Source organism: Rathayibacter sp. AY1F6, from assembly GCF_002932035.1.
Lineage (GTDB): Bacteria > Actinomycetota > Actinomycetes > Actinomycetales > Microbacteriaceae > Rathayibacter.
Map to the genome: position 1 here is coordinate 1 of NZ_PSVD01000020.1, position 55,045 is coordinate 55,045.

Genomic DNA, 55,045 nt, shown 5'->3' on the forward strand with positions numbered 1-55,045 from the left:
GCCGATGGTACTGCAGGGGGGACCCTGTGGGAGAGTAGGACACCGCCGGACACCATTCACGATGGCCACCCAGAAATGGGTGGCCATCGCTGTTTAACCGGTCGGTCTCTGTTCGTGGAGTAACAGGGCCGGCCGGAGCGACGATGACCGTCGTCGCCCGACTCCGGAACGAGGAGCAGCGATGACTCAGCACGACCCGACGCCCTCTCCGGAATCGAGGCCGCTCCAGAACGGCTTCGACGCCGTGGAGGAACACGTCCTGTCAGACGAGCTCCTCCGGATCGAGCAGGCTGCGCTCGACAAGAGGGCAGCCGGATACGTCCAGCTGCAGGAGCAGCTGCGCATCCGACTCGAGAACGCGGACCGCGACCGATGACCGACGACTCGCGACTCGACTCGGCTCTCGCCGAACGGGGTATCGCCCGATCCCGCACCCATGCCGCTCGGATGATCGCCGGCGGTCTGGTGACGGTGGACGGCGTCCCTGCACTGAAGCCCTCGATCCGCGTGCGCGACGATCAGGACGTCGCGGTCGCCGGCCTCGACCACTACGTCAGCCGCGCCGCCCACAAGCTGCTCGCCGCCCTCGACACCTTCGCGACGGTGCGAGTCGCCGGCCGGAACGCTCTCGACGTCGGGGCGTCGACGGGCGGGTTCTCGCAGGTCCTGCTCGAGCGCGGCGCCGCCTCGGTGATCGCGCTCGACGTCGGGCATGCCCAGCTCGCTCCGCGGATCCGGTCCGACGATCGCGTCCACGTGGTGGAGGGGTTCAATGCGCGGGATCTCACCACCGCCCGGCTCGCCGAAGCCGCCAGGACCGAGATCGTCCCGGACTTGGTCGTGTCCGACGTGTCCTTCATCTCCCTGCGGATGGTTCTGCCTCCGGTCGCCGCCTCTGTGGATCCGCTCGCCGACTTCGTGGTGCTGGTGAAGCCGCAGTTCGAGGTGGGCCGCTTGGGAGTGCGGGAGGGGATCGTCCGGGATCCCGAGCTGCGTCGCGAGGCCCTCTCGGACGTCCTGTGGTCGGCGTGGGACCTGGGGCTCGGCGTCGTCGGGCTGGCCGAGTCGCCACTCCCGGGGGGCGCTGGGAATCGCGAGTATCTGGCGCACCTCCACCGCGACCGCGGATCTATTCCGACAGAATGGAGGGACGCGGTCACCGCGCTCACCACCGGATGACGCGATCGTGTCCGCCGCTGTCGACCGACCAGAAGGACACACCCTCGATGCAGTCCCCTCGTGACGAGCGCAACATCCTCGTCGTCGCCCACACCGGACGGGCGGACTCCCTCGATGCGGCGGTCCTCGTCGTCGAGCGCCTCCGGAACTCGGGCGCCCACCCCGTCCTCTGCGCCGACGACAAGGGCGACATCGTCGCGGTCGCTCCGGATCTGAGCGACGTCGCCGTGCTCGGGTCCGACGTACCGCTCGAGTCCATCGAGCTCGTGTTCGTGCTCGGCGGCGACGGTACCATCCTCCGCGCGGCGGAGATCGTCCGGTCCGGGACGGCCCCTCTGCTCGGCGTGAACCTCGGCCACGTCGGGTTCCTCGCCGAGAGCGAGCGGGACGATCTCGACGACGCCGTCGCCCGTGCGCTCGACGGCGACTACGCGGTCGAGGAGCGGATGACCCTGCAGGTGCGCGTCAAGATCGACGAGGCCGTCGTCTACGAGACCTGGGCGCTCAACGAGGCCACGGTCGAGAAGGGCAGCCGCGAGCGGATGCTCGAGGTCATGGTGGGCGTCGACGGACGTCCGCTGTCGAGCTTCGGCTGCGACGGCATCGTCGTGTCCACTCCGACCGGTTCCACCGCTTACGCCTTCTCCGGGGGCGGCCCCGTCGTGTGGCCGACCGTCGAGGCGATGCTCCTCGTTCCGCTCAGCGCCCATGCGCTCTTCGCGCGGCCCCTCGTCGTGGGCCCGTCGTCGAGCCTCGCCGTCGAGGTCAAGGAGAGGACCGACGGCGTCGGCGTCCTCTGGGCCGACGGCCGGCGCGCCTACGAGCTGCCGCCGGGAGCGCGCGTCGTCTACCGGCGCTCGCCCGTGCCCGTGCGCTTCGCGCGCCTGCACGACGCCCCCTTCACCGATCGACTCGTGCACAAGTTCGGTCTCCCCATCCGCGGATGGCGGGGGTCGGCGGAGACGGAGTAAGGCCCGATGCTCGAAGAGCTGCAGATCCGCGACCTCGGAGTGATCGCCGAGGCGACGCTCCCGCTCGGACCGGGCTTCACCGCGGTCACCGGCGAGACCGGCGCCGGCAAGACGATGGTGGTCACGGCGCTCGGCCTCGTGCTGGGCGCGCGCTCGGACCCGTCCGCGGTGCGCTCGGGAGCGAAGCAGGCCTGGGTGTCGGGGCGCTGGCTGGTCCCCGAGGAGGGCCCGGTCGCCGAGCGCGTCCACGACGCCGGCGGCGATCTCGACGGCCCGGAGCTGCTCCTCGCGCGGTCCGTCTCGGCGGAGGGACGTGGGCGAGCCGTCGTCGGCGGCCGGAGCGCACCGGTCAGCGTGCTGAGCGAGCTCGCCGATCAGCTGGTCGTCGTGCACGGGCAGTCGGACCAGATCCGCCTCCGCTCCGCCGCGGCGCAGCGCGAGGCGCTCGACCGGTTCGGCGGACCCGGTCTCGCCGACGCCCTCCGCGACTACGCGAGCGCCTTCGAGCGTTGGCGGGCCAACCGGGAGGAGCTCGACTCGCTCACCGAGGCCCGGGAGACGCGCGCCCGCGAAGCCGAACGGCTCCGCTCCGCCCTCGCCGAGATCGAGGTGGTCGCCCCCCAGCGCGGGGAGGACGTCGAGCTCGCGGCGCAGTCCGCCCGGCTCGGGAGCATCGAGCAGCTCCGGCTCGCCGCCGGCGAGGCCCGCGAGGCGATCTCGTCCGAGGAGCTGGACGGGCGGGACGCGCTCGGGCTCCTCGAGACGGCGCGGCGCGTGCTGGAGCGGGCGGCCGAGCACGACGCCGCGCTGCAGCCGACGGTCCAGACGCTCGGCGAGGCGGCGGTGCTCCTCGTCGACGCCGCCGGAGGGCTCTCCTCGTACCTGGCGGAGCTCGACCTCGACGGCGCGCACGACCTGGAGCTGATCGAGAACCGTCGGGCGGAGCTGTCCCTGCTCGCCCGCACCTACGGACCGACGCTGGACGACGTGCTCGACCTGGTGGACTCCTCCGGACTCCGCCTGCTCGAGCTCGACGGCGACGACGAGAGGATCGCGGCTCTCGAGGCCGACACCGCGGCCGACGCGGACCTCGTCGACCGCCTCGCGACCCGGCTGACCGAGCTGCGGACCGCGGCGGCCGCCGAGCTGGGGGAGCGGGTCAGCGACGAGCTCACCGCGCTGGCCATGGCGGATGCGCGCCTGCACGTGAAGGTGACGGCCGCGGGGGAGCCGAGCATCCACGGGCGCGACTCCGTCGAGATGCTGCTCCAGCCGCACACCGGGGCCGCACCCCGGCCCCTCGCCCGCGGAGCCTCGGGAGGCGAGCTCTCGCGGGTGATGCTCGCGATCGAGGTCGTGGTCGCCGCCAACGACCCCGTGCCGACGTTCGTCTTCGACGAGGTCGACGCAGGGGTCGGCGGAGCGGCGGCGATCGAGATCGGCCGACGGCTCGCGCGGCTCGCCGAGACGTCGCAGGTCATCGTGGTGACCCACCTCGCGCAGGTCGCCGCATTCGCCACGAACCACCTCCGCGTCGAGAAGGGCTCGGACGGCGCGGTTACCTCGAGCGCCGTGACGCAGCTCGACTCCGAGGAGCGGGTGTCCGAGATGGCGCGCCTGCTCTCGGGGCTCACCGACTCCGCCAACGCTCTCGCTCATGCGCGGGAGCTCCTCGAATCGAGTCGGCGGGGCTGATCGCGAGCGGCCCTGGACGACATCGATCCGTCCCGGACGGTCCGCCGCCGCCGTTCTGCTGTTACGGTGGAACCCCGTGGTGGACTTTACGAACGCGGGCCTTTCCTCTTCTTCTCCCTCGGATCCCGAGGGCTCCTCCGGGTCCTCGACCCGGAACGCTTCGACGGCCGGGCAGGACGCCCCCTCGAAGATCACGAAGCACATCTTCGTCACCGGCGGTGTCGTCTCCTCGCTCGGCAAGGGACTCACGGCCGCGAGCCTGGGCAACCTGCTGACCGCGCGCGGGCTGCGCGTCGTCATGCAGAAGCTCGACCCGTACCTCAACGTGGACCCGGGGACGATGAACCCGTTCCAGCACGGCGAGGTCTTCGTGACCGACGACGGCGCCGAGACCGATCTCGACATCGGCCACTACGAGCGCTTCCTCGACATCAACCTGAACCAGGCCGCGAACGTCACGACCGGCCAGATCTACTCGCGGGTCATCGCGCGGGAGCGCGCCGGCGAGTACCTCGGCGACACGGTCCAGGTCATCCCGCACATCACGGACGAGATCAAGCGGCGCATGCGCCTCCAGTCGGAGGACGACCCGCAGCCGGACGTCATCATCACCGAGATCGGCGGCACCGTCGGCGACATCGAGAGCCAGCCGTTCATCGAGTCGGCCCGCCAGGTCCGCCACGAGCTCGGCCGCCGCAACGTCTTCTTCGTGCACGTCTCGCTGGTGCCCTTCATGGGCGCCTCCGGCGAGCAGAAGACCAAGCCCACCCAGCACTCCGTCGCGGCGCTGCGCTCGATCGGCATCCAGCCGGACGCGCTGGTGCTGCGGAGCGACCGACCCGTGTCGGAGTCGAACAAGCGCAAGATCGCGCTGATGTGCGACGTCGACGAGCAGGCCGTGGTCAACGCCAAGGACGTCGCGTCGATCTACGAGATCCCGCAGATGCTCAACGAGCAGGGCCTCGACGCCTACATCATCGACCAGCTGGGCCTCCCGGCCGGCGAGGTCGTCTGGGACGGCTGGTCGCGACTGCTCGAGGCCGTGCACGAGCCCAAGCACGAGGTCACCATCGGCCTGGTCGGGAAGTACATCGACCTGCCCGACGCCTACCTCTCCGTGACGGAGGCTCTGCGGGCCGGCGGCTTCGCGCAGCAGACGAAGGTCGCCATCCGCTGGATCGCCTCCGACGGGCTCGAGGACCCCGAGGCTGCGGCCAAGGCGCTCTCCGAGCTCGACGGCATCTGCGTGCCCGGCGGCTTCGGCATCCGCGGCATCGAGGGCAAGCTCGGCGCGCTGCGCTTCGCGCGGGAGAGCGGGATACCGACCCTCGGGCTCTGCCTCGGCCTGCAGTGCATGGTCATCGAGTACGCCCGCAACGAGGCCGGCCTCGAGGGGGCCTCGTCGTCGGAGTTCGACCCGGAGACGGAGTTCCCCGTCATCGCGACGATGGCCGAGCAGGTCGAGATCCTCGCGTCCGGGGACATGGGCGGCACGATGCGCCTCGGCCTCTACACGGCCGAGCTCGCCGAGGGCTCGATCGTCGCCGAGGTGTACGGCGCACCTGAGGCGGCCGAGCGCCACCGTCACCGCTACGAGGTCAACAACCGCTACCGCGACCGGATCGCCGAGGCGGGGCTCTGGTTCTCGGGCCTCTCGCCCGACGGCCACCTCGTGGAGTACGTCGAGCTGCCCCGCGAGAAGCACCCCTACTACGTGGGCACGCAGGCGCACCCGGAGCTCCGCTCGCGCCCGAACGCCGCGCACCCGCTCTTCCGCGGCCTCGTGACCGCCGCCCTCGAGCGCCAGGAGGCCTCGCGCCTCTTCCCGGCATCGGAGGCGGGCGCCGATGAGTGAGCCGCTGTCGGACGAGCTCGTCGAGCCGGAGGTCCTGACCAGTGAGCGCGTCTTCGACGGGATGGTCTGGGGCGTCCGCGCCGAGACGTTCCGCTACGGCGGCGGCGAGCTGCGCCGGGAGTTCCTCGATCACACGGGAGCCGTCGCCGTGCTGGCCCTCGACGACGAGGACCGCGTCGCCCTGATCAAGCAGTACCGGCACCCTGTCCGCACCCGCGAGTGGGAGATCCCGGCCGGCCTGCTCGACGTCGAGGGCGAGGATCCCCTGGTCGCCGCTCAGCGGGAGCTGGGCGAGGAGACGGACCTGCAGGCCGAGCGCTGGGACCTGCTCTCGGAGTTCGCCACCTCGCCGGGCGGCAGCGACGAGGTCATCCGGATCTACCTGGCCCGCGGGCTCTCGTCCACCGGCTCCGCCTTCGACCGCGAGGCGGAGGAGGCGGACATGGAGCTGCGGTGGGTGCCGCTGGACGAGGCGGTCGAGGCGGTCCTCGCCCGCCGGGTGCAGAACCCCTCGCTGACGATCGCGGTGCTCGCGGCGCACGCGTTCCGCTCGCGCGACTGGGACGGGCTGGGCGACGCGTCCTCGCCGTGGACGCGCCACCCGCGGGTCCGCCACCCCCGGGGGTGAGCCCCCGCGCCTGCGCCGAGGCGTACCTCCGGCAGGCGAGCGTGGAGCGCGGGCTCTCGGCGCACACGCTCGCGGCCTACCGGCGCGACCTGGAGCTCTACCTCGGCTGGCTCGAGGAGCGCGGGACCGTCGATCTGGCGCAGCTCGGACGGGTCGACGTGGGGGAGTTCTCCTCCTGGCTGGCCGCACGCCCGGAGCGGCCGCTCGCGGCGAGCTCGCGCGCACGTCTCCTCTCGAGCGTCCGAGGGCTGCACCGCTTCGCCCTCGAGGAGGGGGTCGTCTCGGACGACGTTGCCCGGGAGGTGGTGCCGCCGAAGATCCCGATGACCCTGCCGAAGGCGGTCACGGTCGAGCAGATGGCGGCACTGCTCGACGCGGCGCGCGGCGAGGAGCTCGCGGACCTGCGGGACCGGGCCCTGCTGGAGCTGCTCTACGCGACGGGCGCGCGCATCTCGGAGGCGGTGGACCTGAACGTCGACGACGTGGTCGCCGCGGAGGTGGTGCGGCTGACGGGCAAGGGGTCCAAGCAGCGGATGGTGCCGCTCGGCCGCTTCGCCCGCGAGGCGGTCGACGAGTACCTCGTCCGTGCGCGGCCCGAGCTCTCGCGGAGGGGGCGCGCGACGCCGGCGCTCTTCCTGGGGGTCCGCGGGAGCCGCCTGTCGCGGCAGAGCGCCTGGCTGGTCATCCGCGCCGTCGCCGAGAAGGCCGGGCTGGACCGGGAGATCTCGCCGCACACCTTCCGGCACTCGTTCGCGACCCACCTGCTCGCGGGCGGTGCCGACGTCCGCGTGGTGCAGGAGCTCCTCGGGCACGCCTCGGTGGCGACGACGCAGATCTACACGCTGGTGACGGCGGACACGCTCCGGGACGTCTACACGTCCGCGCACCCGCGAGCGCGGCGCTAGAGCCGCGGCCCCGCGCGGCGGGGCGCGGCGGCCGGGGAGCGGGGCGCCGGTACACTCGTCGGAGGCCGCGCGGGAGCGCACGCCGCCACGGAAGCGAGGACGACGCAGGTGACACGCAAGACGGACGACAAGGCCGAGCTCACCGGTCTCGAAGCCCCGACGCTCGGCCCGACCGGCCGCCCCCTGCGCGACTTCCCGCTGCCGGTGGAGCTCACCGGTCACGGCCCCGCCCGGATCATCTCGCTCTGCAACCAGAAGGGCGGCGTTGGCAAGACGACGACGACCATCAACCTGGGCGCAACCCTCGCCGAGTACGGCCGCCGCGTGCTGGCCATCGACTTCGACCCGCAGGGCGCCCTCTCGGCCGGCCTCGGGGTCACCACCTACGACGCCATCACGATCTACGACCTGCTCCTCGGCACCGTGAAGGACCCGGCCGAGGCGATCCGGAGGACCCGCGTGCCGGGCCTGGACGTCATCCCGGCCAACATCGACCTCTCCGCCGCCGAGGTCCACCTCGTCAACGAGGTCGCGCGCGAGCAGATCCTCGCCCGGGTGCTCCGCAAGGTGAGCGCGGACTACGACGTCATCCTGATCGACTGCCAGCCCTCGCTGGGCCTGCTCACGGTCAACGCGCTCACCGCGAGCCACGGCGTGCTCATCCCGCTCGAGTGCGAGTTCTTCGCGCTGCGCGGCGTCGCCCTGCTGATCGAGACGATCGACAAGGTCCGCGACCGGCTCAACCCGGTGATCGAGCTCGACGGCATCCTGCCCACGATGTACGACTCCCGCACCCTGCACTCGCGGGAGGTGCTCGACCGGGTGGTCGACGCCTTCGGCGACAGCGTGCTCGAGACGGTGATCGGCCGCACGGTGAAGTTCCCGGACGCCAGCGTGTCCGGCGTCCCGATCACCCAGTTCGCGCCCGAGCACAACGCCGCGAAGGCGTACCGCAAGCTCGCCAGGGAGCTGATCTCGCGTGGCGCGGTCGCCTGAGGTCCTCCTCGAGGAGCGCCCCGCTCCCATCGGGTTCCACCTCGCGCTGACCAACTTCGAGGGTCCGTTCGACCTCCTGCTGAGCCTCATCGCGAAACAGCAGGTCGACATCACCGAGATCGCGCTGAGCGCCGTGACGGACGAGTTCCTCTCGTACCTGCACGGGATCGACTCGCTCGAGGGGCTGGACCGCGCGTCGGAGTTCCTCGTCGTCGCCGCGACGCTCCTCGACCTGAAGATCGCCGGACTCCTGCCCCAGGGCGAGCTCGTGGACGCGGAGGACGCGGCGCTGCTGGAGGCGCGAGACCTGCTGTTCGCCCGGCTCCTGCAGTACCGGGCCTTCAAGCAGGTGTCGTCGTGGTTCGCCGAGCGGATCGCGATCGAGACCGCCCGCCACGTGCGGGACGTGCCTCTGGAGGAGGAGTACCGGTCCGCGAAGCCGGAGCTCGTCTGGACCCTGTCGCCCGCCGACTTCGCCGCCCTCGCGACCGTCGCCCTCGCTCCGCGCGAGCTGCCGACGGTGGGCCTGGACCACCTCCACGCCCCGCAGATCAGCATCCGGGAGCAGGCCGCGCACGTCGTGGCGATGCTGCGCGCCCGCGGGAGGGCCACGTTCGGCGAGCTGATCGCGGACGCCGACGAGAAGGGCATGATCGTCGCGCGCTTCCTGGCCGTGCTCGAGCTCTACCGGCACGCCGCGATCTCATTCGACCAGCCGGAGCCGCTCGGCGAGCTCACGCTGCGCTGGGTCGCCGAGCAGTGGAGCGATGCGAGCCTCGCCGCGCTCGGAGCCGACTATGACTCCTGACGCCGGCCCCGGGACCGTCGCGTTCGAGATCGACCGGGCGGTCGAGGCGATCCTGATGGTCGCGGACGAGCCGCAGCCGCTCGCCTCCCTCGCGACCGCGCTGTCGAGGCCGATCGCCGTGGTCCGCCAGTCGATCGAGCGCCTGGTCGCCGACTACGACGGCGTCGACGGGGCGATCCGCCGGGGCTTCGAGCTGCGCGAGGTCGGTGCCGGCTGGCGGATCTACGTGCGCCGCGAGTACGACCCGGTGGTCAAGGACTTCGTCCTGACGCAGAACCCGACGCGGCTCTCGCAGGCGGCGCTCGAGACGCTCGCCGTGATCGCCTACAAGCAGCCGGTCTCGCGCGGTCAGGTCGCGCAGATCCGCGCGGTCAACGTCGACTCCGTCGCGCGCACCCTCCTCGGCCGCGGCCTCATCGCGGAGGTCGGCCACGACCCCGAGACGGGCGCGGTCCTCTACGGCACCACCGAGCAGCTGCTCGTGCACCTCGGCCTCACCTCGCTCGACGAGCTGCCGAAGATCTCCCCCCTACTGAGCGACGGAAGAGACGGATTCGATGAGCGCGCCTGACAGCGGCCCCGACGGCGAACGACTGCAGAAGGTCCTCGCGGCAGCGGGGGTCGCCTCCCGACGAGTGGTCGAGGAGATGATCGTGGCGCGGCGGATCCGCGTCAACGGCGAGGTGGCGGACGAGCTCGGCCGCCGCATCGATCCGGCGACCGACCGGATCGAGGTCGACGGGGTCGCGGTGCAGCTGGACACCTCGCGCCGCTACGTCATGCTCAACAAGCCGATCGGCGTCGTCAGCTCGCTGGCGGACGAGAACGGACGCACCGACCTCAGCCTCTACACGAAGAACTTCGAGGAGCGGCTGTTCAACGTCGGGCGCCTCGACGCCGAGACCTCGGGCCTGCTCGTGCTGACCAACGACGGCGAGCTCGCCCACGTCCTCGCGCACCCGTCGTTCGGAGTGACGAAGACCTACATCGCGAAGGTGCACGGGCAGGTCCTCCCGCAGACGATCGCGACGCTGACCTCCGGGATCGAGCTCGACGACGGACCAGTGGCCGCCGACAAGGCGCGTCTCCTCGGCCGGCCGGAGGGCCGCTCGAACGCCTCGCTCGTCGAGATCACCCTGCACTCCGGTCGCAACCGGGTCGTCCGCCGGATGATGGCGGCGGTCGGCCACCCGGTGATCGAGCTCGTCCGGCGCCAGTTCGGGCCGCTGCACCTGGGCACCCTGCGCTCGGGCGATCTGCGCGACCTGACCCGGGAGGAGCTGGGCGCGCTGCTCACGATCGCGCGGCAGGGCGGCGAGGCGGTGGCGGCCGCTCCCGCGGTCCCCTCGAAGAAGGTGAGCGCGGGTGCGCGGCGGCCCCGGCCTGACAGCGGCGAGCGCGTCGCCCCGGCGGAGCGCGGCTCGGCCGGGCGATCCTCGGATCGCGGCGGCTCGGCGGGACGGTCGTCCGACCGCGGCGGCTCGGCGGGACGGTCGTCCGACCGCGGCGGCTCGGCGGGACGGTCGTCCGACCGCGGCGGCTCGGCGGGACGGTCGTCCGATCGCGGCGGCTCCTCCGCCGGCGGCGGGCGGAGCGACGGTCCTCCGCGCCGGTCCGGCGCCGACAAGCAGCGCCGCGCCGATCGCTAGGCTGTCGGGGTGAACGAGCTCCTGCACCCCGCGCCGCCCGCGATGCGGACGACCGGGACGGTGCGGGTGGTCGGCTCCGGACTGCTCGGCGCCTCCATCGGCCTCGGCCTCGCCTCCCGCGGGATCGACGTCGTCCTCGACGACGCCTCGCCCGCGAGCCTCTCCCTCGCCATCGACTACGGGGCCGGCCGCGCCGCCTCCGCCGACGACCGGCCCTCCGTCGTCGTCGTCTGCGTCCCCCCTGACGTCACCGCGAGCGTCGTCGAGCGCGAGCTCGCGGCGCACCCCGGAGCCGTCGTCACCGACGTGGCGAGCGTCAAGACCCAGCCGCTGCGCGAGCTGCGCTCCCGCGGCGTCGACCTCGCCCGCTACATCGGCTCGCACCCGATGGCCGGCCGCGAGCGCGGCGGACCGGTCGCCGCGCGGGGAGACCTCTTCGTCGGCAGACCCTGGGTGATCTGCCGCGACGGCGAGACCGCGCCCGACGCGCTCGCAAGGGTGGAGGGCCTCGCTCTCGACCTCGGCGGCACCATCGTCGAGATGGACCCGGAGGAGCACGACCTCTCGGTCGGCCTCGTCTCGCACGCCCCGCAGGTGATCTCGTCACTGCTCGGCCAGCGCCTCCTCGACGCCCCGAACGCGGCGCTCCGCCTCGCCGGGCAGGGCGTCCGCGACGTCTCGCGCCTGGCGGCCTCGGCCCCCGAGCTCTGGATGCAGATCCTGGCCGCGAACCGCGAGCACGTCGTCGCGGTGCTCGACGCCTTCCGCGACGACGTCGCCGCGGTGGCCGACGCGCTTCGCGACCTCGAGGCGCCCGGCTCGCGCCGCGTGCTCGCCGAGCACCTCGCCGCGGGCAACGCCGGAGTGGCGCGCCTGCCCGGCAAGCACGGCCAGGACCAGCGCTTCTCGACCCTGATCGTCCTCGTCGACGACTCTCCCGGAACCCTCGCGCGGCTCCTGGTGGAGATCGGCGAGGCGGGCGTCAACCTCGAGGACGTGCGCCTCGAGCACGCGCAGGGGCGTCGAGTGGGTCTCGCCGAGATCTCGGTCGTGCCCGAGGCGGTCGCGCCGCTGACCGAAGAACTGACCATACGCGGCTGGAGGATCGCCGGATGAGCACCGAGCAGAACAGGCAGGAGGGCGGCCTGAACAGGATGACGCCCGCCCGCCGGGCACAGCAGAGCATCCCGGAGGACGGGGGCGCGGCTCCCGAGCGCGAGGCGCGCTCCGAGGCCGCCGAGCAGGGCGACTTCGGCGAGGCCGTCGTGGTCGCCATCGACGGCCCGGCCGGCAGCGGCAAGTCCAGCGTGTCGAGGGCTGCCGCCCGCCGCCTCGACTTCGAGTTCCTCGACACGGGAGCGGCCTACCGCGCGCTCGCCTGGCACGGGCTCGACCGCGGCCTCGACTTCGAGGACCAGGACGCGATCGTCGACGCGCTCGACGGCTTCGACTACTCCATCGGCACCGACCCCGAGTCGTACTCGGTGTGGGTCGGTCCGACCGAGGTGACCGCCGCCATCCGCGAGCCCCGGGTGACCGCGCGCGTCTCGGCCGTGGCGAAGGTCCCCGAGGTCCGTCGGAGGATCACCCTGCTGTTCCGGAGGATCATCGGCGAGACGCGTCGGGAGGGCATCATCGTCGAGGGCCGCGACATCACGACGGTCGTCGCACCGACCGCTCCGGTCCGGATCCTGCTGACGGCGAGCGAAGAGGCTAGAATGGCCAGGCGTTCGCGCGAGGTCACCACGGAATCCGCCGAGGCGACGGGTCAGGCGCTGCGGTCGAGGGACCGCGCCGACTCGCAGGTGGTCGACTTCATGAACGCCGCAGAAGGAGTCACTCTTCTCGACTCCACTCATCTCGACTTCGAGCAGACCGTCGACGCGGTCGTCGCCGAGGTCCGAACTTCGAGAGCAAGGGCCGGTCATGGCACAGGACACGCACGTCGGTGACGACGAGCTGAACTTCGGAGACGACGACCTCGTCGAGCGCCTCGGCGACCTCGACGAGCAGCTCGCCTCCTCACGCGCGCAGGCGCTCCGCAGCGGACTCGAGGACTACGATCTCGACGAGGAGGACCTCGACCTCCTCGAGTTCGCCGGGGAGGACTCGGACGAGGTCCGCTTCCTCCCCGCCCTCCCGGTCGTGGCGATCGTGGGCCGCCCCAACGTCGGCAAGTCCGCGCTGGTGAACCGCATCCTCGGCCGCCGCGAGGCCGTCGTCGAGGACACCCCGGGCGTCACGCGCGACCGCGTGTCCTACAAGGCGGAGTGGATCGACCGGGCGTTCACCATCGTCGACACCGGCGGCTGGGAGCCCGACGCCCGCGGCATCGACGCCTCCGTCGCCATGCAGGCCGAGATCGCCATCGACCTCGCCGACGCCGTCATCTTCGTCGTCGACGCGAACGTGGGCGCGACCGCGACCGACGAGCACGTCGTGAAGCTGCTGCGCAAGACGAAGAAGCCGGTCTTCCTCGCCGCCAACAAGGTGGACGACGCCCGCCAGGAGCCGAACGCCGCCTCGCTGTGGTCGCTCGGCCTGGGCGAGCCCCGCCCCGTCTCGGCCGTCCACGGCCGCGGCGTCGCCGACCTGCTCGACGCGGTGCTCGAGAAGCTGCCTCTGGAGTCGGCCGTCGCCAAGCGCGAGGTCGGCGGACCGCGCCGCGTCGCGATCCTCGGCCGCCCGAACGTCGGCAAGTCCAGCCTGCTCAACAAGGCCGCGGGGGAGGAGCGGGTGGTCGTCAACGAGCTCGCCGGCACCACGCGCGACCCGGTCGACGAGCAGGTCGAGATCGCCGGCAAGGTCTGGCGCTTCGTCGACACCGCGGGCATCCGCCGCCGCGTGCACCTCCAGCAGGGCGCCGACTTCTACGCGTCGCTGCGCACCTCGACGGCGCTCGAGAAGGCCGAGGTCGCCGTCGTCGTCCTCGACGTCTCGCAGCCGATCTCGGAGCAGGACGTCCGCATCATCGATCTGGTGCTGGAGTCGGGCCGGGCGCTCGTGCTCGCCTTCAACAAGTGGGACCTCCTCGACGACGAGCGCCGCCGCTACCTCGAGCGCGAGATCGAGACCGACCTCGCCCACGTGGCGTGGGCGCCCCGCGTCAACATCTCGGCCCGCACCGGCCGCCACCTCGAGAAGCTCGTGCCGGCGCTCGAGCTCGCCCTCGAGTCGTGGGACACGCGCATCCCGACGGGCAAGTTCAACGCGTTCCTCGCCGAGCTCACCGCGGCGCACCCGCACCCCCTCCGCGGAGGCAAGCAGCCCCGCGTGCTCTTCGGCACGCAGGCCTCGTCGCGCCCGCCGACATTCGTCCTCTTCACGACCGGGTTCCTCGACCCGGGCTACCGCCGCTACATCGCGCGCCGCCTGCGCGAGATCTACGGCTTCCAGGGGTCGCCGGTGAACGTCAACATGCGCGTCCGCGAGAAGCGCGCGCGCTGAGCGCAGCCGCACCGTGTCCGGCCCGTGGGAGCTCCTCCCGCGGGCCGTCCGCGTCTCCGGGAGGAACGGTCGTCGAGTCGCGGGGACGGATGCCGCTCCGGTGCGTCTCGGTCGAGCAGATCGCACTCGTCTCGAGCGGGAGTGACGGGCGGCGCGGCGCTGCCGGAGGCCCAGCGGCGTCCCTCGAACCGGGCGGTCGTCTCTCCGAGCGGGCGTCGGCAGGGCCGGGAGGCCGGTCAGTCGCCGGTGGCGAAGGGCCACCACGGCGGCAGGAGCCGTCGGTAGGCGGCGAGGTAGCTGCCGGGATCGCGGGGCGCGGGCAGACGGAGCCACTGCTCCATCAGGCCGACGGAGCCCGCCGCGAGGAACGAGGCCGTCGCGTCCTCGAGGAAGCCGAGCGGTGCGTCCGCGGCCGGGACGTCGAGGATCCCCGTGTCGAGCGTCGCGGAGACGGCGGTGCGGAAGTGCCCTGCCAGCATCGCGCGGAGGCCCGAGTCCCCGCCGGGGGCGTCGAAGGCGCGGAGGTAGAGGTCGCGGTGGCCGTCCAGGTGGCCGAGGACGCGGGAGGTGCCCTCGCGGATGCTCGCGTCGGTCGCGGCGCCGCTCCGGAGCTGCTGGAGGTAGCCCTCGCGGATCGCGTCGAGCTCGTCCTGCAGGGCGGCGCAGAGCAGTTCTGCGGCGGAGGAGGCGTGGGCGTAGAAGGTGGAGCGGTTCACGCCGGCGAGATCCGTGATCTCGGACACGGTGAGGGTGGCGACGTCGCGGCCGGTCGCGAGTTCGATGATGGCCCGGTGCAGGGCCACCTGTGATCGCTTCTGCCGCGCATCCACTGCTGACGCCTCCCGAGCTGCCGACGGCGCGTCGACCCGTGCCGACGCGTTCCGCGCAGCGAGTCTACGGGGCCCGCTCGTTTTCACTTCCGGCGTCGGCATCCGCTAAGGTAGTCGAGTTGCCCGGGCCTCGGCCCGGTCTGCCACGGGCTGTGGCGCAGCTTGGTAGCGCACTTGACTGGGGGTCAAGGGGTCGCAGGTTCAAATCCTGTCAGCCCGACGGAAAGCCCTGATGAGACCACTGGTCGTCGTCAGGGCTTCCGTCGTTTCCGGGCCTCGTCGTGATGCTGCGGGCCGCTCACCGGAGCGCTGCGGCGACCTCGGCGAAGGCCTCGCGACGTCGGGCGGAGCGCGCCTCCCGCTCGGCGGGATCCCGTGCCCAGAGCGCCTGTCGCGACGGGTGGAAGGTGCGGATCACCGTGAGGCCGCGCTCGCGCTCGATCGCCGGGTGCCGCCTGAGGAGGCGCCGCCAGCCGTGATCGGCGTCGCCGCCCTGCAGGAGGACCACCTCGACGTCGGGGGCGAGCGCGAGCAGATGCAGGACGGTCTCGACGCCGGCGTCGAGCTGCTCGGCGTTCGGCGCCTGGTTGATGTACCAGGGGTAGGCGTTCCACGGCAGCAGGTCGACGGGGGCGAGCCCCACCTCGTCCATCAGCCCGGCCATGAGCTCGGCCGTCGGGTCGTCGTTCTCGGTGCAGAGGAAGCCGCTTCCGATGCCGTCCTGAGTGGCGGGGCCGGGATCGCGGAGGACGCTGAGGACGCGCGCCTCCACTCCGCCGTGCAGGGGCGCGACGTAGGGCAGCCAGCCGCGTCCGTAGGGGTTTCGCAGCTCGTCGACCCAGCGGTTCACGGGAGCCACGTGCGGTGCGTAGCGCTGCTCCCACTGGGCGCGGCGGAAGGAGAGGTCGGCCATGGAGCGGGGCATGTCCGCACTCTAGAGGGTGACCGGGGCGGCGCGGCATCCTTCCTGGTCGTCGGCCGTGCCGGCGGCGTCCGGACTGAGAGGCCGGAGCGGCATGCACGGCGTCTCCCCGACCGCCCGCAAGGGCGGCGGCAGGCCGGCTCCCTAGCGTCGGTGGACGTGACCCACTCCGCTCCGCTCGCCCGCTGGTGGCGCGAACCCTGGTGGGCGCGGCTCACCCTCCTCGCGATCCTGTGCGGTTCGACGGCCCTCACCGGCTGGAATCTCGCCCGGGGCGGAGACGCCGTCTTCTACGAGGCGGCGGCACGGTCGATGTCGGAGTCGTGGCACGCGCTGGCGTTCGGAGCCTTCGATCCCGCCGCCACGGTGACGCTGGACAAGCTGGCGGGGTTCGCGGTGCCGCAGGCGCTGAGCATCCGGCTGTTCGGGATGTCGACGTCGTCGATCGCGCTGCCGCAGCTGATCGAGGGGCTGATCACGGTCGCGGCGTGCTCGGTCGTCGGGCTCCGGTGGGGCGGCCGGGGGCTCGGGCTGGTCGCGGCGGCAGCGGCGGCGAGCACGCCGATCCTCGTGTCGATGTTCGGGCACCCGATGGAGGACGGGCTGCTCACGGCGGCACTCGCCGTGGCGCTGGTGTGGTGGCAGCGCGCGGTGCTGACGGAGCGGTGGTGGCCGCTGCTGATGACCGGGCTGTCCATCGGGATCGGCTTCCAGGCGAAGATGATGCAGGCCTGGTTCGTCCTGCCGGCGCTGGTGGTGGCGACTCTCGTCGGGGTGCGCGGGTGGCGCCGAGCGCTCGCCTGTGCGGGCGGGCTCCTGGCCGTCGCGGTGGGCGCCTCGGTGGCGTGGATGGTCGCGATGCAGGCGGTGCCGGCAGGGGACCGGCCCTACATCGACGGGTCGACGGGGAACGACGTCTTCGCGATGGTGTTCGGGTTCAACGGGCTCGACCGGCTGATCCCGGGAGCGGTGCCCGGCGCCGTCGTCGCTTCCGCCCACGTGGCGACGATGGGCGGAGCAGCGGGGTCTTCGCCGGCCAAGCTGCTGCTGGCGCAGTACGCGACGCAGGTCGGCTGGCTGTATCCCGCGGCGCTCGCCGGGCTGGTGCTCGGCGCCGTGCGCTGGTGGCCGCGGCGGGGGAGGCGGGGAGGTGCCCGCGGTGCCTTCGCCCTCCTGGTCTGCCTCGCGGTGTGGCTGGTGACAGCGGCGGGCGTGCTCTCGGTGGCGACGGTGCCGCACATGGCGTACGTCGCGGCGATCGGCGTGCAGCTGGCGCTCCTCGCCGCGCTGGGCTGGGCGGAGGGGGTGCGGCTGCTCGCGTCGCCCCGGGTCGGCGCGCGGCTGGTGCTGCCGCTCCTCCTGGTCGGGCAGACGGCGTGGAGCGCGGCGCTCGCCGTGGGCGGGCAGCTGCCGTCGGTGCTGGGCCTGCCGCTCGCGGCGCTCGCCGGAGCAGGGCTCGTCGTGGTCGCGGTGGCGGCCCGGTGGAGTAGGGGCGGTGCGGCGGCGAGCAGAGGCGCGGCCCGGCATCGTTCGATCGCGCTCGCAGCGGCCGTCGTGATCCTGGCAGGGCCGATCGCGTTCAGCCTCCAGGTGCTCGACGCGTCCCTCGACGGGTCGGGCGGGGACGCGCTCGTCGGCCTGCGCTTCCCGCAGAGGGCCGAGACCTCGGCTCCGTTCGCGGTCTCGTCGCCGGACGCGGTCGGCGGGCACGACTCGATGACCGCCGACGAGACCGCACTGGTCGCCGCTGCTCGTGCCGCCGGCGGCGGGGTGGACGGAGCGCCCCTGTTCCTCACCGACTCCTGGGCGATCTCGGCGCCGATCATCACGGCGACCGGCGCGAGCGTGCTCACCGACGGCGGCTACTCCGGCCAGGCGCGGGTCTTCACCGAGCAGGACGTCGCCGGGATGATCGCGGCAGGACGCACGCCTCTGCTGGTGCTGAAGAACTCGGCGCCACCGACCGAGTCGGTGCGGAAGGCCGTGGTGGCGGACGGATGCACACAGCTGCAGGAGTGGGGGCCGGCGGCGACGGAGTCGGGAGAGCACGCCTCCGCGGTCACCGGGTTCTCGTTGTGGCGGTGCGTGGCGATGCCGCACGGCTCGGCGGGCGGGGTGTCGGGTGCCGGCCAGTGACGCCGTAGGGCAGTTCTCGCCTGGACGAGATCGGCTCCCGCCGGAACGATCGCCCTCGTCCTTGCGCTCGACGGGTCAGGCCAGGCCGAGGAGGTCGAGCGTCCAGGCGTGAGCGAGGACGTTCTCCTGGTGGGACTCCTCGGGCGTCAGTCCGCTGAGGTGACCGCCCGAGGTCGCACGGAGGACGACGTGCGCGGGATCGTCGCGCTCAGCCACTGCCCGGTAGGCGCTTGCGAATTCCGCGATCGCCGACGCGTCGACTCGGGCATCGCGGAGACCGGCTCGAATCCACGCGCGCGGAAGCGGTCGGCTCCGCCCCACCATTGTGGCGATCGTCGCGAGTGGAGAGAGCCCGCTCGCGAGGATCCAGTCAGGGTCACCGAACTCCTCACGGTCGGACGCCGCCGCGGCTGCGGAGCGATCATCGAGCGCGCCGACGGGATCGAGGAAGGGATGCACGAGGTGGAGGCCACGGAGTTCTGCGGGGCGACGGAGGCAGACCGTCGCAGCGACCAGCGCGCCCGCGCTCGCCGCGGTGAGAAGGAGCCGGTGCGAGTCGATCCCTGGAAGCTCACGAAGCAACGCCAGGCAGGCGAGGAGGTCCTCGATCGGGCGCTCGCGGCCGAGGCCGGTCGCCTGCCGATGCCACTCCGGGCCGTTCTCTCCGCCCCCGCGGACATGGCAGTAGGCGATCGCGGCTCCGCGCGCGAGGAGGTCGTCCGTGAAGGGATCGAACGGCCCCTCGAGGCTGATGCCGTAGGCGCCGTAGACCTGGACGACGACGGGACAGCTGTCGGCGCCGTCAGGAGTCATCAGGGTGAGCGGGACGAGGGTGCCGTCCCGGCTCGGCGCAGTGAGTGACGTGACCTTCATCCGTTCTGTGACCTCGGTGGCGAGTGCCTTACCCGGTACAGGGGTGACGCAGTGGGCGCGGTGAGCAGGGGAGGAGACGAGCATGATCGGGTGGCGGGTGATCGGATCGACGGCGGGAACAAGGGTCCCGGCCGCCGGCGCGAGCCAGAGCGCGTCTGCCCCGCCGCCGGGCAGCCACACCGCTCTCCTGCCGGACGACCGACCGAGTACGAAGAGCTCACCCTGGGCCTCCTGCAGGTGCTCCGCCTGAAGGGCCTTCGGAACGGGAACCTCGAGAGGACGCGTCGAGCCGGTCATCCGGACGACTCCGTGCCGTCGATACAGGACCGCGAGGCCGCCCCTGCAGGCGGAGACATCCGCGTTCTCCGTGCCGAGGTCGAGGCGACGGCACGTCGGGGGACTGCTCTCCTCTCCGGTCAGCACCCAGTACCGGGAGTCGCGCGCCCCTCTCGATGCGAGTACGGCGATCGCCCCGGCGACGCTGCGCAGATCGAGCCTCCGAGCCTGATCGGGCTCTTCGAGCAGCACGTGGGGAGTCGTCAGGCTGCGATGCCACCAGACCGCCTGCCAGGGCCGACCCGCGTCGTTCCGCCTTATCCAGAGGAATCCGTCCGAGAACGATCGGATGCGCGGGGAGACGGGGCGCTCGTCCTGAACGATCTCGACGGCTCCGCTCCTGGTCGCGACGGCGACGCGGATGCGGTGATGCTCATCACCGTCCTGATCGCTCACAAGTGCGAAAGCGGCGGCGCCCGGCGAGAGCACCAGAGACTCCTGCGGTGCGATGACGAGGGTGTGCTGCACGGGGCGCCCGTCGGGATCCCGGAGGAGCACCTGCCGGGGGCCTGTCGGCTCCGCGGCTGCGCTCGACGGCTGCAGAGCTGCGAGATGTCGCAGCCGTCCGGCGATCGCAGAAACCCGAGGCGGCAGTGCGTCGCGACCCGTGATCACGTCAGACACCCTGCTCACGCAACCTCGGTCCAGGGGGACGGCGAAGCCGAGCCTGCGCGGGAATCAGGAGGATCAGCGAGAGCACGATCCACGAGCCGATGAGGCCGAGAACGACGCTCGGGACCGGCCAGATCACTACCCCTTCGCCCAGTGCAACGCGACTGACGAGCCAGCAGACCGCGCCGGTGGCGGCGACGGGTGCGGCAGCTGCTGTGGAAGCGGCGAGGGACATCGCGAGGCTCTCGGAGACGACGAGCCCGATGATCTGTCGGCGCTGCAGGCCCGCTGCCTGGAGCAGGGCGATCTCGCGCTCGCGGTTCTGCGCAGAGAGAGCGACGACAGTGGCGCTGGTGGCGAGCATCGACACGGCTACGACTGCGACGATCGTCAGAACATCGGTGAGATCGGCGCGGGTCCCGGGCCGGACCGCCGTCGTCATGGCGACGACGGACTCCACCGCGCACAGGAGCACGGCGATCGCCCCCAGCCCTGCCGTGAGCGGCGCGATCGTGGCGGTGCTGACCTGCACCCGGGCTGCTGCCGCGCGGATTCCGAGAGCCGCGACGACGAGACCCGATCGGGCGGAGAGCGCGTGCAGAGCCCGGAAGACGAGCGCGATCACCTCCGGGCAGAGGAGGTAGACGGCCACGAGGACGCTGCCTCCTACGTCGACGGCCAGGTTGAACATCGGCGCCGGTCCGGTCGCTCCGAGTTCTCGAGCAGAGGCGGATGCCGTGACAAGGCCGGAGGCGATGAGGAGGAGGGCGATGCCGCAGCCGATCCGCACCGCGCGCATCGCCGTACCCGGTCGACCGCTCCCGACTTCACGCAGCGCGGCGCTCGGCGGCGTGCGGGCGGCGCGGCGCGCGGGCAGGACTCCGCCCGCCAGAGCGGTGAGCGTGCCGAGCGCCAGCGTGACCACCGGAGCCCAGGGCGCGAGCGAGAAGCTCGGAAGATCGACCTCGGACGAGACGGCACCGTTGAATGCGGGAACCGCCCAGAACGCCAGCAGTGTCGAGAGGAGCGCTCCGATGCCGGCGCCGAGGAGACTCACGATGCCGAGCACGAGGAGAGTGACGACGAACACCTGGGCTCGGGAGGCGCCCAGCAGGAGCCAGAGCGCGTGCGTGCGTCCTGTGGCCAGAACGCTCGCTCGGCCGACGATCGTCAGGGCGACCCAGCCGACGAGCGCCACGACAGTGTAGATCGTGATCGAGAGGATCCGGAACTCCCCGAGCGCGACGCCGGCCTCCGTGACAGCGGCGGTGAATGCGGGGTCGCCGGTCCAGGCGAACTGCTGAACGCACAACCCGATCAGCGTCGCCATCAGGGCGACCACAGCGATCGCGGGAGACCATCGGCGCCACTCGTCGGCGAACAGGCGTACGACGTAACGGGACACGAGTCAGGCCCCGGCCTCTTCGAGGATGCTCAGCAGCTCATGGCTGGTGCAGCGTCCGGTCGTCCGCACGGTCCGACCATCGTGCATCACCACGACCGTGTCCGCGAGGGCTGCGGCGTCGAGATCGTGCGTGACCATCACGATCATCTGGCCCTCGTCCGCCATCGTCCGCAGAGTCGACAGGACGACCCGCGAGCTCTGCGAGTCGAGGGCGCCGGTCGGCTCGTCGGCGAAGACGATGCCGGGCCGCCGTGCAAGGGCGCGGCAGAGAGCGGTCCTCTGCTGCTCACCTCCCGAGAGCGTTCGCGCCGGCGCACGGCGCCGGTCGCGCAGGCCGAACGATTCCACGAGTCCACCGATCAGGTCGTGCGGCACGGGTGATCGGTCGAGCCTGAAGGGGAGCGCGATGTTCTCCTCGACATCGAGGAAGGGCACGAGGTTGTACTGCTGGAACACGAACCCGATCTGGGCGCGGAGCATGCGAGCGCGATCGGCCGCTGACAGCCTGTTCACGTCCCGGCCGTTGACCTCGACGACGCCGGACGTCGGCCGGTCCAGTCCGCTGAGGCACATCAGGAGAGAGGACTTGCCGGAGCCGGAGCGGCCGACGACAGCGGTGAGCCCGCCCCCTTCCAGATCGATGTCGCAGCCCCGCAGGACGGTCGTCCGCTGCCGGCCTACGGTGATGACCTGCTCGACGGCTCGAGCCTGGAGGGTGGGGATCATGAGCGTTTCTCCTCGACGAAGGTGGGGACGTCTTACTCGTGAGACGCCCGCGATCAACGTCATGCTGGATCGCGGGCGCCCGGTAGCGACTATCAGCAGTTGCCCCACGTGATCGAGCTGGGCCAGCCCGGGCACGGCGAGATGACGCTGAAGGTGCTGACGCGCGCGGCGTCGTGCGCGTCGGCCTCACCTTCGAGGGTCTGGAAATCGAGGATCCGGTTCATGTGATCACCTTCTCTCCTCGTCTCGGGCCGACTCGGTCAGAGTCCGAACGGCAGGGCGGAGCGTCCGGTCTCGAGCTCGTCGAGCGCTGCGAGCACTCCGAGCGAGCCGGTCAGGTAGTCCGACGAGAGTCGGAGGTTCTGGTTGCCGCGGAAGAAGACGCCGGTGTCGTCGAGCACGGCGTGCAGGCGCAGCGACCGGACGTGCGAGCGGAGGACCTCCTCGAGTTCCGCGCTCGGGCGGTGCAGTACGCGGCGGCGGAGGTAGACGAGGAATCCGGACAGACCGTGGGCGAGTGAGGCCTGCGCGCACTGCTGGTAGGACGCGGCGGCGTCGATGGACGCGAGGGGATCGGCGAAGAGCTCCTCGCCCGTGACCCGCCGCAGCTCCAGGATCGCCAGGCCGGGCCCGGTCGAGCCGATCCCCAGGTAAGGAAGAGTCCTCCATCCCTCATCGAACTCGAGAGTGTTGTTCCGGGTGTTCGCACAGCGCGCCAGATCGGCGTCGACGGCTCGTATCGCGAGCGTGATGTACAAGTCGTCGCCAGTGGCTTCGTGGAGTCGGGCGAACAGGATCGCGGCCGCAGACCATCCGTGCAGGAGGCCGACGGAGGCTCCTCGGACGTCCTCATCGAGCAGCGTGGTGAGATGGTGGGCCGCCTCCGACGGGTCCCCTCCGTCTGCGAGCTCGGCGAGCCCTGCACCGGCCCACCCCGACCACAGCGTCGGACCTGAAGGGGCGGCCGAGGGCCTGCGGTCGAGGACCTCGAGTGTGCGCGCGAGTCCTGCCTGGCGAGCCGCGTAGCGAATTCCCTCGCGTCCGCAGAGACCACGCGACCGCACCTGGGCCACGCGAGCGGCGAGCCAGTGATCGGCGGCCTCGAGGTCGACATCTCCGGATCGTCCTAAGACAGCGACGACTCCAGCCGCGCCGTAGGGGAATCCGGCACGGTGGTCCGCGCTGTCGCGGGCGAGGACAGGGATGTCTCCGGGAACGACCGGCGAGTCGTCCGTCCACTGAAGCACCGATGCGACACCGCGGGCGATCTGGCCGCGCAGCTGGTCGTCCGAGAGGGCGGCGAGTCGACCGACGTCTTCGTCGATCGACCTCTGACCGGAGGCGGGGAGTACGTCGAGGGTGGAGGTCCTGATCGACCGCAGCACGGCGGGCGGAACCGCGAGATCGTCTGCGGCTGCTCGGAGGAGCTGCTCGATCTTCGCGACGTTGCCCTGGTCGGCGATCGTCGCTTGGGGGAAGAGGAGATCGAGTTCGAGGATGCCGAGCGACCACTCGTCCGCTTCCGTCCCCTTCAGGCCTTCCAGGGGCTCGTAGCCGGGCGCTCCCTGGCGACAACGCCACTCCGGATCCATTCGATGCGCGAACTCGAAGTCGAGGAAGCACGGGTGCGTGCCGTTCCGCATGATGACGTTCTTCGGGTGGATGTCGCCGAGCAGCCATCCTGCGCGGTGCACGGAGGCGAGAGCGGCGTCGAGGCGAGCGACGGTCGTGGTCAGCCAGGAGGTGTATGCAGGGTCAACGACGCGCCACGGTGCTGGTCGGAGCAGCGGAGTCCTCGTCATCCATTCGCGCTTCAGATCGTTCCCCTCGATGTGCTCCATGACCAGGTATCGGTGCTCCCAGGCCGTGAAGGATCCGTAGAAGACGGGTACGCAGTCCAGGCACTGCAGATCGACGAGCACCTCCTCCTCATGAGCCAGGCGAGTCACGGCGTCGACTCCGTCGGCGTCCAACCCGGCGTGCGGGCGCGCCTCCTTGAGGACCACGATCGTCCCGATCGGCACGAATTCGTCGGTCGTCGCTTCAGCGAGATAGACACCACCACCGTTCGAGAAGTGCAGCGCTGAGAGCATCGTGAAGCCGAAGGCGACCTCTTCCTCGTTCTCCGCCCCGACAGTGACGGACTCCGGTAGTGAAGCCCACGGGGGAGGTGTGAACGTCGGCCGCCGGACGTCCTCCACCTCGTTCCCGTCCGGGTCGAGCACCGTCGAGACGAAGCCGCTCTCCGTCTCGGACGGGACGAAGGCGCCGTAACGGAAGTGCACAGGCCCGGACTTCCACCGCCGGTCGGACAGTACGTACGGGCCTCTGAACCCGCGAAGACGGACGTCGAGGTCCTCCAGCGCTCGGGCGAACTCGTCGTCCGAACCGGGATACACGGTGATGAACTTCCCAGCTCCCGCTCGATCGGCGTACTTGCCGTTCTGCATCAGAAGGTGAGAGGTGGTCGAGAGATGCTTGAAAGGCAGTCGGGAGGCGAAGCAGTAGCGTGCAGCAGCGGCGAGGACCTTCTCCGCGTCATCGAGTGTCGACGAGAGGTGGAGCTTCCATCCCTGACGAGGGAGGAGGCAACCGTCCGGCATCCAGTTCCGCCACGGCCGCGACTCCCTCACCTGCCAGTCCTCCGGAGCGAAGGACGCGACGTCGAAGGCGTCGCCATCGATGTCGTCCCCCTCCTCGGCGACCGCGTAGAACGGGTTGCCCGGGCGGCAGTACCGGAGATATTCGAGGTCGAGCGGCATCGCTTCCCTTTCCTGTCCGACTTGTCTCGCGGTGCGGGATGCGGCTCCCGGCGCTAACTTCGAGGCTAGGAAGGTCCGCAGTCGACCACCTCCCGCCGAAGTCACGGATGAGGATGACCGGAGTCACGGTGAGGGCGTGACTGCGGTCACGGGTCGGCATCCCGGAGTCGGAGCTACAGTTGTCGACATGGGCTCAACTCCGGAGACGGCGGCGGAGATCTCCGCGCCGTCAGCGGCAGGACACGAGCGGGTCGCGGTCGCGCCGTCCCTGTCGAGCACCGTGGACAGGACCGTCATCGCACTTCAGGCGATCGCCCTGTGCTGCCTCGTCCTGGCAGGGATCCTGGGCGTCGTGGACTCCGCGCAGAGAGGCACGGGTGCAGCGGTCGCGGTCACATGGCTCGCGCTGGTGCCTGTGATCGCCGGGCTCTGGGCCGTCCGGCCCCGACTGATCCGAGCGGGACACGGGGTCGCCGTGACGACGGTGTCCATCGTCGCGGCGACGCCGGTCGTCGTCTTCGGCCGGCTCGATTTCACGATCCCGGTCCTCCTCCTCGTCGTGGCGTTCGCGGTGGTCGACGTCTCGCTCCGCGCAGGGGCGCACGCGATGATCTGGATCGCCTCCGTCGGACTGGCCCTCCATGTCGGGGGCGCCGTCGGCTCGGGGAGGGCGCTGCTCTCCGGAGTGCTCGACGGTCTGCTCAACGTGGTGCCCGTGGCCGTGCTGATGTGCTTCGGGATCGCCCTGGGACTCTCTCTTCGCGGCTTCGAGAGCGAGCGATCCGCCGACCAGCGTGTGATCAGGCGGTTGCATCGCGCCTCCGAGACGGAGAAGGAGCTGCTGCTGTCGGACGAGCGCGCCCGGAGCGCACGCGAGCTCCACGACGGCCTCGGGTACAAGCTGACCCTCGTCTCGATGAGTCTCGAGCTCGCTGATCGCCTGCGCTCCGCCGATGCCGAGCAGGCGTGGGCCGAGGTCCGCACCGCCCGATCCACGTCGAGCGAGGCTCTCGCGGACATGCGGATGTGGGTACGAGCGCTCAGTCCCTTCCGGGACGCGGGCGCCCGCGGCCTGGCTGCGCTGGAGTTGATCGCGGAGTCCTTCCGCGGCACGGGCGTGACCGTGGATGTGGTCGGCGACGAGGCGTCGGACCGTGTGCTCACCAGCGACGATGAGACCGCGCTCGTCGTCTACCGAGGCGTGCAGGAAGGGCTGACGAACGCTCTGCGGCACGGCGCTGCCCGCAGAGTCCGCATCGATATCGAGACGGACGACGTCCGGCTCGAGCTCTCGCTGCTCAGCGACATCGGCGCGGGAAGGAGCAACGGGATCAGCGACGGCGAGCCTGTGCTGGGGTTCGGGCTGCGCGGCCTCGACGATCGCGCGACGGCTCGCGGAGGTCGGTTGACGGCGCGGCGCATCGGCGACCGGTTCCTCCTGCGCCTCTCGATCCCTCTCGGAGGCGCCGACGGGGAACGGGAGAGCCGCGCCTCGTGACGGAGACGACACCGAGGCGAGTGCTGCTGGTGGAGGACCAGCAGATGATCCGCCGTGGGCTGGTCATGCTCCTCTCGACGGTCGAGGGTGTCGTGGTCTCGGCCCAGGCCGAGAACGGACAGGCTGCTCTGCACATTCTGCGCACGACGGAGGTGGACGTCGTCGTCACCGACGCGCGGATGCCGGTCATGGGCGGCGTGGAGCTCGCCGCCGAGTGTGCGCAGCTCCATCCGCGTCTGCCCGTCCTCCTTCTGACGACCTTCGACGACGACGCGCTCGTGCAGGCGGCCCTCTCGGCCGGCGCTTCCGGATTCCTCCTGAAGGACACCTCGGTGGAGGGTCTCGTCGTGGCCCTCGACGCGGTGATCGCCGGCGGGATGGTGATCGATCCGCGCGTCGCCCGGCCGGCCGTCCAGCCAGGTCGCACCGGCGAGAGCCCGCTGACGCTGCTCACGCGGAGCGAGCGGGTGGTCGCCGAGCTGGTGGCCGAAGGGCGGACCAACAGGGAGATCGCGGCCGCCCTCGTGCTCGCCGAGGGCACCGTGAAGAACCACGTCTCGGCGCTGCTGCGCAAGCTCGGCCTCCGCGACCGCACCGCCCTCGCGCTCACGCTCTACAAAGGCTTCCGCCCCGACGGCGCCTGAAGGCGCTGGTCGGATTGCGGCCCAGGCGCGGCCGTCCTCGGGCGCCCGGCCCGCCGCCTATCCTTGAGGGCGATGTCGAACTCCCGCGCCGAGGCCGCCTACCTGCGCTCCCTCGGCGCCTTCCGGACGCCGACCCTCGATCTCCTCCACGGCCGCTACGCGCCGTTCGTCGTCGCCGCTCTGTCGCTCGTGTTCACGGTCGACCGGCAGGCCGTGGCGGTCGCCGACGCGCACGCCGAGGTGGGGGAGCTGCTCGAAGAGCTCCGCTCGGCCGGGTACGACGAGGGCGAGCGCGCTCTGCCGAGCGGCACGGCGCGCGAGGTGTGCCGCTACTGGGTCCGCGTCGGCTGGCTCGTGCCGCAGATCGAGGGCGAGGCCGAGGTCTACCGGCTGAGCGCCCACGCCGTGAGCGCCCTCGAGATCACCGGGCGCACCGGAGGCGGACGCACGCGCGTCTCGAACTCGCGGGTGCGCACTCTGCTGGAGGCGGTCGAGCGGCTGGCCGCGGACGTCGAGCCCGACCCGGAGGCCCGGCTCTCGCGGCTCCGCGAGGAGCGGGCGCGCCTGGACGTCGAGATCGCCGCCCTCGAGGAGGGCGCCGGTCTCGAGCCGGCCGACGACGAGCAGCTCCTGGAGGAGGCCGAGAACGTGGTGCACCTCGCCCGCGAGCTGCCGGCCGACTTCGCGCGGGTGGCGGAGTCGATCAAGGCGATGCAGCGCGACGTGGTCGCGGATCTGCGCCGCGACGTCCGCCCGACCGGCGAGGTGCTGCGGGAGTACCTCGAGCGCGGGCAGCACGTGATGCAGGCGACCAGCGAGGGCCGTGCGTTCGCCGGAGCCCTCCGCCTCCTGGGCGACCCCGAGCGGATCGACGCGCTCGCCGACCAGCTCCACACGGTGCTCGTGCAGCCGTTCTCCCGCCTGATGGACCCGGCCCAGCGCGGGGAGCTGGCCGCGATCGTCCGCCGGGTGGAGCTGGGCGTGCAGGAGGTCCTGACCGCGCAGCGTCGCGCGTCCCACGTCATCACGGGCCAGGTCCGCACCCACGATCCCGCTCGCGACCGCCAGGTGGACGAGCTGCTGCGCAACGTGATGGCGGGGCTCCAGGAGTGGACGGGCGGGATCTCGCCGGACGCGCCGGTCGCGCCGCTGCGGCACCTGCCCGTCGCCGGGATCGGCCACCTGCGCCAGACCCTGGGAGACGTGCGTCCGGCCGGCGGGCCGGCGCCCCTGGCCGGAGACGACGGCGACGCCGAGTTCGTCGGCGACGACAGCCGGGCCTGGGGCGGTCCCCGCTACGCGGAGCTGGAGGCCTACGTGGCGGAGCTCGGCGACGAGTTCGATCTGGCGGACGCGTTCAGCGCGGCTCCGGAGGACACTCGACGGCCCGTCGACCTGCTCGGGCTGCTCGAGATCGCGCACCGGACGGGCCTCGTCGACCGCGAGGGCTACTCCGTCGTGAGCACGCGCCGACCCGACGGGACCGTGCGCCGCTTCGCCTTCGGATCCGTGACCGCCCGCACTGAGGAGGAGACCGACGATGAGTGACACCCTGGCGACCGACGGGCCCGCCGCCGATCCGTTCATCGCGCCCGTGTCGATGGAGGAGGACCCCGACGAGCTCTTCCCCGGCGACCGCGGCGTCCTCGACACCGAGGTGCGCCGGGTGCTCGTGCACGTGCTGCAGCGCCGCTTCCTCCTCGCCGACCGCCACCGCGAGCAGTGGGCCGTGCTCCAGGAGCACCGGCAGCTGATCGAGTCGCGGCTGAACGACCTGTTCGTGCGGCTCGTCGTCGACCACGAGCGCGGGGTCGCCTACAAGCAGCAGGTGCGCTCCGACGAGGTCGAGATGCCGGTGCTGCTGCGCGACCTCCCCTACACCCGCGCCGAGACGCTGGTGCTGGTGCACCTGCGCACGGTCCATCAGCGGGAGTCGGCGGCCGGCGAGGCGTCGGCGCGCGTGGACGTCGAGGAGGTCGAGCAGACGGTGCTCAGCTACTTCGCCGACGCCGAGCGCGACACCGCCCGCCGGCAGCGCATGGTCCGCAAGGCGCTGGAGCGGCTCGGCCGCGACGGCATCGTCGACGAGGAGTCCGCAGGGCGGTACCGGATCAGCCCGATCGTGGAGATCGTGCTGAGCGCGCCGAAGCTGCGGGAGCTGAGCGACTGGCTGCGCGGGCGGGCGGGCGAGGCCGCTTCCTCGGTGGTCGCAGACGCGGCGCCCGCCGAGGAGCCCGGCTCGGACGACCCGGAGCAGGCGGACGACGACGCGCGCGAGGACGACGGCCTCGACGAGGACGCGGACCCGCCCACGGACGGCGTCCTGCCCGGGACCGATGTCGCGGACGACGAGCCGGCCGACGACGAGCCGCTGGACGACGAGCCGACCGACGACGACACCCCCGACCCGGAGGACGACCCCCGATGACGATGCTCGACACCCTCTTCGGCCTGATCCCCGCCGCCTCCCGCGGTCAGCAGTGGCTCGCCGAGGACCTGCAGCTGGTCAACTGGGGCGGCTACGACGGCGCGCACCGGGTCCGCTTCTCGCCGGGGGCCACACTGCTCTGCGGCGGCTCCGGCTCCGGCAAGTCCACGCTGATGGACGCCTACATCGCCCTGATGATGCCGCACACCACGCCGTTCAACGGCGCCTCGAACGGCGGAGTGACGGGCCGTCCGCGCGGCGAGGACCAGCGCAACATCCTCTCCTACGCGCGCGGCAAGCTCGACGAGTCGCGCACGGACGAGGGCACGACCATGCGCGTCCTGCGCGGCGACGGAGTCGACACCTGGACCGCCGTCGCGATGACCTGGGTCGACCACGACGGCTCGCGCTTCAGCGCGGTCCGCGCCTGGTACGTCCCGGCCGGCTCCCGGGTGCTCGAGGAGACCGTGCGGATCCGCGCGAGCGCCGAGGGCCCGGTCGACCTCGCCGCGCTCGACCGGGCGGCGGCGCACCGCTTCTCCGACGCGTCGCTGCGCGCGGCGGGCCTGGATCCGCTCGGCACCGACCGCGAGTTCTCGGCGCGTCTGCACGCGGTGCTCGGCATCGGAGCGGCGGGAGCCGGATCGAAGGCGATGAGCCTGCTCGCCCGCATCCAGGCCGGTCAGCAGATCACGACCGTCGACGACCTCTACAAGCGGCTCGTGCTCGAGGAGCCCGAGACCCTGGCCTCCGCCGACGCGATCGTCGCCCACTTCGACGAGCTCGAGAGCACCCGGCAGCGGATGCTCACCGCGCGCCAGCAGGTCGCGGCACTCGAGCCGTTGCGGGGCCTGCGTCTGCGCATCGCCGCGTCCGCGGAGCGCGTGCGCCTCATCGACGCGCTCGGGGAGTTCGACGCCCCGGTGTCGCCGGCGGCCCTGTGGCGCGCTGAGCAGCGCCTCGGCCTGCTTCGCGACGTCGAGGCCGAGCTGCGCGAGCGCACCCGCGCCGTCGACGCCGTGCTCCGCGAGAAGCGGGCCCTCGCCGAGGCGGCGGAGTCGGAGCGGGACGGGCTCGCCGAGGTGCTGCGGGCCTCCGGCGGCGACCGCCTCGAGACGGCCCAGCGCGAGCTTCGCGAGGTGGAGCGGCGGCTGGGAGCGGCGCGCGAGAACCGCGCGCGGCTCGAGGACGACCTGCGCGCTCTCGGCGAGCCGGAGACCACCCGCGAGCGGTTCGAGGCGGTGCTCGCCCGGGCGGCGAGCGCGCCCGACGCCAAGCGCAGCACCCGTGCGGCCTGGTCGGACGCGGTCGCCGAGCGGAAGGCCGCGGCGCGCGAGCTCGCCGAGCTCGAGGCGGAGCAGCGCTCGGCCTCGGACCGTCGGGACAGCATCCCCCGGCCTCTGCACGAGGCGCGGGAGCGGATCGCGGAGGCAGCCGGCCTCACCGCCGACGACCTGCCCTTCGTCGGCGAGCTGGTCGAGGTGCGTGCCGAGTTCGAGCCCTGGCGCGAGGCGTTCACGCTCGCCCTCGGCGGCTTCGCGACGACGCTCATGATCGACTCCGCCCACCTCGACCGCTTCCGCCGCGCCATCGACTCCCTCCGGCTCCCGGTCCGGCTCCGCTACGAGGGCGTGGAGACCGGGCTCGAGGAGGTGCGGGGCCTCGACCCGCAGACGCTCCCCGGGCGCCTCGACTACCGCGCCACCGCCTTCACCGGCTGGCTGCAGGACCGGCTCGAGGACCGCTTCGGCTACGTGTGCGTCGACAGCGCTGCGGAGCTCGGACGCCACCGGCTCGCCCTGACCCTCGCCGGTCAGCTCTCGCAGGGGCAGCGCGGTGCGCACGGCGGCCACGGCGCCGCGAACGTCCTCGGCTTCTCCAACACCGGTCGTCTCCGCGAGCTGAACGCCCTGGTCGAGGCGGCCCGGGCCCGCAGCGCGGCGGCCGTCTCGGCGGCGTCGGCGGCGGAGGAGGCCCTCGATGCGCTCGACGACCGGATGACGCGCCACGCCCGCCTCGCGCTGGTGAGCTGGGAGACGGTCGACGTCGAGTCGCTGCTCGCCGAGCAGGAGCGCTGGGAGGCGGTCGGCGCCGAGGCGGCGGAGGCGAACCCCGAGCTCGCAGGCCTGCAGGAGCAGATCGACGGGCTGCGCGGCCGCCTCGAGCGCCTCCGCCAGGAGATCGCGCGCGCCGGTGTGGAACGCGAGCGGATCGAGGCGGAGTGGGCCGTCGTGGTCGACGACGTCGACGCGAGCCAGGCGGTTCTCGATGCGGCGGAGCGCGCAGGACGCGAGCTCGACGACGACCAGCGCGCCTTCCTGGACGCCCGGTTCACGCTGACCGAGGCCGCGGCGTCCGGCAGCGCCTCGGACGTCCTGGTCCGCTTCGACGCAGCACTCGCCACGGCGGCGCAGCGACTGGCGGAGGACCGCCGCTCCGCGGCCGAGGCGCACGAGCAGCAGCGCGAGAGCGCCGGCCGGATCATGGCCGGCTTCCTCGACCGCTGGCCGAATCCCAACCTGCTCGCGGACCCCGAGGCGTCCGCGGGCGACTTCGAGCGGCTGCTCGACGCCCTCGAGACCAGCGGCCTGCACCGGCTCGAGACCGAGTGGCGCGACAGCCTGCTCACGCTCTCCGGCAACGACCTCACGAGCTTCGACTCCACGCTCGGCCGCTCGCTGCGCGAGATCCGCGAGCGGATCGAGCCGATCAACGTGATCATGCAGGATCTGCCGTTCTACGACGACGGCCACCGCCTGCAGATCACGACGCGCGAGAACCAGTCGGAGGTGCGCCGTCGCTTCCGCCGCGAGCTCCGCGAGGTGCGCGCGCAGATCCAGGCCGTGTCCGCGGAGGAGGAGCGCGAGCAGGTCTACCGGCGGATGTCCCGGCTCATCCAGCGGCTGCGGCGCACCGCGCCCGACTTCGGCGACCTCGTCGACGTCCGCAACCACGTCCGGGTCAGCGCCGAGCGCGTGGACGCCGTCACCCGAGCGCACGTGGCGCTGTACGACCACATCGGCGAGAAGTCCGGCGGGGAGTCGCAGGAGCTGATCGCCTTCATCGTCGGAGCGGCGCTGCGCTATCAGCTCGGCGACGCGGGAGCAGACCGCCCCCGGTACGCGCCGGTCTTCATGGACGAGGCGCTGATCAAGGCCGACGCCCACTTCACCAAGCGGGCGATCGGTGCGTGGCGCGGTCTCGGCTTCCAGCTCGTGATCGGCGCCCCGAACGACAAGTACAGCGCGATCGAGCCGCACGTCGAGGTGGAGTACGACATCCTCAAGGACACGCGCGGACGCTCCTGGGCCAGGCCGAAGGTGGGCCTGGCCCCCTAGGGCTGCGTGCCGATCTTCGCGTGGCTGCGCGAGTAGGCGAAGTAGATCGCGAAGCCCACGGCCAGCCAGATCAGGAAGCGCAGCCAGGTCTCGATCGAGAGGTTGAGCATCAGGTAGGTGCAGATCAGGGCGGAGAGGAGCGGGAGCCACGGGTTCAGCGGGACCCGGAAGCCGCGCTTCAGGTCGGGCCGCTTGCGGCGCAGCACCACGACGCCGACCGAGACCAGCACGAACGCCGAGAGCGTGCCGATGTTGACCATCTCCTCGAGCACGCCGATCGGAGTGAGCCCGGCGAGCAGCGCGACGACGATGGTCACGACCACGGAGGTGAACCACGGCGTGCGCAGGCGCGGGTGGACGGTGGCCAGGCGCCGGGGGAGGAGTCCGTCGCGCGCCATCGCGAAGATGATGCGCGTCGCTCCGATCAGCAGCGTCAGCACGACGGTGGTCAGACCGGCGACGGCGCCGGCCGAGATGACCGTCGCCATCCAGGTCTGCCCGTGGTAGGCGAACGCGTTGGCGAGCGCGGCCGACGGGTCGAGCTCGCGGTAGGGGACCATGCCGGTCACGACGAGGGCGACGGCGCAGTACAGGACCGTGCAGATGATCAGCGAGGCGATGATGCCGATGGGCAGGTCGCGCTGGGGGCGGCGGGTCTCCTCCGCGGTCGTCGCGACGACGTCGAACCCGATGTAGGCGAAGAACACCAGGGAGGCGCCAGCGATGATGCCGCCGACCCCGAACGTGGCCGGCTCGATGCCCGAGAGGAACTGGAGCAGCGGCTGGGTCAGACCGGACGCGGACGGCGAGGGCTCGGCGGCGGGGACGAACGGGGTGTAGTTGGCGGTGTTCACGAACTGCAGGCCCGCGATGATGACGAACAGGACGATGAACAGCTTGATCGCGACGAGCACCAGGTTGACGCGCAGCGATTCCTTGATCCCGAAGGTCATCAGCGCGCCGAGCACGAGGACGAGCAGGATCGCCGGCACGTCGACCACGCCGCCGTAGGTGAGCGCCGGCGGGAGAGTCACTCCCAGCTGCTGCAGCAGCGACCCGAGGTACGCGCTCCACCCCTGCGCGACCACGCTCGCTCCGAGGAACAGCTCGAGGATCAGGTCCCAGCCGATGATCCAGGCGAAGAGCTCGCCGAGGGAGGCGTAGGAGAAGGTGTAGGCGGAGCCCGACACCGGGACCGTGGAGGCGAACTCGGCGTAGCACATGGCCGCGAGGGCGCAGGCGAAGGCGGCGACGACGAAGCTCAGGACGATCGCCGGTCCGGCGATGTCATGGGCGGCGCGGCCGGTGAGGGTGAAGATGCCGGCGCCGATGACGACTCCGACGCCGAAGACCGTGAGATCGAGCGCGGTCAGCGACTTCTTGAGCTTGTACTCGGGCTCATCGGTGTCGGCGATCGACTGCTCGACGGACTTGGTGCGGAGGAGGCTCACGGTGGTTCTCTCTGTGGGCTGCGGGGTGGAGGCGCGAGGGCCACTGGGGAGGATAGCGGGGCGGGCGCCTCTGCCGCGCCGGGCGTCGCGCGAGTACGCTTCCCGGCCATGAGCAGGATCTTCTCCGTGGCGTTCGCCGACGTGCACCCCCTCTACGTGGCGAAGGCGGAGCGCAAGGGCCGGACGAGGGAGGAGGTCGACGAGGCGGTCCGCTGGCTCACCGGCTTCTCGGACGAGGAGCTGGCCCGGCACCTCGAGAGCAGGACGACCTTCGAGGAGTTCTTCGCGGCGGCGCGCCTGCCTCCGCAGGCCTCGGCGATCACGGGGGTGATCTGCGGCGTGCGGGTCGAGACGATCGAGGATCCGCTGATGCAGCGCATCCGGTACCTCGACAAGCTGATCGACGAGATCGCGAAGGGACGGCCGATGGCGAAGGTGCTGCGGGCTCCCGCGGCCGGCTGAGCCGCCGGCCCCGGGCGCTCCTCCACAGGCGCCGATCCGCTCCGGTTCTCCCCGGTCCGGGCCGGCGGGATCTCGCGCCGCCGGCGACGCGAGCAGGGTGTCGGACATGACATTCACACAGCGAACCCCTGCTCCTCCGTCCCGCCGCCGCGATCCCGAAGTCCTGCGGGCGAGCGCGATCCAGGACCTCCTGGCGGCCGTCCCCTCCATCATCGGCATCCGTCCGGAGGAGTCCGTCGTGGTGGTGCCGTTCCTCGGCACGCGCGCCGGAGGCGGCTTCCGGATCCCGCTCCCGGAGACGCTGCGCGGGATGGAGGCGGAGGCGCTGGCGGGCGGCTGCGCGGCCATGATGGAGACGATGCCGCGGGCCACCGGTGTGCTGGTGGTGGTCTGCACCCGTGCGGGCTACGCCGAGGAGCGGGGGATCCCGCATCTCGACCTCGGCCACGCGGTGCTCCGGCGCCTGGAGCGCACGCGCCTGGACATCATCGCCGTGGCCTGCATCGCCGCCGACGGATGGGGGCGCTACACGGACGCCGAGGAGTGCCGCAGGCCACGTCCGCTCCTCGAGATCGAGCGGAGCGAGACCGGCGTCCTCGCCCGAGCGGTGGCCGACGAGCCACTGGACATCGACGCGCTCTCCGTGCTGCCGCCGGTCCTCGAGGAGGATCGCGCGCTCGTCGCGGAGGTGCTCCGCCGGCCGCCCCTGGTCGGCGACACGGAACGGCTCGTCGAGCGCTGGCTCAGCGGACCGCGGGACGTCCGCCGCGAAGGACTGATCGTGCGGACCCTGCAGTCGCCGCCCCTCCGCGACCGGGTGACCGTGCAGATCGCGCGGAGCCCGCAGGCAGGAGTGGGAGTGCCGCCCGGCGCGGTGGGCGACGCCCGCGCCGGAACGGACGACGACCACGACCTCGAGCTGTCGGCCCTGCTGCTCGGCAGCGGGCGTGCTCCGGAGCGCGGCCGTCTGGCGCGGGCGACCGGGCTCCTCGCCCGCGCCGCCGCGCTGGCGCCGGAGGAGGCGCGCTCCTCCGTGCTCACCGTTCTCGCGTGGTGCTGGTGGGCGAGGGGAGTCTCGAGCCTCGCGGGGCTCCACCTCGACGAGGCGCTGCGGCTCGACCCCGACGACTCGATGGCCCGGCTCTACGCCTCGCTGTTCGCGGCCCGCCCCCTGCCGGACTGGGTGCTCGCGGCCGCTGCCGAGGCCCTCGATGCCGCGAGCGCCTGAGGTCGGGCGCGGGCCGGTGCGCTCGCCCGGAGACGGATGCTCTTGCGCGGGGGAGGGGACGGCCCTAATGTGCAACCACATGGTTGTACGAATGGACGCCGACATCGACCTGCTCTTCCGGGCGCTGGCCGACAGCACCCGCCGCGACATCGTCGCCCGGGTGCTGGTCGGCGAGCAGTCCGTCTCCGCACTCGCGGCGCGCTACGAGATGTCGTTCGCGGCGGTGCAGAAGCACGTGGCCGTCCTCGAGCGGGCGGCACTCGTCCGCAAGCGGAGGAGGGGGCGGGAGCAGCTGGTGCAGGGCGAGGTCGCCGCAGTGCGGCGGGCGTCGCGCCTGCTCGACGCCTACGAGCAGCTGTGGGCGGGGAGGATCGACCGCATGTCGGACCTCCTCGACGAGGAGTGACACCCGCGAGCCGACCGGCGCGCGGGATCTGCTGGAGGGAGAGGCGCGATGAGCGTGCTGCAGTCCGTGAAGGACATCGAGGAACTGACCCTGACCGTGACCGCCGAGTTCGACGCGGGGATCGAGCGCGTCTGGCTCCTCTGGACGGATCCGCGCCGCCTCGAGCGCTGGTGGGGGCCGCCGACCTGGCCGGCGACCTTCGAGCGGCACGAGCCGGTCGAGGGCGGACGGAGCGCCTACGTCATGACGGGACCGGACGGCGAGCAGGCGCGCGGCTGGTGGCGCGTGACCCGGGTGGAGGAGCCGACGCGGTTCGAGTTCGAGGACGGCTTCGCCGACGAGCGCGGCGACCCGGTCGACGCGCTGGGGATCACCCGGGCCACGGTCACCCTCGACGAGATCGAGCCGGGGCGCACGCGGATGGTCCTCAGCAGCCGTTTCGAGTCGGTCGAGCAGCTCGAGCAGATGGTCCAGATGGGCATGGAGGAGGGACTCCGCCAGGCGATGGGGCAGATCGACGCGATCCTGCTCGAGGACTGAGTCGGCGCCCATGGAGGTTCGGCGCTCGCCGCGCCGAGCCTCCGCGCTACTGCTCGGGGTCGGTGAGGGCGGCGGCGTAGGCGCGGACGGAGCGCTGGTACCGGGGGAGCCCCGGAGCCAGCGCCTCCAGCGCGATCCGCAGGGCCTCGTCGACGCGCCCGGCGCTGTGCAGGGCGAGCGCGAGGAACACCTCCCGCGCGGAGCCCACCGCGGGGTGCGCGGCGGCGCCGGCGAGGAGGTCGATCGCCTCATCGGTGCGGCCGAGGTTCCGGAGTGTCGAGGCGTACTGGATCGTCAACCGCGCCCGCCGCTCGTCATCCAGGCCGGCTGCGAGGGCGCGCTCGTACTCGACCGCCGCCTCCGCCCCGTGTCCCGCGCTGTCGAGGGCGCCGCCCAGCTCGAAAGCGGCGACTCCGTCGTGTCCCGGGTAGCGGGCTGCGAGGACGCGCATCCGCTCGACGACGCCGTCCGGGTCGTCCTGAGCGTCGAGGCGCTCGACCGCCGCGAGCCAGAGGGCGAGCGCGTCGGTCTCGGGGCGATCGGGGTCGGAGGCGCGTGTCTCGGTCACGCCTCCGACGCTACCGCGCCCGCACAGTGCGGCGGAGCGGGGCTACGAGGCGGTCGAGTCGGCGCCGTCGTCGTCCGACCCGCCGTCGTCGGAGCCGGAGGTGCCCGCTCCGACCGGCGCGGCGCGTCGGCCGGCCTCGATCAGGGCGGTCGACGCAGCCGCTCCGCCGATCAGGGCGAACAGCACCCAGCCGGCTCCCCACTTGCGCTTGCCGATCAGGGCGTCGAACGAGAGCGCGCCGGGGCCGTCCGCGACGATCGCGGCCGTCGCCGCGACGAGGACGGCGTTGTACTCCCACCCGCCGCCCGCGTTCCACAGGCCGTTGCTCCAGTGCACCTTGCGCACGGCGGTGACCATCGTGGCGACGAGTCCGGCGGCGGCGAGCGGAGTCGCGGCGCCGAGGGCGAGAGCGGCGCCTCCGGCCGTCTCGGTCACCGCTGCGGCGACGGCGTTGCGCCGGGCCGGGTGCATCTCCAGGCTCGACATCATCTGCTCGGTGCCGTCGAGGCCGGGGCCGTCGAACGAGCCCCGCAGCTTCTGCAGACCGTGTCCGACGAAGAGCCCGCCGACGGCGAGACGGAGAACGAGTGAGCCGACCTTCATGGTGACCTCCGGGGTGGGGTGGGGACGTGTAGTGCGAGGGTCCCGGCTGCGCCGCGCCCGGTCAAGGGGTCGCGCCCGGTGAGCGGGCCGCGCGGGAGGCGTGCGCGGTCGGGGAGGGCTCAGAGCAGCGTGTAGGCGGAGGCGTCCATCATCACGGTGCCGTCGGTGCACACCTGGAGCTCGGCGGGGGCGCGGACCGCGCCGTCCGGGGCGTCGAGGACCTCGGCGACGAGGTACGCGGAGGTCCCGACCGTGCAGCCGTAGGCGCCGGGGGAGTGCCAGGCGACCCGGACGTCCGCCCGGGCGCCCGGGACGAGGATCACGGGAGCGTCGGGGTTCGGGCCGGACGCGTCGGCGACCGCGCTGATCCGGTTCCCGTCGGCGTCGGTCGCGTAGACGCCGGGGATGCCCGCGAGAGCGCAGTCGGAGGAGGAGGTGCTGGTGAGCACGAGGTCGAAGGCGCTGTTCCCGGCACCCGACGCGTCGGGGTCGGGGCGGTACTCCATCGTCAGGTCGGAGCCTGTGCAGCGCGCCGCCGCCGGATCCGCGGCGGGAGAACCGGTCGACGAGGGCTCGGGGGTCGCCGTGACCGTCACGGTCACGGTGGGAGTCGGCGTCGGAGCGGGAGTCGGCGAAGACGTCGGGGTCGCGGTCGGCGTCGGGAGCGGCGTCCGCGCGGACGGGGCTCCGCCGCTGCCCGCGCAGCCGGAGAGGACGAGGACGAGTGCTGCTGCTGCCAGCGCGGAGGCGCCGGTCCGGTGCGAGAACGTGCTCATGTCCGCAGTCTGCCACCGCCCGGACCGATCGGCTCCGCGGATCCGCGAGCATGCTCGGAGGTCCCGGTCAGGGAGGAGGAGGACGGATGCGGCGGGCGTCCGGAGGTGCCCCTCCCCGCGCCCGCCGCACCGGTGTCGGCGCTAGATGCGGACGACCATCTTCCCGGTGTTGCCGCCGCGCATCATCGAGAGGAACGCGTCCACGGCGTGGTCGATGCCGTCGACGACGGTCTCGTCGTAGGCGATCTCTCCGTCGGCGAACCAGCCGGCCATCAGCCGGTTGAACTCCGGCGCGTGGTCGAGGTAGCCGGACAGCGTGAATCCGCGCAGCGTGAGACCGCGGGTGATGATGTTCGCCATGTTGTCGGGGCCGGGCGTCTTCTCGGTGCTGTTGTAGCCGGCGATCGCTCCGCAGAGCGCCGCGCGGCCGCCGTCGCGGAAGGCGTCGAGGGCCGCCTCGAGGTGGTCGCCGCCGACGTTGTCGAAGTACACGTCGATCCCGTCGGGCGCGGCCTCGGCCAGCTGCTCGCGGACCGGGCCGGAGTGGTAGTCGAAGGCGGCGTCGTAGCCGTACTTCTCGGTCAGCAGGGCGACCTTCTCGGCCGAACCCGCGGATCCGACGACCCGCTCGGCTCCGAGGAGGCGCGCGATCTGGCCGGCGGCCGAGCCGACGGCTCCCGCGGCGCCCGAGACGAAGACGGTGTCGCCCTCCTTCATGCCCGCGATGGCGGTGAGCCCGACGTACGCGGTGAGTCCGGTCATCCCGAGGATGCCGAGGCGGAGCGAGAGCGGCACTCCGGGGATCTCGGGGACGACGCGGAACTGCGACGACTCGGCCTGCACGACGTCGCGCCAGCCGAGCTGGTGCAGGACCGCGCTGCCGACAGGGAACGCGGGGTCGTCGGAGACGGTCACCCGGCCGACGGCACCGCCGGTCATGGTCTCGCCGAGGGCGAAGGGCGGGGTGTAGCTCTTCACGTCGTTCATGCGGCCGCGCATGTAGTGGTCGACCGAGAGGAAGGCGTTCTCGACGCGGATCTCGCCCGCGGCCGGGTCGCCGTACTCGACGGTCGCGGTCCGGAAGTCCTCGGCGACGGGCCAGCCGTCGGGGCGGCGGACGAGCTGGATCTGGGTGCTGGTGACGGTGCTCATAGGACCTTTCGTGGTGGTGGAGCGGAGGGGATCAGAGTGAGAGGCCGACGGCGAGCGCGATCACCGCGAGCAGACCCGGGGTCATCTGGGTCAGCGCGGCGCGGCGCTTGGTCGGAGCGGAGAGGAGCAGGACGAGTGCTGCGGCGACCATCGATCCGGCGCCGGCGAACACGAGGGCCGCGCCGACGGCGGTGGCGCCGATCGCGACGGCGACGATGCCCGCCGCGGTGACGACGGCGAGGAAGAGGTTGTAGAAGCCCTGGTTGTAGGCCATCTCCTTCGTCGCCTCCGCCTCGCCGGCGGTCGTGCCGAACGTCGTTCGGGCGCGCGAGGTCGTCCAGAGGACCGACTCGAGCACGAAGATGTAGACGTGCAGCGCCGCGGCGAGAGCGGCGAGCACCAGTCCGAGAACGATCACGGCGGGCCTCCAGGCGATGGTCGTGATGCGGAGGGCTCCGCACCGATTGTGTAACGACCAGTCCACAATATACTGGAGCGAGCGGTCCGCGCCAGTGCGGCGCCGCAGCTGTCACCCCTCAGGAGGAGCACCGTGGGTCGCACGCAGGGCTTCGACACCGAGCAGGTCGTCCGCGCCGCCCGCGCCGTCTTCTGGGAGAGCGGCTTCGAGGAGGCGTCGCTCCCGGACCTGGAGTCCGCGACCGGACTGCGCCGCTCCAGCCTCTACCACGCCTTCGGCAGCAAGCGCGGGCTCTTCGACGCTGCCGTGCAGAGCTACCTCGACGAGGTGGTGCGGCCCCGGCTCGCCCCGCTCGTCGATCCGCGAGGGGCGTCGCCGACGGCGCTCGAGGAGTACTTCGCCGGGCTGCGGGCGGCGCTCGCCGACTCCCGCACGCTCTCCGCGAGGAGCGGCTGCCTGCTGCTCAACGCCGCGGGCGCGCCGATCGCGCGCGACGACGCCGTGCGCGAGGTGATCGCCGACTACCGGGCCGAGCTGCTGGGCGCACTGCGCGCCGGAGCGCTCGCCCGCTGGCCCGACGCGCAGGCGTGGGCGTCGGCTCAGGCGGACGTCCTCGTGTCGCTCCTGGTGGCCGCGCTCGTGCTGGCCCGCGTCGATCCGGCGCAGTCGCTCGCCACCGTGGACGCCGCGCTCGCGCTCGTCCGATCCTCCGCGCCCTGACGGCCGTCGCGACGAACGCCGGAGCACCGCTCTCGCGCCGGGCCCGCCCTCGCAGCCGGCGCGCCGGGTCGGTCCGCACAGCACGACGCCCCCGTGCGCCTCGCGTCCCCGTGGGACGGATGCGCGCGGGGGCGTCGGGCGGGCGGGTTCAGTCGGTTCCGGCGTCGAACGCCGCACCCTCCGAGGCCAGGTCGGTGGCGCGTCCGAGCGCATCGGCCGCTGCGGACCCGCCGCCCTCGGTGATCGCGTCGGCCTCGCCGATCTCGAGCTCGCCGACGAGCTCGGCGGTCGGACCGCCGACGAGGCCGGCGGCCGCGTACTGCTCGAGCCGCGAGCGGGAGTCGGCGATGTCGAGATTGCGCATCGTGAGCTGCCCGATGCGGTCCTCGGGGCCGAAGGCGGCGTCGCCGACCCGCTCCATCGAGAGCTTGTCCGGGTGGTAGCTCAGCGCGGGGCCGGTCGTGTCGAGGATCGTGTAGTCGTCGCCGCGGCGCAGACGCAGGGTGACCTCCCCGGAGACGGCCGAGCCGACCCAGCGCTGGATGGACTCGCGCAGCATCAGCGACTGCGGGTCGAGCCAGCGGCCCTCGTACATCAGGCGGCCGAGACGACGGCCCTCCGAGTGGTACTGGGCGACGGTGTCCTCGTTGTGGATCGCGTTCAGCAGGCGCTCGTAGGCGATGTGCAGCAGCGCCATGCCGGGGGCCTCGTAGATGCCGCGGCTCTTGGCCTCGATGATCCGGTTCTCGATCTGGTCCGAGACGCCGAGCCCGTGGCGTCCGCCGATCGCGTTCGCCTCGAGCACGAGCGCGACGGCGTCCGAGAACTCGACGCCGTTCAGCGCGACGGGGCGGCCGGCCTCGAAGCGCACCGAGACGACCTCGGAGGCGATCTCGACCTCGTCGCGCCACGACGCGACCCCCATGATCGGCTCGACGAGCTCGAGGCCGCTGGAGAGCTCCTCGAGGCGCTTGGCCTCGTGGGTGGCGCCCCAGATGTTGGCGTCGGTCGAGTAGGCCTTCTCGGTGGCGTCGCGGTAGGGGAAGCCGCGGGCGACCAGCCACTCCGACATCTCGGTGCGGCCGCCGAGCTCGTTGACGAACTGCACGTCGAGCCAGGGCTTGTAGATGCGCAGGCGGGGGTTGGCGAGCAGGCCGTAGCGGTAGAACCGCTCGATGTCGTTGCCCTTGTAGGTCGAGCCGTCGCCCCAGATGTCGACGCCGTCCTCGCGCATGGCGCGGACGAGGAGGGTGCCGGTCACGGCGCGGCCGAGGGGGGTGGTGTTGAAGTAGGTCTTGCCGCCGGAGCGGATGTGGAAAGCGCCGCACTGCAGGGCGACGAGCCCCTCCTCGACCAGCGCGCTCTTCGCGTCGACGAGGCGCGAGATCTCGGCGCCGTACTGGGCCGCGCGGGACGGGACGCTCTCGATGTCGGGCTCGTCGTACTGGCCGATGTCGGCCGTGTACGTGCAGGGCACCGCGCCCTTCTCGCGCATCCAGGCGACGGCGACGGATGTGTCGAGGCCTCCCGAGAATGCGATTCCGACACGCTCGCCCACGGGCAGACTGCTCAACACTTTCGACATGCCTCCGATTTTAGGAGGAACGGGGACCTCCTCCGTGCCGCGGGAGGTCCGAGCCGCCTCCCGGGGCGCCCGCGCGGGGTGCGCTCCGGCCGTGGGAGCACGTCCTCCGTCGATCCGCGTCGATCGCCGCCGCCCCCGACCGGGGCGCGCGAGCCGGCCGGAGGCTCCGTGGTCCGGAGGCGGCGCCCGCGCAGCCGGCGCGGATCGCCCGCTCCGGCTGAGTGGTTCCGCGCGGCCCGGATGGACGGCCGTGGCGAGCGCGTGCCAGGCTCCGCTCGACCCCGGCTTCCGCCGCCGCCTCCGAAAGGGCTCTCCGTGCCACGACCTCCTCATCGCCTCGCGGCGATGGCCCTCGCCTGCCTGCTCGCCGCGGGCGGTTCCGCCGCTCTGGCGGCGTCCGCCCTCGCGACGCAGGCCGTCGCCGAGACTCCGACCGCCTTCGTCCCTGGGGAGACTCCGCCCGCAGAGGCGCGCGGATCGCAGACCTACACGAACGCTCTCCTCGGCGGCGACTCGCTCGACGCGGGGGAGCGCATCTTCTCGAACGGAGACTCCGCGAGCTTCGAGATGCAGGCGGACGGCAACGCCGTGATCTACGACGCCGGACGCCGCCCCGTCTGGAGCACCAGGACCCAGGGCACCGGAGCGACCACGGTGCGGATGCAGGAGGACGGCAACCTCGTCGTCGTGACCGGCTCCGGCACGCCCGTCTGGGCGTCCGGGACCGCGGGAGAGACCGGCGCGCTCGCCCTCATCCAGGACGACGGGCAGCTCGTGCTCGTCCGCCCGAACGGGGACACGGCCTGGTCCTCGGCCGACGAGCAGGAGCCCGAGCCGGAGCCGATCGCCGACGTCCTCGACAGCGGGCGCGAGCTCTCTCCGGGACAGCAGCTGACCGCCTCCGACGGCCGCTCGCGCGCCGCGATGCAGAGCGACGGCAATCTCGTCGTCTCCGTGGACGGATCCCCGCGCTGGAGCTCCGTCACCTCCGGAGCGGGCAACCGCCTCGCGATGCAGACCGACGGGAACGCGGTGGTCTCGGCCGCCGGGTCCGGCGTGCGCTGGCAGGCGGGAACGCCCGGGAACCCGGGCGCGCGGATGCGGATGCAGAACGACGGCAACCTGGTGATCACCGCCGCCTCCGGACGGCCGCTCTGGGCGAGCTCGACCTCGCGCGCGCCTGAGATCCGCGACGTCCTCTCCTCCGGCTCGCGGCTCAGCCGGGGACAGCAGCTCACCTCGCCGGACGGCCGGTCGCGCGCCTCCCTGCAGGGCGACGGCAATCTCGCGGTCTACTCGCGGGGGGACGTCCGCTGGGGCGCCGGCACCCAGGGCGAGGGCGAGACGCTCTCGATGCAGTCCGACGGCAACGCCGTGGTCACCTCCGCCTCGGGCCGACCCCTCTGGGCCTCGGGTACGGCGGGCAACCCGGGATCCCGCCTGCAGATGCAGAACGACGGCAACCTGGTCGTCTACTCCGCCTCGGGCCGCGCGCTGTGGGCGAGCGACACTCCTCCGGCGCCGCCCGCGCCCGCCGTCCGGGACACCCTCTCCTCCGGGAACCGGCTCACGTCCGGTCAGCTGCTGCGCTCCTCCGACGGAGGGAGCGAGGCGGTCATGCAGGGCGACGGCAACCTCGTCGTCTACTCGCGCGGCTCGGCCCGCTGGGCGGCCGGCACGTCCGGAGGCGGCAATCGGCTCGAGATGCAGTCCGACGGCAACGCCGTGGTCTACGCGGGCTCCGGCGGAGCGCGCTGGCAGTCCGGCACGGCGGGCAGCCCGGGCTCCCGGATGGTCATGCAGAACGACGGCAACCTGGTGATCTACTCGCCGCAGGGCCGCGCACTCTGGGCGAGCACGCAGGCCGCGGCGCCGGCGCCGGCACCGGCGCCCGGCCCGGGACGACCTGCTTATCCCGGCGACGCTGTGAACTGCGACGACTTCCCGGACCAGGCCTCAGCTCAGCGGTACTTCGACCTGTACTACCCGTACTACGGCGATGTCGCAGGGCTCGACAGGGACGACGACGGGTTCGCCTGCGAGTCCAACTGAAGGCAGCGAAGGTCCGCCCCTGCCGGAGGGGCGGGCCTTCGGCGGTCCTCCGACGTCGAGAGCCTCGCCCTCCTCTCTCAGGCCCGAGCGGTCCCCTGCAGGCCTCCGGGCCGCGCCCGCGGGTCTCGAGTGGTGAACACGACCCGCCTGCGCGAGAGGCTCTCCGGCAGACGACCATCGACAAGGCGCCTTGCGCACTGATGCTCCGCTGCCGCCCGAGCTCCCGCGCCGCCGGGCGACCCGGCATGCTGGGGCAGGACTCCGCCGACGACGCGGATCGGAAGGACGCCATGACCCCGACGACCCCCTCCAGCCGCGAGAGCCTGCTGGTCACCCCTGACGAGCTCGCCGAGCTGATGGCCTCCACCGAGCCGCCGCTCGTCCTCGACGTGCGCTGGCGCCTCGACCGGCCCGACGGCCGCCCGGAGTACCTCGCGGGTCACCTGCCCGGCGCGGTGCACGTCGACCTCGATCACGAGCTGGCCGCCCACGGCGAGCCGGAGGAGGGGCGCCACCCGCTGCCTCCGATCGAGGTGCTGCAGGAGGCGGCGCGCGGCTGGGGGCTCCGCCGGGGCCGGTCCGTCGTCGTGTACGACGACGCGCGTAGCGTCCCGGCCGCGCGGGCCTGGTGGCTGCTGCGGGCGACGGGAGTGGAGGACGTCCGCCTGCTCGACGGGTCGCTCGCCGGCTGGATCCGCTCGGGGCGGGAGCTCGAGACGGGCGACGTCCCGCGCGAGCGGGGCGACGTCGAGCTGGCCTACGGTCGGCTCCCGGTGCTGGACATCGACGAGGCGGCGGCGCTGCCCTCGGCGGGCGTCCTGCTCGACGCCCGCGCCCCTGAGCGGTACCGCGGCGAGGTCGAGCCGATCGACCCGCGGGCGGGCCACATCCCCGGCGCTCGGAACGCTCCGGCGTCCGCGGCGCTCGACTCCGAGGGGCGGTTCCGGCCCGCCTCCGACCTGCGCGCGGGATTCGAGGCGCTCGGCGTACGGGAGGACGCCCCCGTCGGCGTGTACTGCGGCAGCGGCGTCTCGGCCGCGGTCGACGTCGTCGCGCTCACGCTCGCGGGCTTCGCGCCGGCGCTCTACCCGGGCTCCTGGTCGCAGTGGTCGAGCACGCCGGGCCGGACGGTGGCGACCGGGTCGGAGGCCTGAACCGCCTTCTTCGGATCGCCCGCGGAGCTCAGCTGAGGCGGGAGTGCTCGCCGAGGTGGTGCCAGGTGCGGTTGTGGTAGACGAGCGGCGCCGTGGTCTCGGAGTCCTCGGGCACGTGGGCCTCGAGGGCGTGCACGGCGACGATCGTGGACGATCCCGCCTCCATGCGGTTGATCACCGTGCCGCGGATCCAGGCGGCGGCGCCCGGGAAGAACGGCTCGCCCGTGGGCAGCCGCGACCAGAGCGACGTGTCGGCGAAGCGGTCGATGCCGCTGGTCGAGCCCAGGCGCGCCAGGTCGAGCTGCTCCGCCCCGAGCAGGTGCACGACCAGCGTCTCGGACGCCTGGATGGCCGGAGAGCTGGACGAGGCGGACGAGAGTGAGAAGACGAACAGCGGCGGCTCGGCGCTCACCGAGAAGACGGAGGTCGCGGTCAGGGCGACCGGGCCGGTGCCCGGGTCGGCGGTGATCAGCGCGACTCCGGCGGCGTGGTTGCGGAACGCGAGCTTGAAGTCCTCCGGGGAGAGTCCGGCGAAGGCGCGGTGCTCCGGCTCGCGGTCCGGGGTGGTGGCGAGGTTCTCGCGGCTCATCGGAGACTCCTGATCGATCGAGGGTGCGGCACGGGGTGGTGGCCCGCCGTCGCGCCGCAGCACGGCTCCTCCAGACTGGCGCACCGGCCGGGGGAGGGCCGCCCCATTGCGGAGTATGACGCCGCCACCTCGGGGAACGCCGATCCGCCGCTCCCTGTTCCCGATCACGCCGGATCGGGTGCCCGTCGTCGGCGCCGGCCTCCGCGCGCCCGTCGCTCGCCCTCAGCGCAACCCGTCGCTGCGGCCGCGGTCTGCGCGCAGACTCGAGGGCATGGCCCACCGTCAGCGCACGTCCACCGCGCATCCCGAGAGCAAGACCTGCGCCTCCTGCGGTCGCGAGATCGAGTGGCGCGCGAAGTGGGCACGGGACTGGGAGGACGTCCGCTACTGCTCGGACGCCTGCCGCCGTCGCGGAGTCGGTCCGGAGGAGGCGCGGCTCGAGGAGGAGATCCGCACTGTCCTGCTCGCGCGAGCGGCGTCGTCGACGGCGTGCCCGTCCGAGGTCGCGCGCCGGGTCGGCGGCGAGGAGTGGCGGCCGCTGATGGAGCCCGTGCGCCGGGCCGCGCGCCGCCTGGTCGACCGGGGCGAGATCGACATCGTGCAGGGCGGACAGGTCGTCGACCCCTCGCGGGCGAAGGGCCCGATCCGGCTGCGGCGACGCCCCGGCGGACCCCTGTCGCCGGGCGGCGCCGCGGGCTAGCCTCAGCAGATGCCCAGCAGCGACGCCGTCGTCCTCACCGTCCCCGGACCGCACGGCGACCGGGAGGTGCGGATCTCGAGCCCTGAGCGAGTGCTCTTCCCGGAGCCGGGCATCACCAAACGCGAGGTCGCGGAGTACCTGATCGCCGTCGGCGAGCCGTTCGTCGCGGCGAACGGCGGCCGCCCCGTCTCGCTGCAGCGCTTCTCCTCCGGGATCGAGGGCGAGCAGTTCTTCTCGAAGAATCCGCCCAAGGGCGCGCCCGAGTACGTCCGGTCGGTCCCGGTGACGTACCCGAGCGGGCGGGTGCATCCGCAGCTCGTGATCGACGAGCCCGCGGCCGCCGTCTGGGCGGCGCAGATGAACACCGTCGTCTTCCACCCGTGGGCGTCCCGCGCCGATGCGCCCGACCTGCCCGACCAGCTCCGGATCGACCTCGACCCGCAGCCCGGCACCGACGTCGCCGACGCGGTCGTCGCCGCGCACGCGCTGCGGGAGGTCCTGCGGGAGGCCGGCCTCGACCCGTTCGTGAAGACGTCCGGCAACCGCGGCCTGCACGTCTTCGCGCCGATCGTCGCCGAGCACGAGTTCCTCGACGTCCGCCACGCGGTGATCGCCGCGGCGCGCGAGCTGGAGCGGCGGATGCCCGAGCAGGTCACGACGGCGTGGTGGAAGGAGGAGCGCGGCGAGCGGATCTTCGTCGACTTCAACCAGGCCAACCGCGACCGGACGATCGCCGGTGCCTACAGCCCGCGGCCACTCGCGCACGCTCCCGTCTCCACTCCGCTGGACTGGGACGAGCTCGACGGCGTCGACCCGCGGGCCTTCACGATCCGCACGGTCCCGGCGCGCCTCGCCGAGCGCGGTGATCCGTGGGCACGGATGCACGACGCCCCCGGCCGCCTCGACGCCCTGCTCGGCTGGTGGGAGCGCGATGTCGCCGCCGGCCTCGGCGAGCTGCCGTTCCCGCCCGACTTCCCCAAGATGCCGGGCGAGCCGCCCCGCGTGCAGCCCAGCCGCGCGAAGAAGGCCTAGCCGAGGACGTCGCCGAGGTCGTACGCGGTCGGCTGCTCCAGCTGCTCCATGGTGCAGGAGGCGGCGTCGCGGTCCGGGCGCCAGCGCTCGAACTGCACGGTGTGCCGGAAGCGGTCGCCCTCGCGCTGGTCGTAGCGGACCTCGAGCACGAGCTCGGGACGCAGACGCACGAAGGAGGTGTCGCGGCCGCTCGAGAACCGGCTCCGCTCGCCCTCGCCGCGCACCGGTGCTCCCTCCGCGTCGCGCTCGACCGCGGGTGCGAGCTCCTCCAGCAGCTGCACGCGACGCTCGTCGCTGAAGGCCGAGGCCCCGCCGACCTGGCGGACCTCTCCGTCGTCGCCGTGCAGGCCGAGCAGGATCGAGCCCACGCCCGGCTTGGAGGCATGGTCGCGGTACCCGATCGCGATCACGTCGGCCGTGCGGTGGTGCTTGACCTTGAGCACGGCGCGCTTCCCGGGGGAGTAGGGCGCGGCCAGGGGCTTCGCCACGACGCCGTCCAGTCCTGCGCCCTCGAAGCGCTCGAGCCAGTCGCGCGCCAGAACCTCGTCGTCGGTGGCGCGGCCGAGGTGCAGCGGATGCGGGACGCCGGCCATCACCGCGGCGAGCGCCTCCCGCCGCGCCGAGTACGGCTCCTCGAGCATGCTGCGCCCGTCCACGGCGAGCAGGTCGAAGGCGACGAGCATCGCCGGGGTGGTCTCCGCCAGCATCCTCACGCGGCTCGCGGCCGGATGGATGCGCTGCGAGAGCAGGTCCCAGTCGAGCCGCTGGGCACCCGGCTCGCCGGTCGCCAGGACGATCTCGCCGTCGAGCACGCAGCCGTCGGGGAGCAGCCGGAGGAAGGCCTCGACGAGCTCGGGGAAGAACCGGGTCAGCGGCTTGGAGCCGCGGCTCCCGATCTCGCACTCGCCGCCGGAGACCGAGACGATCGCGCGGAACCCGTCCCACTTCGGCTCGTAGGAGTATCCGCCCGCGACGGCGGTCTGCTCCGGCACCGCCGGAACGGCCTTGGCGAGCATCGGGGCGACGGGGAGCGCGAACGGGAGGTCCATGCCCTGATCATCCCGGCCGCGATCCCCGACCGCACCCCCTTCCGGAAGGGGCCGCGGTCTCGGACCGCACCCCCTTCCGGAAGGCTGTGGACCGGCACGCTCCGGGCCCGCCGCGGAGGTTCGAGGCGTAGCGTTCCCGGCATGAGCATTGACTGGAAGCGCTGGACGCCCGTCGCCGTCGTCCCCGCGGTCGTCGTCGCCGCGGCCGTCGCCCTCCCCCTCTCGGCGAGCGCCGCGGGGGACCTCCCCGAGAAGTCCGCCGCCGACCTCCTCGCCTTCGTCGCCGAGAGCGACGCCACGGCGTTCTCCGGCGAGATCCAGCAGACCTCGGACCTCGGCCTGCCCGACCTCTCGGCGCTCGGCGGCTCCGCCGGCTCGGCGTCCGCCGACCCCGCCGACTCCCTCGTCGAGCTCGCCACCGGCTCGCACCAGGCGCGCGTGTACGTCGACGCCGAGAAGGGCGTGCGCCTCCAGGTGCTCGACCGGCTCGCCGAGCGCGACGTCGTCGCCTCGACGACCGACGGAGTCTGGATCTACGACTCGAGCGCGAACACCGCCACCCACCTCGTGCCTCCCGCGGGCGGAGCCCCCGAGGCCTCGCCGGGCGATCAGGTCGTCACGCCGTCGTCCGCCACCGAGCAGCTGCTCGCCGCGATCGACCCGACGACCACGGTCGCGGTCGGCTCGGACGTCAGCGTCGCCGGGCGCGATGCGTACGAGCTCGTGCTCACGCCCCGCGACGGCGGCACCCTCGTGGGCTCCGTGACCGTCTCGGTCGACGGCGAGACGGGCCTCCCGCTCGGGGTAGCCGTGACCGCCCGCGGGGGCACCGCGCCCGCGTTCAGCGTCGCCTACACGAGCATCGACTTCTCGACACCCGACGCGTCCCTCTTCTCCTTCACGCCCCCGGCCGGCGCCGAGGTGACGGAGCAGGCCGCTCCGGTCGACGACGAGGCGGACGCCTCGGACGCGCCCGCCGCGGACACGGCCGAGCACTCCGACGTCGTCACCACGGGCTCCGGCTGGACGAGCGTCGTCGAGCTGCCCGCCGGTGACGCCGACGCGCTCTCCTCGCTCGACGCGGTCACCACGCCGGTCGACGGCGGCCGCATCCTCTCCTCCGCCCTGCTGACCGTCCTCGTCACCGACGACGGACGCGTCCTCGTCGGCGCGGTCCCGGCCGAGGCGCTCCGCGACGCGGCCTCCGCTCGGTGACGGCGGGCGAGCTCGCCGTCGAGACGCGGGGCCTCACGAAGCGCTTCGGGCGGCAGGAAGCGGTCTCCGGTCTCGACCTCGCCGTTCCCCGCGGCGCCGTCTTCGGCTTCCTCGGCCCGAACGGCTCGGGCAAGACCACGACGATCCGGATGCTGCTCGCCCTCGCCGCGCCGACCGCGGGCAGCATCACCGTCCTCGGGCAGGCCATGCCCCGGCGCGCGGCCGAGGTCCTGCCCCGGGTGGGGGCGCTGGTCGAGGGGCCGGGCTTCTACCCGTTCCTCTCCGGAGCGGCCAACCTCCGGCGCTTCGACGCCGCGGAGGCGGGCACCTCGTCCCGCACCCGCGACACCCGCGCGAAGGAGGCCCTCGCCCGCGTCGGCCTCTCGGCCGCGGCGCGCAAGAAGGTCGGCTCCTACTCCCTGGGCATGAAGCAGCGGCTCGGCATCGCGGTCGCCCTCCTCTCGCCGCGCGACCTGATCGTGCTGGACGAGCCCACGAACGGCCTCGACCCGCAGGGCACCCGCGAGGTCCGCGCTCTCGTGCGCGGACTGAACCAGGACGGCACGACCGTCCTCGTCTCCAGCCACCTCCTGGCCGAGATCGAGCAGCTCTGCACCCACGCCGCCGTCATGCGCACCGGGCGCCTCGTCGCCCAGGGCGGGCTGGACGAGCTGCGCGGGGACGCCGCCTCGGTCGAGCTGCTGACGCCCGACCGCGAGCGCGCGATCGTGGCTCTGCACACCCGGGGTCTGGAGCCGCGCACCGCGCCGGGCCCGCACCCCGCCGATCCGCCGCTGGTCGTCGCCGCTCTGCCGCCCGGGCTCGCGGCCGAGACGCTGGTGGCCGACCTCGTGCGGGCCGACGTCCGCGTCTGCGGGTTCGCCGTCCGCCGCCCCTCGCTCGAGGAGCGCTTCGTCGAGCTGACCGGGGAGGGCTTCGATGTCGAGCGCTGACGCGACCGTCCGCCGCGCGGGGATCGGGTCCCTGCTCGCCTCCGAGCTCGCCCTGCTCTTCCGCCGGCGCCGTACCTGGGCGCTGCTCGCGGCCCTGGCCGCCATCCCGATCCTGCTCGCCGTCGCGGTGCGGCTCTCGGGCGGGGACGGAGGCGGGCCGTCCTTCGTGGGAGCGATCGCCGGCAACGGCCTCTTCACCGGCTTCGCGGCCATCACGGTCGCCGTCCCGCTGTTCCTCCCGCTCACGGTCGGGGTCGTCGCCGGCGACGCGATCGCGGGCGAGGCCTCGCTCGGGACGCTGCGCTACCTGCTGGTCAGCCCCGTCGGCCGCGTGCGGCTGCTCGCGGTGAAGTTCGCCGCCTCCCTCGCCTTCTGCCTCGCCGCAGCACTCACCGTCATGGTGGTCGGGATCCTGATCGGCCTGGCGCTCTTCCCGGCGGGACCGGTGACGCTGCTCTCCGGCAGCACCGTCCCGCTCGCCGACGCGATCGGCCGGGCCCTGGCGATCGCCGTGTACGCGGCGCTCTCGCTGGTCGGGCTCTCGGCGATCGGCCTCTTCATCTCGACGCTGACCGATGTGCCGGTCGGCGCCATGGCGGCCACCGTGGTCGTCTCCATCGCGGCGCAGATCGTCGGCTCGCTCTCGCAGCTGGACGCCCTCCACCCGTTCCTGCTGACCGATCGGTGGTTCGACTTCGCCGACCTCCTGCGCGACCCGATCTCGTGGAGCTCCTTCGGCGAGAACGCGCTGCTCCAGCTCGCCTACGTCGCCGTGTTCGGGTCGCTCGCGATCGGCCGCTTCACCACCCGCGACATCCTCTCCTGATCCTGGGACGACGGAGGCCGCCCTCCCGCACTGCGGTGGGGGCGGCTTCCGATGTCGACGGGGTCAGCCCTGCGGAGCGATCCCGAAGCTGACGGAGCCGCCCTCGTCCACCTGCGCGTCGAGGACCTTGTCGCCGAGAGCGACGGAGGCGGCGACGTCGAGGAACACGCGCGCTCCGTCCTGCTCCACGACGGCGTCCGTCGTCTCGGGGGCCGCGGCGACCGCGACAGCGAAGTTGCGGGCGTCGAGATCGGTGCCGCTGATGCGCAGGCCTCCCTCGACGGGGGTCTCGGTCTGCCCGGTGATGGTCTTGACGACGGTGCTGGCGTTGTCGGTGAGCGTGAGCATCGGGTCGTTCCTTCCGTCCGTGGTCGATGAGGGGGCCACGTTGCCGGGATCCGGCGGCACCCTCAAGGCGGCGGAGCGGATGTGGAGGGGATGCACACCTGGACGGTCCGGGGAGTCGCGGCGCTCGCCGGAGCCTCGCCGGGCCGGGGGCGTCGCATCGCCTGCCACACTGGCCGGATGCATCCCGCCGACTCCTGCCCCTGCGGAAGCCGCCGCCACTACGCCGACTGCTGCCGCCCCGCCCACCTCGGCGAGGAGCCCTCGCCGACGGCGGAGCGCCTGATGCGCAGCCGCTACAGCGCGAACGTCCTCGGCAGCGCCCCCTACCTGCTCGCGAGCTGGCACCCCTCGACCCGGCCGCGCCGCATCGACCTCGATCCCGACCTCCAGTGGCGCCGGCTCCAGATCGTCGACACCTCGTTCGGCGGGGAGGGCGACGAGGAGGGCCTGGTCGAGTTCCGCGCCTCCTACCGCTCGCCCGCCGGCCCACGCCTCGTGCACGAGCGCAGCCGCTTCCTGCGCGAGGACGGTCGCTGGCTCTACGTCGACGGCGAGATGCTCGGCGACGAGGCCTGATCCGTCCTGGCCGTCCTACTCTGGAGGCATGGCCAAGGACTTCCGCCGGGCGGACGACGCGTCGCGCTACGAGCTCCACCTCGACGGCGCCCTGGTGGGCGTCCTCGACTACCGCGAGGCGCCCGGCAGCGTCTCCCTCGTCCGCTCCTTCACGACCCCGCCCTTCCGAGGCCGCGGGCTCGCATGGGAGCTGGTCTCCTTCGCCGTCGACGACATCGAGGCCGCCGGCGGGCGGAGCGTCGTGCCGATGTGCTGGTACGTCGGGCAGTGGTTCGAGCAGCACCCCGAGAAGGCGCACCTCCTCGCTCCCTCCTGAGCCGCTCGCTCACTCGCGGACCGCGGGCTCCACTCCGGCCAGGTCCGGGCCGAGGCCGATGTCGACCAGGCGCAGACGGCCCGCGTAGGAGTCGCCCGGAGGCAGCAGCAGACCGGCCTTGATCGCGCCGAAGGCGACCGTCACATCGGCGCGCAGCACGGTGGGATCGGGGACCGACCCGTCGTCGGGATGGACGCCGCTCGGCAGGTCGACCGCGACGACCACCGGGCGCTCGGCCCGCCGCTCCAGCGCGTCGAGCACCGCCTCGACGACGACGCGCGGCCGCCCCCGCAGCGCGGGCTCCGTCGCTCCGATGCCGAGGATCCCGTCGACCAGGACATCCGCCCGCGCCACCGCCGCGGCGAGGCCGGGCGCGTCGTCGGCCGGCACCTGCCCGCAGCCCTCGTCGAGCGCCACGGCGAGGCCCCGGCGGTGCACCCGCTCGGCCGTGAGGACGAGGACGACGTCGGTTCCGGAGGAGGAGAGCTCGGCGGCCGCGTAGAGCGCGTCACCGCCGTTGTCGCCCGGACCGACCAGGACGAGCACCGAGGCCGGACGGGAGCGGTCGGAGCGCCCGGCGAGCACGAGACGCAGCTCGCGGGCGAGGCCGTCGGCGGCGCGCTGCATCAGCGGCTCCCGCCGGGCCAGGTGCGGAGCCTCGGCGGCCCGCACCTGCGCGGACGTGTATCCCTCGACCATGCGCTCCACTGTGCGCGCGGCGCTGCGGGCGTGCAACCCCGTCAGCTCTCCTGCACCGCCCGGTCCGACTCCTCGACGATCGCCCGCATCGCGGCCTCCGCAGCGTCCGCGTCGCCCGAGGCGACGGCGGCGGCCACCGCCCGGTGCAGCCGCACCGCGGTGGAGTCGGCCTCGCGCGGCATGAGCGCGTTGCGGGTGCGGCCGGCGAGGACCTCGGCGACCAGATCGCCCAGCTGCGCGAGCATCCGGTTGCCGGACGCGGCCAGGAGGGAGCGGTGGAAGGCGGTGTCGGCGGCGAGGTAGGCGGACTGGTCGGCTGCGCGGGAGTGGGTGGAGAGGGCGTCGCCCGCCTCCGTGAGCGTCCGCCGCTGCTCCTCGGTCGCGTTCGCCGCGGCGAGCCGGGCCGCGAGCGGCTCCACCCCGAGTCGGAGCTCGCTGAGCTGGTGCAGCTGGCGCCGCCGGTCCGGGCCGTCCAGTCCCCATGCGACGACCCGCGTGTCCAGGGCGTTCCAGCACTCCGGAGGCTGGACCCGCGTCCCCGCGCGGCGGCGGGACGTCACGAGCCCGAGCGTCTCGAGGACGCGCACCGCCTCCCGCATCACCGAGCGGGAGACCCCGCGCCGCTCCGCACGCTCGTCGGCGCTGAAGGTGGTGCCCGGCGCGAGCTCGCCGCGCACGATCTGCGAGCCGAGCTCGTCCAGCACCGAGTGGTGCAGCGAGGGCGTCGGCGCGGGCATGCGGTCATCCTGCCATCGCCGGAGTCGCGCCCCGGCCGATCTTCGGGCATGATCGGGACACACGCAGGTTATGTCGGACAAAAGCCGGCCGCTGGCCGTCGGCTCGACCAAGGACGCTCATGACACCGACCCTCCTCCCCGCCCTCCGCGCCGCCGCCAGCCCCGCGATCAGGCCCGTCGTCAGCGCTCCGATCAGCAGGGAGACGAAGGGGTGCAGCTTCAGCCAGGTGATCAGCACGACGATCAC

General features: G+C 72.8%; 52 protein-coding genes, 1 tRNA gene and 1 pseudogene. 35 read left to right on the plus strand and 19 right to left on the minus strand.

Annotated features, from left to right (window positions below; translation table 11 throughout):
* The first annotated feature begins 181 nt into the window (after nucleotides 1–181).
* The 14 genes and pseudogenes from C5C44_RS13685 (at nucleotide 182) to der (ending at nucleotide 14,133) form a co-directional block, all read left to right on the plus strand.
* Nucleotides 182–376, plus strand: a complete 195-nt coding sequence (locus C5C44_RS13685) for a hypothetical protein (protein ID WP_104336012.1) — start codon at nucleotides 182–184, stop codon at nucleotides 374–376.
* Nucleotides 373–1,179, plus strand: coding sequence for a TlyA family RNA methyltransferase (locus C5C44_RS13690; protein ID WP_104336013.1), 807 nt, complete (start codon nucleotides 373–375; stop codon nucleotides 1,177–1,179). Before C5C44_RS13685 ends, C5C44_RS13690 begins: the two co-directional genes overlap by 4 nt.
* 47 nt (nucleotides 1,180–1,226) lie before the next feature.
* Nucleotides 1,227–2,150 (plus strand): NAD kinase, encoded by a 924-nt coding sequence (locus tag C5C44_RS13695; protein ID WP_104336014.1) that lies wholly within the window; start codon nucleotides 1,227–1,229, stop codon nucleotides 2,148–2,150.
* A 6-nt stretch (nucleotides 2,151–2,156) separates the two neighbouring features.
* A complete protein-coding gene (gene recN / locus C5C44_RS13700; RefSeq protein WP_104336015.1) occupies nucleotides 2,157–3,845 on the plus strand; it encodes a DNA repair protein RecN in 1,689 nt (562 codons plus the stop codon).
* A gap of 190 nt (nucleotides 3,846–4,035) precedes the next feature.
* Entirely contained in the window at nucleotides 4,036–5,700 is a 1,665-nt protein-coding gene (locus C5C44_RS13705) for a CTP synthase (protein WP_104336037.1), read from the plus strand.
* On the plus strand, nucleotides 5,693–6,328 hold the full coding sequence (locus tag C5C44_RS13710; RefSeq protein ID WP_104233392.1) for an NUDIX hydrolase: 636 nt from the start codon (nucleotides 5,693–5,695) through the stop codon (nucleotides 6,326–6,328). Before C5C44_RS13705 ends, C5C44_RS13710 begins: the two co-directional genes overlap by 8 nt.
* Nucleotides 6,325–7,233 (plus strand): site-specific tyrosine recombinase XerD, encoded by a 909-nt coding sequence (xerD, locus tag C5C44_RS13715; RefSeq protein WP_104336016.1) that lies wholly within the window; start codon nucleotides 6,325–6,327, stop codon nucleotides 7,231–7,233. Before C5C44_RS13710 ends, xerD begins: the two co-directional genes overlap by 4 nt.
* A gap of 108 nt (nucleotides 7,234–7,341) precedes the next feature.
* Nucleotides 7,342–8,229, plus strand: a complete 888-nt coding sequence (locus C5C44_RS13720; RefSeq protein WP_104222502.1) for a ParA family protein — start codon at nucleotides 7,342–7,344, stop codon at nucleotides 8,227–8,229.
* Entirely contained in the window at nucleotides 8,213–9,037 is an 825-nt protein-coding gene (locus C5C44_RS13725; protein WP_104336017.1) for a ScpA family protein, read from the plus strand. The genes C5C44_RS13720 and C5C44_RS13725 overlap by 17 nt, the downstream gene beginning before the upstream one ends.
* A complete protein-coding gene (gene scpB / locus C5C44_RS13730; protein WP_104336018.1) occupies nucleotides 9,027–9,608 on the plus strand; it encodes an SMC-Scp complex subunit ScpB in 582 nt (193 codons plus the stop codon). Before C5C44_RS13725 ends, scpB begins: the two co-directional genes overlap by 11 nt.
* Nucleotides 9,595–10,353, plus strand: a pseudogene (locus tag C5C44_RS13735) (pseudouridine synthase); the annotation flags it as partial. The gene scpB and the pseudogene C5C44_RS13735, both read left to right, overlap by 14 nt.
* Nucleotides 10,354–10,728: 375 nt before the next feature.
* On the plus strand, nucleotides 10,729–11,802 hold the full coding sequence (locus C5C44_RS13740) for a prephenate dehydrogenase (RefSeq protein ID WP_104222605.1): 1,074 nt from the start codon (nucleotides 10,729–10,731) through the stop codon (nucleotides 11,800–11,802).
* The gene (gene cmk, locus C5C44_RS13745) at nucleotides 11,799–12,638 is read left to right on the plus strand and encodes a (d)CMP kinase (RefSeq protein WP_244229618.1); all 840 of its coding nucleotides are present in this window, start codon (nucleotides 11,799–11,801) and stop codon (nucleotides 12,636–12,638) included. The genes C5C44_RS13740 and cmk overlap by 4 nt, the downstream gene beginning before the upstream one ends.
* On the plus strand, nucleotides 12,613–14,133 hold the full coding sequence (der, locus tag C5C44_RS13750; RefSeq protein WP_104336020.1) for a ribosome biogenesis GTPase Der: 1,521 nt from the start codon (nucleotides 12,613–12,615) through the stop codon (nucleotides 14,131–14,133). The genes cmk and der overlap by 26 nt, the downstream gene beginning before the upstream one ends.
* A gap of 236 nt (nucleotides 14,134–14,369) precedes the next feature.
* On the opposite strand, the gene C5C44_RS13755 is transcribed toward der, so the two are convergent.
* Nucleotides 14,370–14,936, minus strand: a complete 567-nt coding sequence (locus C5C44_RS13755) for a TetR/AcrR family transcriptional regulator (protein WP_104222507.1) — start codon at nucleotides 14,934–14,936, stop codon at nucleotides 14,370–14,372.
* Nucleotides 14,937–15,109: 173 nt separating this feature from the next.
* Here C5C44_RS13755 and C5C44_RS13760 point away from each other — a divergent pair.
* A tRNA-Pro gene (locus C5C44_RS13760) sits at nucleotides 15,110–15,183 on the plus strand.
* A gap of 78 nt (nucleotides 15,184–15,261) precedes the next feature.
* On the opposite strand, the gene C5C44_RS17375 is transcribed toward C5C44_RS13760, so the two are convergent.
* The gene (locus tag C5C44_RS17375) at nucleotides 15,262–15,888 is read right to left on the minus strand and encodes a uracil-DNA glycosylase (protein WP_104247179.1); all 627 of its coding nucleotides are present in this window, start codon (nucleotides 15,886–15,888) and stop codon (nucleotides 15,262–15,264) included.
* Nucleotides 15,889–16,044: 156 nt separating this feature from the next.
* Here C5C44_RS17375 and C5C44_RS13770 point away from each other — a divergent pair, with 156 nt between their 5' ends.
* A complete protein-coding gene (locus C5C44_RS13770; RefSeq protein WP_104336038.1) occupies nucleotides 16,045–18,021 on the plus strand; it encodes a glycosyltransferase family 39 protein in 1,977 nt (658 codons plus the stop codon).
* A 75-nt stretch (nucleotides 18,022–18,096) separates the two neighbouring features.
* On the opposite strand, the gene C5C44_RS13775 is transcribed toward C5C44_RS13770, so the two are convergent.
* The 5 genes from C5C44_RS13775 to lanKC form a co-directional block, all read right to left on the minus strand.
* On the minus strand, nucleotides 18,097–19,698 hold the full coding sequence (locus C5C44_RS13775) for a prolyl oligopeptidase family serine peptidase (RefSeq protein ID WP_146084346.1): 1,602 nt from the start codon (nucleotides 19,696–19,698) through the stop codon (nucleotides 18,097–18,099).
* Between the two features lie 148 nt (nucleotides 19,699–19,846).
* On the minus strand, nucleotides 19,847–21,247 hold the full coding sequence (locus C5C44_RS13780) for an FtsX-like permease family protein (RefSeq protein WP_104336022.1): 1,401 nt from the start codon (nucleotides 21,245–21,247) through the stop codon (nucleotides 19,847–19,849).
* A 3-nt stretch (nucleotides 21,248–21,250) separates the two neighbouring features.
* Entirely contained in the window at nucleotides 21,251–21,973 is a 723-nt protein-coding gene (locus C5C44_RS13785) for an ABC transporter ATP-binding protein (RefSeq protein ID WP_104225415.1), read from the minus strand.
* Nucleotides 21,974–22,065: 92 nt separating this feature from the next.
* On the minus strand, nucleotides 22,066–22,197 hold the full coding sequence (locus tag C5C44_RS17380) for a hypothetical protein (RefSeq protein ID WP_258059251.1): 132 nt from the start codon (nucleotides 22,195–22,197) through the stop codon (nucleotides 22,066–22,068).
* A gap of 36 nt (nucleotides 22,198–22,233) precedes the next feature.
* Nucleotides 22,234–24,735: a class III lanthionine synthetase LanKC gene (gene lanKC, locus C5C44_RS13790; RefSeq protein WP_104336023.1), complete on the minus strand. Its 2,502-nt coding sequence runs from the start codon at nucleotides 24,733–24,735 to the stop codon at nucleotides 22,234–22,236.
* A 187-nt stretch (nucleotides 24,736–24,922) separates the two neighbouring features.
* On the opposite strand from lanKC, the gene C5C44_RS13795 reads away from it, so the two are divergent.
* The 5 genes from C5C44_RS13795 (at nucleotide 24,923) to C5C44_RS13815 (ending at nucleotide 32,643) form a co-directional block, all read left to right on the plus strand.
* A complete protein-coding gene (locus C5C44_RS13795) occupies nucleotides 24,923–26,233 on the plus strand; it encodes a sensor histidine kinase (RefSeq protein WP_104222531.1) in 1,311 nt (436 codons plus the stop codon).
* A complete protein-coding gene (locus C5C44_RS13800; RefSeq protein WP_258059250.1) occupies nucleotides 26,230–26,877 on the plus strand; it encodes a response regulator transcription factor in 648 nt (215 codons plus the stop codon). The genes C5C44_RS13795 and C5C44_RS13800 overlap by 4 nt, the downstream gene beginning before the upstream one ends.
* A 72-nt stretch (nucleotides 26,878–26,949) precedes the next feature.
* Nucleotides 26,950–28,425 carry a DUF3375 domain-containing protein gene (locus C5C44_RS13805; RefSeq protein WP_104336024.1) on the plus strand — a complete coding sequence of 492 codons (1,476 nt, stop codon included), beginning with the start codon at nucleotides 26,950–26,952 and terminating at the stop codon, nucleotides 28,423–28,425.
* The gene (locus tag C5C44_RS13810) at nucleotides 28,418–29,305 is read left to right on the plus strand and encodes a DUF4194 domain-containing protein (RefSeq protein WP_104336025.1); all 888 of its coding nucleotides are present in this window, start codon (nucleotides 28,418–28,420) and stop codon (nucleotides 29,303–29,305) included. Before C5C44_RS13805 ends, C5C44_RS13810 begins: the two co-directional genes overlap by 8 nt.
* On the plus strand, nucleotides 29,302–32,643 hold the full coding sequence (locus tag C5C44_RS13815; RefSeq protein ID WP_104336026.1) for an ATP-binding protein: 3,342 nt from the start codon (nucleotides 29,302–29,304) through the stop codon (nucleotides 32,641–32,643). The genes C5C44_RS13810 and C5C44_RS13815 overlap by 4 nt, the downstream gene beginning before the upstream one ends.
* Here the strand turns inward: C5C44_RS13815 and C5C44_RS13820 are convergent.
* The gene (locus tag C5C44_RS13820) at nucleotides 32,640–34,094 is read right to left on the minus strand and encodes an amino acid permease (protein WP_104233381.1); all 1,455 of its coding nucleotides are present in this window, start codon (nucleotides 34,092–34,094) and stop codon (nucleotides 32,640–32,642) included. The two genes, C5C44_RS13815 and C5C44_RS13820, sit on opposite strands and share 4 nt — an antisense overlap.
* A gap of 108 nt (nucleotides 34,095–34,202) precedes the next feature.
* Between C5C44_RS13820 and C5C44_RS13825 the strand changes: the two genes are divergently transcribed.
* From C5C44_RS13825 to C5C44_RS13840, 4 genes are all read left to right on the plus strand, one after another.
* A complete protein-coding gene (locus C5C44_RS13825) occupies nucleotides 34,203–34,556 on the plus strand; it encodes a DUF2200 domain-containing protein (RefSeq protein ID WP_104225408.1) in 354 nt (117 codons plus the stop codon).
* A gap of 106 nt (nucleotides 34,557–34,662) precedes the next feature.
* Nucleotides 34,663–35,784, plus strand: coding sequence for a DUF4192 family protein (locus tag C5C44_RS13830; RefSeq protein ID WP_104336027.1), 1,122 nt, complete (start codon nucleotides 34,663–34,665; stop codon nucleotides 35,782–35,784).
* 79 nt (nucleotides 35,785–35,863) lie between these two features.
* On the plus strand, nucleotides 35,864–36,190 hold the full coding sequence (locus C5C44_RS13835) for a metalloregulator ArsR/SmtB family transcription factor (RefSeq protein ID WP_104222609.1): 327 nt from the start codon (nucleotides 35,864–35,866) through the stop codon (nucleotides 36,188–36,190).
* A 48-nt stretch (nucleotides 36,191–36,238) separates the two neighbouring features.
* Nucleotides 36,239–36,730 (plus strand): SRPBCC domain-containing protein, encoded by a 492-nt coding sequence (locus C5C44_RS13840; protein WP_104222538.1) that lies wholly within the window; start codon nucleotides 36,239–36,241, stop codon nucleotides 36,728–36,730.
* Between the two features lie 46 nt (nucleotides 36,731–36,776).
* Here C5C44_RS13840 and C5C44_RS13845 read toward each other — a convergent pair whose 3' ends face one another.
* The 5 genes from C5C44_RS13845 to C5C44_RS13870 form a co-directional block, all read right to left on the minus strand.
* Entirely contained in the window at nucleotides 36,777–37,298 is a 522-nt protein-coding gene (locus C5C44_RS13845) for a tetratricopeptide repeat protein (RefSeq protein WP_258066747.1), read from the minus strand.
* 42 nt (nucleotides 37,299–37,340) lie between these two features.
* Nucleotides 37,341–37,901 (minus strand): DoxX family protein, encoded by a 561-nt coding sequence (locus C5C44_RS13850; RefSeq protein ID WP_104336028.1) that lies wholly within the window; start codon nucleotides 37,899–37,901, stop codon nucleotides 37,341–37,343.
* Between the two features lie 119 nt (nucleotides 37,902–38,020).
* Complete coding sequence (locus tag C5C44_RS17110) at nucleotides 38,021–38,677, minus strand: DUF4232 domain-containing protein (RefSeq protein WP_181132845.1); 657 nt, start codon at nucleotides 38,675–38,677, stop codon at nucleotides 38,021–38,023.
* A 141-nt stretch (nucleotides 38,678–38,818) separates the two neighbouring features.
* Nucleotides 38,819–39,829, minus strand: a complete 1,011-nt coding sequence (locus C5C44_RS13865) for an NADP-dependent oxidoreductase (protein WP_104336030.1) — start codon at nucleotides 39,827–39,829, stop codon at nucleotides 38,819–38,821.
* A gap of 31 nt (nucleotides 39,830–39,860) precedes the next feature.
* Nucleotides 39,861–40,247 carry a DUF1304 domain-containing protein gene (locus C5C44_RS13870; protein ID WP_104336031.1) on the minus strand — a complete coding sequence of 129 codons (387 nt, stop codon included), beginning with the start codon at nucleotides 40,245–40,247 and terminating at the stop codon, nucleotides 39,861–39,863.
* 132 nt (nucleotides 40,248–40,379) lie between these two features.
* Between C5C44_RS13870 and C5C44_RS13875 the strand changes: the two genes are divergently transcribed.
* On the plus strand, nucleotides 40,380–40,967 hold the full coding sequence (locus C5C44_RS13875) for a TetR/AcrR family transcriptional regulator (RefSeq protein WP_104238589.1): 588 nt from the start codon (nucleotides 40,380–40,382) through the stop codon (nucleotides 40,965–40,967).
* Between the two features lie 148 nt (nucleotides 40,968–41,115).
* Here C5C44_RS13875 and argG read toward each other — a convergent pair whose 3' ends face one another.
* On the minus strand, nucleotides 41,116–42,552 hold the full coding sequence (gene argG / locus C5C44_RS13880; RefSeq protein ID WP_104222545.1) for an argininosuccinate synthase: 1,437 nt from the start codon (nucleotides 42,550–42,552) through the stop codon (nucleotides 41,116–41,118).
* 345 nt (nucleotides 42,553–42,897) lie between these two features.
* Here argG and C5C44_RS13885 point away from each other — a divergent pair, with 345 nt between their 5' ends.
* Both C5C44_RS13885 and C5C44_RS13890 read left to right on the plus strand, forming a co-directional pair.
* Nucleotides 42,898–44,604: an excalibur calcium-binding domain-containing protein gene (locus C5C44_RS13885; RefSeq protein ID WP_181132847.1), complete on the plus strand. Its 1,707-nt coding sequence runs from the start codon at nucleotides 42,898–42,900 to the stop codon at nucleotides 44,602–44,604.
* A 290-nt stretch (nucleotides 44,605–44,894) separates the two neighbouring features.
* On the plus strand, nucleotides 44,895–45,758 hold the full coding sequence (locus C5C44_RS13890) for a sulfurtransferase (RefSeq protein ID WP_104288305.1): 864 nt from the start codon (nucleotides 44,895–44,897) through the stop codon (nucleotides 45,756–45,758).
* A 28-nt stretch (nucleotides 45,759–45,786) separates the two neighbouring features.
* Here C5C44_RS13890 and C5C44_RS13895 read toward each other — a convergent pair whose 3' ends face one another.
* Nucleotides 45,787–46,347, minus strand: a complete 561-nt coding sequence (locus C5C44_RS13895) for a flavin reductase family protein (protein ID WP_104222547.1) — start codon at nucleotides 46,345–46,347, stop codon at nucleotides 45,787–45,789.
* Nucleotides 46,348–46,618: 271 nt separating this feature from the next.
* Between C5C44_RS13895 and C5C44_RS13900 the strand changes: the two genes are divergently transcribed.
* Both C5C44_RS13900 and ligD read left to right on the plus strand, forming a co-directional pair.
* Nucleotides 46,619–47,047 carry a DUF2256 and DUF3253 domain-containing protein gene (locus C5C44_RS13900; RefSeq protein ID WP_104233370.1) on the plus strand — a complete coding sequence of 143 codons (429 nt, stop codon included), beginning with the start codon at nucleotides 46,619–46,621 and terminating at the stop codon, nucleotides 47,045–47,047.
* Between the two features lie 9 nt (nucleotides 47,048–47,056).
* Entirely contained in the window at nucleotides 47,057–48,079 is a 1,023-nt protein-coding gene (gene ligD, locus C5C44_RS13905) for a non-homologous end-joining DNA ligase (protein WP_181028781.1), read from the plus strand.
* Here the strand turns inward: ligD and C5C44_RS13910 are convergent.
* Nucleotides 48,076–49,128 carry an ATP-dependent DNA ligase gene (locus tag C5C44_RS13910; RefSeq protein ID WP_104336033.1) on the minus strand — a complete coding sequence of 351 codons (1,053 nt, stop codon included), beginning with the start codon at nucleotides 49,126–49,128 and terminating at the stop codon, nucleotides 48,076–48,078. The two genes, ligD and C5C44_RS13910, sit on opposite strands and share 4 nt — an antisense overlap.
* Before the next feature lie 141 nt (nucleotides 49,129–49,269).
* Between C5C44_RS13910 and C5C44_RS16770 the strand changes: the two genes are divergently transcribed.
* From C5C44_RS16770 to C5C44_RS13925, 3 genes are read left to right on the plus strand one after another with little or no spacing between them, the layout of a single operon-like run.
* The gene (locus tag C5C44_RS16770; RefSeq protein ID WP_146084347.1) at nucleotides 49,270–50,343 is read left to right on the plus strand and encodes a DUF2092 domain-containing protein; all 1,074 of its coding nucleotides are present in this window, start codon (nucleotides 49,270–49,272) and stop codon (nucleotides 50,341–50,343) included.
* Nucleotides 50,340–51,296, plus strand: coding sequence for an ABC transporter ATP-binding protein (locus tag C5C44_RS13920; protein WP_104336034.1), 957 nt, complete (start codon nucleotides 50,340–50,342; stop codon nucleotides 51,294–51,296). Before C5C44_RS16770 ends, C5C44_RS13920 begins: the two co-directional genes overlap by 4 nt.
* The gene (locus C5C44_RS13925; RefSeq protein ID WP_104336035.1) at nucleotides 51,283–52,122 is read left to right on the plus strand and encodes an ABC transporter permease; all 840 of its coding nucleotides are present in this window, start codon (nucleotides 51,283–51,285) and stop codon (nucleotides 52,120–52,122) included. Before C5C44_RS13920 ends, C5C44_RS13925 begins: the two co-directional genes overlap by 14 nt.
* Before the next feature lie 63 nt (nucleotides 52,123–52,185).
* Here C5C44_RS13925 and C5C44_RS13930 read toward each other — a convergent pair whose 3' ends face one another.
* A complete protein-coding gene (locus C5C44_RS13930) occupies nucleotides 52,186–52,470 on the minus strand; it encodes a hypothetical protein (protein WP_104225397.1) in 285 nt (94 codons plus the stop codon).
* A 177-nt stretch (nucleotides 52,471–52,647) separates the two neighbouring features.
* Here C5C44_RS13930 and C5C44_RS13935 point away from each other — a divergent pair, with 177 nt between their 5' ends.
* Together C5C44_RS13935 and C5C44_RS13940 are read left to right on the plus strand one after the other, a co-directional pair.
* Nucleotides 52,648–53,046, plus strand: coding sequence for a YchJ family protein (locus tag C5C44_RS13935; protein WP_104336039.1), 399 nt, complete (start codon nucleotides 52,648–52,650; stop codon nucleotides 53,044–53,046).
* Nucleotides 53,047–53,074: 28 nt separating this feature from the next.
* Nucleotides 53,075–53,362 carry a GNAT family N-acetyltransferase gene (locus C5C44_RS13940; protein ID WP_104336036.1) on the plus strand — a complete coding sequence of 96 codons (288 nt, stop codon included), beginning with the start codon at nucleotides 53,075–53,077 and terminating at the stop codon, nucleotides 53,360–53,362.
* A gap of 9 nt (nucleotides 53,363–53,371) precedes the next feature.
* Here C5C44_RS13940 and C5C44_RS13945 read toward each other — a convergent pair whose 3' ends face one another.
* Together C5C44_RS13945 and C5C44_RS13950 are read right to left on the minus strand one after the other, a co-directional pair.
* A complete protein-coding gene (locus tag C5C44_RS13945; RefSeq protein ID WP_104267409.1) occupies nucleotides 53,372–54,061 on the minus strand; it encodes an NAD(P)H-hydrate epimerase in 690 nt (229 codons plus the stop codon).
* A gap of 41 nt (nucleotides 54,062–54,102) precedes the next feature.
* Nucleotides 54,103–54,798 (minus strand): FadR/GntR family transcriptional regulator, encoded by a 696-nt coding sequence (locus tag C5C44_RS13950; protein WP_104318946.1) that lies wholly within the window; start codon nucleotides 54,796–54,798, stop codon nucleotides 54,103–54,105.
* Nucleotides 54,799–55,045: the final 247 nt, after the last annotated feature.

Bases quoted from the DNA above. Each gene is read 5' to 3' on its own strand.
- C5C44_RS13885 (WP_181132847.1), top strand. From the start codon at position 42,898: ATGGCCCTCGCCTGCCTGCTCGCCGCGGGCGGTTCCGCCGCTCTGGCG.
- recN (WP_104336015.1), top strand. From the start codon at position 2,157: ATGCTCGAAGAGCTGCAGATCCGCGACCTCGGAGTGATCGCCGAGGCG.
- C5C44_RS13785 (WP_104225415.1), bottom strand. From the start codon at position 21,973: ATGATCCCCACCCTCCAGGCTCGAGCCGTCGAGCAGGTCATCACCGTA.
- C5C44_RS13950 (WP_104318946.1), bottom strand. From the start codon at position 54,798: ATGCCCGCGCCGACGCCCTCGCTGCACCACTCGGTGCTGGACGAGCTC.
- C5C44_RS13805 (WP_104336024.1), top strand. From the start codon at position 26,950: ATGTCGAACTCCCGCGCCGAGGCCGCCTACCTGCGCTCCCTCGGCGCC.
- C5C44_RS16770 (WP_146084347.1), top strand. From the start codon at position 49,270: ATGAGCATTGACTGGAAGCGCTGGACGCCCGTCGCCGTCGTCCCCGCG.
- C5C44_RS17375 (WP_104247179.1), bottom strand. From the start codon at position 15,888: ATGCCCCGCTCCATGGCCGACCTCTCCTTCCGCCGCGCCCAGTGGGAG.
- C5C44_RS13850 (WP_104336028.1), bottom strand. From the start codon at position 37,901: ATGAAGGTCGGCTCACTCGTTCTCCGTCTCGCCGTCGGCGGGCTCTTC.
- C5C44_RS17380 (WP_258059251.1), bottom strand. From the start codon at position 22,197: ATGAACCGGATCCTCGATTTCCAGACCCTCGAAGGTGAGGCCGACGCG.
- C5C44_RS13840 (WP_104222538.1), top strand. From the start codon at position 36,239: ATGAGCGTGCTGCAGTCCGTGAAGGACATCGAGGAACTGACCCTGACC.
- C5C44_RS13740 (WP_104222605.1), top strand. From the start codon at position 10,729: ATGCGGACGACCGGGACGGTGCGGGTGGTCGGCTCCGGACTGCTCGGC.
- lanKC (WP_104336023.1), bottom strand. From the start codon at position 24,735: ATGCCGCTCGACCTCGAATATCTCCGGTACTGCCGCCCGGGCAACCCG.
- C5C44_RS13685 (WP_104336012.1), top strand. From the start codon at position 182: ATGACTCAGCACGACCCGACGCCCTCTCCGGAATCGAGGCCGCTCCAG.
- C5C44_RS13900 (WP_104233370.1), top strand. From the start codon at position 46,619: ATGGCCCACCGTCAGCGCACGTCCACCGCGCATCCCGAGAGCAAGACC.
- der (WP_104336020.1), top strand. From the start codon at position 12,613: ATGGCACAGGACACGCACGTCGGTGACGACGAGCTGAACTTCGGAGAC.
- C5C44_RS13925 (WP_104336035.1), top strand. From the start codon at position 51,283: ATGTCGAGCGCTGACGCGACCGTCCGCCGCGCGGGGATCGGGTCCCTG.
- C5C44_RS13810 (WP_104336025.1), top strand. From the start codon at position 28,418: ATGAGTGACACCCTGGCGACCGACGGGCCCGCCGCCGATCCGTTCATC.
- C5C44_RS13795 (WP_104222531.1), top strand. From the start codon at position 24,923: ATGGGCTCAACTCCGGAGACGGCGGCGGAGATCTCCGCGCCGTCAGCG.
- C5C44_RS13895 (WP_104222547.1), bottom strand. From the start codon at position 46,347: ATGAGCCGCGAGAACCTCGCCACCACCCCGGACCGCGAGCCGGAGCAC.
- C5C44_RS13865 (WP_104336030.1), bottom strand. From the start codon at position 39,829: ATGAGCACCGTCACCAGCACCCAGATCCAGCTCGTCCGCCGCCCCGAC.
- C5C44_RS13940 (WP_104336036.1), top strand. From the start codon at position 53,075: ATGGCCAAGGACTTCCGCCGGGCGGACGACGCGTCGCGCTACGAGCTC.
- C5C44_RS13945 (WP_104267409.1), bottom strand. From the start codon at position 54,061: ATGGTCGAGGGATACACGTCCGCGCAGGTGCGGGCCGCCGAGGCTCCG.
- argG (WP_104222545.1), bottom strand. From the start codon at position 42,552: ATGTCGAAAGTGTTGAGCAGTCTGCCCGTGGGCGAGCGTGTCGGAATC.
- C5C44_RS13890 (WP_104288305.1), top strand. From the start codon at position 44,895: ATGACCCCGACGACCCCCTCCAGCCGCGAGAGCCTGCTGGTCACCCCT.
- C5C44_RS13825 (WP_104225408.1), top strand. From the start codon at position 34,203: ATGAGCAGGATCTTCTCCGTGGCGTTCGCCGACGTGCACCCCCTCTAC.
- scpB (WP_104336018.1), top strand. From the start codon at position 9,027: ATGACTCCTGACGCCGGCCCCGGGACCGTCGCGTTCGAGATCGACCGG.
- C5C44_RS13815 (WP_104336026.1), top strand. From the start codon at position 29,302: ATGACGATGCTCGACACCCTCTTCGGCCTGATCCCCGCCGCCTCCCGC.
- C5C44_RS13910 (WP_104336033.1), bottom strand. From the start codon at position 49,128: ATGGACCTCCCGTTCGCGCTCCCCGTCGCCCCGATGCTCGCCAAGGCC.
- C5C44_RS13935 (WP_104336039.1), top strand. From the start codon at position 52,648: ATGCATCCCGCCGACTCCTGCCCCTGCGGAAGCCGCCGCCACTACGCC.
- C5C44_RS13930 (WP_104225397.1), bottom strand. From the start codon at position 52,470: ATGCTCACGCTCACCGACAACGCCAGCACCGTCGTCAAGACCATCACC.
- C5C44_RS13690 (WP_104336013.1), top strand. From the start codon at position 373: ATGACCGACGACTCGCGACTCGACTCGGCTCTCGCCGAACGGGGTATC.
- C5C44_RS13830 (WP_104336027.1), top strand. From the start codon at position 34,663: ATGACATTCACACAGCGAACCCCTGCTCCTCCGTCCCGCCGCCGCGAT.
- C5C44_RS13835 (WP_104222609.1), top strand. From the start codon at position 35,864: ATGGTTGTACGAATGGACGCCGACATCGACCTGCTCTTCCGGGCGCTG.
- C5C44_RS17110 (WP_181132845.1), bottom strand. From the start codon at position 38,677: ATGAGCACGTTCTCGCACCGGACCGGCGCCTCCGCGCTGGCAGCAGCA.
- C5C44_RS13695 (WP_104336014.1), top strand. From the start codon at position 1,227: ATGCAGTCCCCTCGTGACGAGCGCAACATCCTCGTCGTCGCCCACACC.
- cmk (WP_244229618.1), top strand. From the start codon at position 11,799: ATGAGCACCGAGCAGAACAGGCAGGAGGGCGGCCTGAACAGGATGACG.
- C5C44_RS13710 (WP_104233392.1), top strand. From the start codon at position 5,693: ATGAGTGAGCCGCTGTCGGACGAGCTCGTCGAGCCGGAGGTCCTGACC.
- ligD (WP_181028781.1), top strand. From the start codon at position 47,057: ATGCCCAGCAGCGACGCCGTCGTCCTCACCGTCCCCGGACCGCACGGC.